The organism is Microbulbifer maximicatervae (SeqCode), from assembly GCF_052467325.1.
This window is the reverse complement of record NZ_CP174310.1, coordinates 4267622-4325292: the sequence shown is the minus strand read 5'-3', so window position 1 is coordinate 4325292 and position 57671 is coordinate 4267622. Positions and strand designations below refer to the sequence as shown.

Annotated in this window: 52 protein-coding genes and 1 tRNA gene (2 of these 53 running past the window's edge); 33 read left to right on the top strand and 20 right to left on the bottom strand. The window is 50.7% G+C overall.

Features of this window, described 5'->3' with window-relative positions:
- The 9 genes from accB to coq7 all read left to right on the top strand — a co-directional run.
- A protein-coding gene (gene accB / locus ACJJIE_RS19300; RefSeq protein ID WP_282934436.1) for an acetyl-CoA carboxylase biotin carboxyl carrier protein crosses the window boundary here: on the top strand, window positions 1-231 show its 3' portion. Its footprint begins 237 nt before the window's first position; the window shows 231 of its 468 coding nt (coding positions 238-468); its start codon lies off the left edge, out of view; it ends in the stop codon at window positions 229-231.
- Window positions 232-246: 15 nt separating this feature from the next.
- On the top strand, window positions 247-1587 hold the full coding sequence (gene accC, locus ACJJIE_RS19295) for an acetyl-CoA carboxylase biotin carboxylase subunit (protein ID WP_413664257.1): 1341 nt from the start codon (window positions 247-249) through the stop codon (window positions 1585-1587).
- A 149-nt stretch (window positions 1588-1736) separates the two neighbouring features.
- On the top strand, window positions 1737-2618 hold the full coding sequence (prmA, locus tag ACJJIE_RS19290; RefSeq protein ID WP_444892697.1) for a 50S ribosomal protein L11 methyltransferase: 882 nt from the start codon (window positions 1737-1739) through the stop codon (window positions 2616-2618).
- 75 nt (window positions 2619-2693) lie between these two features.
- Window positions 2694-3929 (top strand): DUF3426 domain-containing protein, encoded by a 1236-nt coding sequence (locus tag ACJJIE_RS19285; RefSeq protein WP_444892696.1) that lies wholly within the window; start codon window positions 2694-2696, stop codon window positions 3927-3929.
- Between the two features lie 205 nt (window positions 3930-4134).
- On the top strand, window positions 4135-5127 hold the full coding sequence (gene dusB / locus ACJJIE_RS19280; RefSeq protein WP_444892695.1) for a tRNA dihydrouridine synthase DusB: 993 nt from the start codon (window positions 4135-4137) through the stop codon (window positions 5125-5127).
- On the top strand, window positions 5124-5432 hold the full coding sequence (gene fis, locus ACJJIE_RS19275) for a DNA-binding transcriptional regulator Fis (RefSeq protein WP_020411495.1): 309 nt from the start codon (window positions 5124-5126) through the stop codon (window positions 5430-5432). The genes dusB and fis overlap by 4 nt, the downstream gene beginning before the upstream one ends.
- Before the next feature lie 143 nt (window positions 5433-5575).
- Window positions 5576-7147 carry a bifunctional phosphoribosylaminoimidazolecarboxamide formyltransferase/IMP cyclohydrolase gene (gene purH / locus ACJJIE_RS19270; RefSeq protein ID WP_444892694.1) on the top strand — a complete coding sequence of 524 codons (1572 nt, stop codon included), beginning with the start codon at window positions 5576-5578 and terminating at the stop codon, window positions 7145-7147.
- Window positions 7148-7338: 191 nt separating this feature from the next.
- Complete coding sequence (gene purD, locus ACJJIE_RS19265; protein WP_444892693.1) at window positions 7339-8643, top strand: phosphoribosylamine--glycine ligase; 1305 nt, start codon at window positions 7339-7341, stop codon at window positions 8641-8643.
- A 56-nt stretch (window positions 8644-8699) separates the two neighbouring features.
- Window positions 8700-9344, top strand: a complete 645-nt coding sequence (coq7, locus tag ACJJIE_RS19260; protein ID WP_108731610.1) for a 2-polyprenyl-3-methyl-6-methoxy-1,4-benzoquinone monooxygenase — start codon at window positions 8700-8702, stop codon at window positions 9342-9344.
- An 84-nt stretch (window positions 9345-9428) separates the two neighbouring features.
- On the opposite strand, the gene ACJJIE_RS19255 is transcribed toward coq7, so the two are convergent.
- The gene (locus tag ACJJIE_RS19255) at window positions 9429-9836 is read right to left on the bottom strand and encodes an OsmC family protein (protein ID WP_282934442.1); all 408 of its coding nucleotides are present in this window, start codon (window positions 9834-9836) and stop codon (window positions 9429-9431) included.
- A gap of 301 nt (window positions 9837-10137) precedes the next feature.
- On the opposite strand from ACJJIE_RS19255, the gene crp reads away from it, so the two are divergent.
- Window positions 10138-10788, top strand: coding sequence for a cAMP-activated global transcriptional regulator CRP (gene crp / locus ACJJIE_RS19250; RefSeq protein WP_051089460.1), 651 nt, complete (start codon window positions 10138-10140; stop codon window positions 10786-10788).
- Between the two features lie 78 nt (window positions 10789-10866).
- Here the strand turns inward: crp and trpC are convergent, their stop codons facing one another.
- From trpC to ACJJIE_RS19215, 7 genes are all read right to left on the bottom strand, one after another.
- Window positions 10867-11664 carry an indole-3-glycerol phosphate synthase TrpC gene (gene trpC / locus ACJJIE_RS19245; protein WP_444894788.1) on the bottom strand — a complete coding sequence of 266 codons (798 nt, stop codon included), beginning with the start codon at window positions 11662-11664 and terminating at the stop codon, window positions 10867-10869.
- Window positions 11658-12707, bottom strand: coding sequence for an anthranilate phosphoribosyltransferase (gene trpD / locus ACJJIE_RS19240; protein ID WP_282934443.1), 1050 nt, complete (start codon window positions 12705-12707; stop codon window positions 11658-11660). Before trpD ends, trpC begins: the two co-directional genes overlap by 7 nt.
- A 72-nt stretch (window positions 12708-12779) precedes the next feature.
- Window positions 12780-13358: an anthranilate synthase component II gene (locus ACJJIE_RS19235; RefSeq protein ID WP_282934444.1), complete on the bottom strand. Its 579-nt coding sequence runs from the start codon at window positions 13356-13358 to the stop codon at window positions 12780-12782.
- Between the two features lie 93 nt (window positions 13359-13451).
- Window positions 13452-14963 carry an anthranilate synthase component I gene (gene trpE / locus ACJJIE_RS19230; protein WP_444892692.1) on the bottom strand — a complete coding sequence of 504 codons (1512 nt, stop codon included), beginning with the start codon at window positions 14961-14963 and terminating at the stop codon, window positions 13452-13454.
- Window positions 14964-15194: 231 nt separating this feature from the next.
- On the bottom strand, window positions 15195-15857 hold the full coding sequence (gene rpe, locus ACJJIE_RS19225) for a ribulose-phosphate 3-epimerase (protein WP_444892691.1): 663 nt from the start codon (window positions 15855-15857) through the stop codon (window positions 15195-15197).
- Window positions 15858-15876: 19 nt separating this feature from the next.
- Complete coding sequence (locus tag ACJJIE_RS19220) at window positions 15877-16584, bottom strand: nucleotidyltransferase family protein (protein ID WP_444892690.1); 708 nt, start codon at window positions 16582-16584, stop codon at window positions 15877-15879.
- Window positions 16585-16613: 29 nt separating this feature from the next.
- On the bottom strand, window positions 16614-17696 hold the full coding sequence (locus tag ACJJIE_RS19215) for an aminoglycoside phosphotransferase family protein (RefSeq protein ID WP_444892689.1): 1083 nt from the start codon (window positions 17694-17696) through the stop codon (window positions 16614-16616).
- A gap of 298 nt (window positions 17697-17994) precedes the next feature.
- On the opposite strand from ACJJIE_RS19215, the gene ACJJIE_RS19210 reads away from it, so the two are divergent.
- The 5 genes from ACJJIE_RS19210 (at window position 17995) to ACJJIE_RS19190 (ending at window position 24767) form a co-directional block, all read left to right on the top strand.
- Window positions 17995-20580 (top strand): LPS-assembly protein LptD, encoded by a 2586-nt coding sequence (locus tag ACJJIE_RS19210; RefSeq protein WP_444892688.1) that lies wholly within the window; start codon window positions 17995-17997, stop codon window positions 20578-20580.
- Complete coding sequence (locus ACJJIE_RS19205; RefSeq protein ID WP_282934594.1) at window positions 20580-21923, top strand: peptidylprolyl isomerase; 1344 nt, start codon at window positions 20580-20582, stop codon at window positions 21921-21923. The genes ACJJIE_RS19210 and ACJJIE_RS19205 overlap by 1 nt, the downstream gene beginning before the upstream one ends.
- Before the next feature lie 71 nt (window positions 21924-21994).
- Window positions 21995-22978 (top strand): 4-hydroxythreonine-4-phosphate dehydrogenase PdxA, encoded by a 984-nt coding sequence (gene pdxA, locus ACJJIE_RS19200; protein ID WP_282934450.1) that lies wholly within the window; start codon window positions 21995-21997, stop codon window positions 22976-22978.
- 148 nt (window positions 22979-23126) lie between these two features.
- The gene (rsmA, locus tag ACJJIE_RS19195; RefSeq protein WP_444892687.1) at window positions 23127-23927 is read left to right on the top strand and encodes a 16S rRNA (adenine(1518)-N(6)/adenine(1519)-N(6))-dimethyltransferase RsmA; all 801 of its coding nucleotides are present in this window, start codon (window positions 23127-23129) and stop codon (window positions 23925-23927) included.
- A gap of 27 nt (window positions 23928-23954) precedes the next feature.
- Window positions 23955-24767: a symmetrical bis(5'-nucleosyl)-tetraphosphatase gene (locus ACJJIE_RS19190; protein WP_282934452.1), complete on the top strand. Its 813-nt coding sequence runs from the start codon at window positions 23955-23957 to the stop codon at window positions 24765-24767.
- Window positions 24768-24898: 131 nt separating this feature from the next.
- On the opposite strand, the gene ACJJIE_RS19185 is transcribed toward ACJJIE_RS19190, so the two are convergent.
- Both ACJJIE_RS19185 and galE read right to left on the bottom strand, forming a co-directional pair.
- Window positions 24899-26221, bottom strand: a complete 1323-nt coding sequence (locus ACJJIE_RS19185) for a M1 aminopeptidase family protein (RefSeq protein ID WP_444892686.1) — start codon at window positions 26219-26221, stop codon at window positions 24899-24901.
- Window positions 26222-26548: 327 nt separating this feature from the next.
- Window positions 26549-27577 (bottom strand): UDP-glucose 4-epimerase GalE, encoded by a 1029-nt coding sequence (gene galE, locus ACJJIE_RS19180; protein WP_282934455.1) that lies wholly within the window; start codon window positions 27575-27577, stop codon window positions 26549-26551.
- Between the two features lie 350 nt (window positions 27578-27927).
- Here galE and ACJJIE_RS19175 point away from each other — a divergent pair, with 350 nt between their 5' ends.
- The 3 genes from ACJJIE_RS19175 (at window position 27928) to ACJJIE_RS19165 (ending at window position 32954) form a co-directional block, all read left to right on the top strand.
- Entirely contained in the window at window positions 27928-29850 is a 1923-nt protein-coding gene (locus tag ACJJIE_RS19175; protein WP_282934456.1) for a PrkA family serine protein kinase, read from the top strand.
- 237 nt (window positions 29851-30087) lie between these two features.
- Window positions 30088-31365, top strand: a complete 1278-nt coding sequence (locus ACJJIE_RS19170) for a YeaH/YhbH family protein (RefSeq protein WP_444892685.1) — start codon at window positions 30088-30090, stop codon at window positions 31363-31365.
- Entirely contained in the window at window positions 31365-32954 is a 1590-nt protein-coding gene (locus ACJJIE_RS19165; RefSeq protein WP_282934457.1) for a SpoVR family protein, read from the top strand. Before ACJJIE_RS19170 ends, ACJJIE_RS19165 begins: the two co-directional genes overlap by 1 nt.
- A gap of 76 nt (window positions 32955-33030) precedes the next feature.
- Here ACJJIE_RS19165 and ACJJIE_RS19160 read toward each other — a convergent pair whose 3' ends face one another.
- Entirely contained in the window at window positions 33031-33603 is a 573-nt protein-coding gene (locus ACJJIE_RS19160) for a helix-turn-helix domain-containing protein (RefSeq protein ID WP_282934458.1), read from the bottom strand.
- A 532-nt stretch (window positions 33604-34135) separates the two neighbouring features.
- Here ACJJIE_RS19160 and ACJJIE_RS19155 point away from each other — a divergent pair.
- From ACJJIE_RS19155 to ACJJIE_RS19135, 5 genes are all read left to right on the top strand, one after another.
- Window positions 34136-35356, top strand: coding sequence for a multifunctional CCA addition/repair protein (locus ACJJIE_RS19155; RefSeq protein WP_444892684.1), 1221 nt, complete (start codon window positions 34136-34138; stop codon window positions 35354-35356).
- Window positions 35340-36077 carry a pteridine reductase gene (locus tag ACJJIE_RS19150; protein ID WP_444892683.1) on the top strand — a complete coding sequence of 246 codons (738 nt, stop codon included), beginning with the start codon at window positions 35340-35342 and terminating at the stop codon, window positions 36075-36077. Before ACJJIE_RS19155 ends, ACJJIE_RS19150 begins: the two co-directional genes overlap by 17 nt.
- A gap of 87 nt (window positions 36078-36164) precedes the next feature.
- Window positions 36165-36860 (top strand): response regulator transcription factor, encoded by a 696-nt coding sequence (locus ACJJIE_RS19145; RefSeq protein WP_444892682.1) that lies wholly within the window; start codon window positions 36165-36167, stop codon window positions 36858-36860.
- Window positions 36844-38091 carry a sensor histidine kinase gene (locus ACJJIE_RS19140; protein WP_444892681.1) on the top strand — a complete coding sequence of 416 codons (1248 nt, stop codon included), beginning with the start codon at window positions 36844-36846 and terminating at the stop codon, window positions 38089-38091. The genes ACJJIE_RS19145 and ACJJIE_RS19140 overlap by 17 nt, the downstream gene beginning before the upstream one ends.
- Before the next feature lie 202 nt (window positions 38092-38293).
- Window positions 38294-39352, top strand: coding sequence for a type 1 glutamine amidotransferase domain-containing protein (locus ACJJIE_RS19135; RefSeq protein ID WP_282934463.1), 1059 nt, complete (start codon window positions 38294-38296; stop codon window positions 39350-39352).
- Window positions 39353-39373: 21 nt separating this feature from the next.
- On the opposite strand, the gene ACJJIE_RS19130 is transcribed toward ACJJIE_RS19135, so the two are convergent.
- Window positions 39374-39835, bottom strand: a complete 462-nt coding sequence (locus ACJJIE_RS19130; RefSeq protein WP_282934464.1) for a winged helix-turn-helix transcriptional regulator — start codon at window positions 39833-39835, stop codon at window positions 39374-39376.
- Window positions 39836-39983: 148 nt separating this feature from the next.
- Here ACJJIE_RS19130 and ACJJIE_RS19125 point away from each other — a divergent pair, with 148 nt between their 5' ends.
- Complete coding sequence (locus ACJJIE_RS19125) at window positions 39984-41096, top strand: NADH:flavin oxidoreductase (RefSeq protein WP_282934465.1); 1113 nt, start codon at window positions 39984-39986, stop codon at window positions 41094-41096.
- Between the two features lie 69 nt (window positions 41097-41165).
- Here ACJJIE_RS19125 and folK read toward each other — a convergent pair whose 3' ends face one another.
- From folK to tsaD, 3 genes are read right to left on the bottom strand one after another with little or no spacing between them, the layout of a single operon-like run.
- Window positions 41166-41657: a 2-amino-4-hydroxy-6-hydroxymethyldihydropteridine diphosphokinase gene (folK, locus tag ACJJIE_RS19120; protein WP_282934466.1), complete on the bottom strand. Its 492-nt coding sequence runs from the start codon at window positions 41655-41657 to the stop codon at window positions 41166-41168.
- Between the two features lie 2 nt (window positions 41658-41659).
- On the bottom strand, window positions 41660-42049 hold the full coding sequence (gene folB, locus ACJJIE_RS19115) for a dihydroneopterin aldolase (RefSeq protein WP_020411528.1): 390 nt from the start codon (window positions 42047-42049) through the stop codon (window positions 41660-41662).
- Window positions 42050-42093: 44 nt separating this feature from the next.
- Complete coding sequence (tsaD, locus tag ACJJIE_RS19110) at window positions 42094-43128, bottom strand: tRNA (adenosine(37)-N6)-threonylcarbamoyltransferase complex transferase subunit TsaD (RefSeq protein ID WP_282934468.1); 1035 nt, start codon at window positions 43126-43128, stop codon at window positions 42094-42096.
- A 173-nt stretch (window positions 43129-43301) separates the two neighbouring features.
- Here tsaD and rpsU point away from each other — a divergent pair, with 173 nt between their 5' ends.
- The 6 genes from rpsU to ACJJIE_RS19080 all read left to right on the top strand — a co-directional run bounded on the left by rpsU (window position 43302) and on the right by ACJJIE_RS19080 (window position 49075).
- Window positions 43302-43517: a 30S ribosomal protein S21 gene (rpsU, locus tag ACJJIE_RS19105; RefSeq protein WP_020411530.1), complete on the top strand. Its 216-nt coding sequence runs from the start codon at window positions 43302-43304 to the stop codon at window positions 43515-43517.
- Between the two features lie 197 nt (window positions 43518-43714).
- Window positions 43715-44161 (top strand): GatB/YqeY domain-containing protein, encoded by a 447-nt coding sequence (locus ACJJIE_RS19100; RefSeq protein ID WP_108731584.1) that lies wholly within the window; start codon window positions 43715-43717, stop codon window positions 44159-44161.
- Window positions 44162-44176: 15 nt separating this feature from the next.
- On the top strand, window positions 44177-46141 hold the full coding sequence (gene dnaG / locus ACJJIE_RS19095) for a DNA primase (protein ID WP_444892680.1): 1965 nt from the start codon (window positions 44177-44179) through the stop codon (window positions 46139-46141).
- Between the two features lie 196 nt (window positions 46142-46337).
- Entirely contained in the window at window positions 46338-48203 is a 1866-nt protein-coding gene (gene rpoD, locus ACJJIE_RS19090; protein WP_444892679.1) for an RNA polymerase sigma factor RpoD, read from the top strand.
- A gap of 90 nt (window positions 48204-48293) precedes the next feature.
- Window positions 48294-48713, top strand: coding sequence for a diacylglycerol kinase (locus tag ACJJIE_RS19085; protein WP_282934471.1), 420 nt, complete (start codon window positions 48294-48296; stop codon window positions 48711-48713).
- 285 nt (window positions 48714-48998) lie between these two features.
- A tRNA-Ile gene (locus ACJJIE_RS19080) sits at window positions 48999-49075 on the top strand.
- A 368-nt stretch (window positions 49076-49443) separates the two neighbouring features.
- Here the strand turns inward: ACJJIE_RS19080 and ACJJIE_RS19075 are convergent.
- Window positions 49444-50610 (bottom strand): DUF4268 domain-containing protein, encoded by a 1167-nt coding sequence (locus tag ACJJIE_RS19075; RefSeq protein ID WP_444892678.1) that lies wholly within the window; start codon window positions 50608-50610, stop codon window positions 49444-49446.
- 259 nt (window positions 50611-50869) lie between these two features.
- Here ACJJIE_RS19075 and ACJJIE_RS19070 point away from each other — a divergent pair, with 259 nt between their 5' ends.
- A complete protein-coding gene (locus ACJJIE_RS19070) occupies window positions 50870-51883 on the top strand; it encodes a zinc-dependent alcohol dehydrogenase family protein (RefSeq protein WP_444892677.1) in 1014 nt (337 codons plus the stop codon).
- Between the two features lie 58 nt (window positions 51884-51941).
- Here ACJJIE_RS19070 and ACJJIE_RS19065 read toward each other — a convergent pair whose 3' ends face one another.
- Window positions 51942-52886: a GlxA family transcriptional regulator gene (locus tag ACJJIE_RS19065; protein ID WP_444892676.1), complete on the bottom strand. Its 945-nt coding sequence runs from the start codon at window positions 52884-52886 to the stop codon at window positions 51942-51944.
- Window positions 52887-53392: 506 nt separating this feature from the next.
- On the opposite strand from ACJJIE_RS19065, the gene ACJJIE_RS19060 reads away from it, so the two are divergent.
- Window positions 53393-54217 carry a hypothetical protein gene (locus ACJJIE_RS19060; RefSeq protein WP_444892675.1) on the top strand — a complete coding sequence of 275 codons (825 nt, stop codon included), beginning with the start codon at window positions 53393-53395 and terminating at the stop codon, window positions 54215-54217.
- A gap of 128 nt (window positions 54218-54345) precedes the next feature.
- Window positions 54346-54621 (top strand): hypothetical protein, encoded by a 276-nt coding sequence (locus tag ACJJIE_RS19055; RefSeq protein ID WP_444892674.1) that lies wholly within the window; start codon window positions 54346-54348, stop codon window positions 54619-54621.
- A gap of 62 nt (window positions 54622-54683) precedes the next feature.
- Here the strand turns inward: ACJJIE_RS19055 and ACJJIE_RS19050 are convergent, their stop codons facing one another.
- The 3 genes from ACJJIE_RS19050 to ACJJIE_RS19040 form a co-directional block, all read right to left on the bottom strand.
- Window positions 54684-55409: a CARDB domain-containing protein gene (locus tag ACJJIE_RS19050; protein ID WP_444892673.1), complete on the bottom strand. Its 726-nt coding sequence runs from the start codon at window positions 55407-55409 to the stop codon at window positions 54684-54686.
- Between the two features lie 446 nt (window positions 55410-55855).
- Window positions 55856-57022 carry a DUF3667 domain-containing protein gene (locus tag ACJJIE_RS19045; protein WP_444892672.1) on the bottom strand — a complete coding sequence of 389 codons (1167 nt, stop codon included), beginning with the start codon at window positions 57020-57022 and terminating at the stop codon, window positions 55856-55858.
- A gap of 233 nt (window positions 57023-57255) precedes the next feature.
- Window positions 57256-57671: the 3' portion of a DUF3667 domain-containing protein gene (locus ACJJIE_RS19040; protein WP_444892671.1), read on the bottom strand. 739 nt of this gene lie beyond the right edge of the window; the window shows 416 of its 1155 coding nt (coding positions 740-1155); its start codon lies beyond the right edge, outside the window — the gene reads right to left on this strand; it ends in the stop codon at window positions 57256-57258.

Here is a 57671-nt window from a genome sequence, read left to right as displayed (position 1 = left end):
CACGCGGTAAAATCCCCGATGGTAGGCACCTATTACGCTGCCCCCAGCCCTGGCGCCGAGGCCTTCGTGAAAGTGGGCCAGCAGGTCAAAGTTGGCGATGTTGTGTGCATCGTCGAAGCGATGAAAATGATGAACCAGATCGAAGCCGACAAGGCCGGTACCATTGAGTCGATCCTGCTGGAGGACGGCCAACCGGTTGAGTTTGACCAGCCCCTCGTGACCATCGTCTGAGTGGGGTAAGTCACAATGTTCGACAAAATCCTAATCGCCAACCGCGGCGAAATCGCATTGCGGATTTTGCGCGCCTGTAAAGAGATGGGCATCGCCACTGTGGCGGTGCACTCTTTGGTAGACCGCAATCTCAAGCATGTACGCCTGGCCGACGAATCTGTATGTATCGGCCCCAACCCATCCCCGCAGAGCTACCTAAATGTGCCGGCCCTGATCTCCGCCATGGAAATCACCGACGCAGTAGCCGTGCACCCCGGCTATGGCTTTCTCGCAGAGAACGCGGACTTCGCCGAACAGGTGCAAAAGAGCGGCTTTACCTTTATTGGCCCTGATCCGGATGTAATCCGCCTGATGGGTGACAAGGTGTCTGCAATTGCCGCCATGAAAAAGGCTGGCGTTCCCACCGTTCCAGGCTCTGACGGCCCGCTGCCCGATAATAGCGAGCGCTGCATGGAGATCGGCCGCAGCATCGGTTATCCGGTCATCATTAAAGCTGCCGCCGGTGGCGGTGGTCGCGGCATGCGCGTGGTGGAAAAGGAAGAGGAGCTGGTGAACGCGATTGCCGTGACCAAGTCCGAAGCCCAAGCGGCCTTCGGTGACGGCACCGTCTACATGGAAAAATTCCTGCAGAATCCCCGCCATGTTGAGATCCAGGTAATGGCCGATGGCCAGGGCAACGCCATCCATCTGGGCGATCGCGACTGCTCCCTGCAGCGCCGCCATCAAAAAGTTTTGGAAGAAGCCCCAGCTCCGGGTATTCCCGATGAGGTGCGCGAGCAGGTACATGAGTCCTGTGTACAAGCCTGTATCGATATCGGCTATCGCGGCGCGGGTACTTTTGAATTCCTGTATGAAAATGAGCGCTTCTACTTTATCGAAATGAACACCCGTATCCAGGTGGAGCACCCCGTTACCGAAATGGTAACCGGTGTCGACCTGATCAAAGAGCAGATTCGGGTTTGTGCCGGTGAGAAGCTATCCCTGAAGCAGGAAGATATCGTAATCAAAGGTCACGCCTTTGAATGCCGTATCAATGCCGAAGATCCGCAGACCTTCTTCCCCAGCCCCGGCAAGGTAAACAACTTCCATATGCCTGGCGGCCTGGGTGTGCGGGTCGACTCCCATCTCTACTCCGGATACTCGGTACCCCCCAACTACGATTCCATGATCGCCAAGCTAATCACCCATGCGGAAGATCGCGAAACCGCGTTGGCGCGTATGCGTGTGGCCCTGTCGGAACTGGTAGTGGACGGCATCAAAACCAATATTCCCCTACAGGAAGAGTTGGTACGAGATGAAAACTTTGCCAAGGGTGGGGTCAATATCCACTACCTGGAGAAGAAGTTAGGTCTTTAAGCGCTCGCCAGCCGGGGCAAAGTTAGCGAGAATTGCGGCAAACATTACGACACTGAACCTTGCCAAGGATGGCGTGGCAACCGTCGTTATCTGGTGCGGCCCAGCCGCAACAATGCCGTAAATATCGCTATAACAATTCCGGAATAATTATGCCCTGGCTACAACTCCGCGTGGACACCGACCGTGATCACGCGGAAAAAATCGAAGACGCACTGCTTTTTGCCGGTGCCGTATCTGTCACCCTGCAAGACAACGCTGACCAACCGATCCTTGAGCCCGGACTCGGAGAGGTGCCCCTATGGGAGCAAACACGGGTCACCGGGTTGTTCGATGCGGAAGTCGACACCGCGGTTACCGAGGCAAAAGCAGCGTCCTTCCTATGCGAATTGTTGCCCAATGCCCGCTGGGAGCAACTTGAGGACAAGGATTGGGAGCGGGAGTGGATGACCCACTACAAACCCATCCAGTGCGGCCCCAATTTGTGGATCTGCCCCAGCTGGTGTGAGCCACCACAACCGGACGCCGTGAACCTGCTGCTCGATCCGGGCCTAGCCTTCGGCACTGGCACGCACCCAACTACTTTCCTATGTCTGCAATGGTTAGCACAGCAGGAGCTTGCAGGTAAGAGTGCCATCGACTTCGGTTGCGGCTCGGGTATTCTGGGGATTAGCGCACTTCTACTGGGAGCAGAGCGAGTTCTCGGCACCGATATCGATCCCCAGGCATTGCTCGCCAGCCGCGACAATGCCCAGCGCAACGACATAGACCCCGAGCGCTTCCCGGTCTACCTGCCAGAACAAATGCCGAGCGAAGCCGCCGATGTCATGTTGGCCAATATCCTCGCCGGTCCCCTGGTAGAACTCGCCCCTCAATTGATACAACTCACTCAATTGGGCGGAAAAATCTGCCTGTCCGGCATCCTCAGTTCCCAGGCAGAGCAGGTGAAAAATGCTTACAGCGAATGGATTGAGTTCGATTCTGACGGCGAACACGAGGGATGGGTCAGACTGACGGGCAAGCGGGTGCGCTAAATGCGCTCCCGAGCACTACGCGGGACCCCTTTGGGCTGATAAACTTGGCTGCTAAATAAACTGCGCTCTAGTCGAATGTCTCAACTGGTAACCCGCTGCCCTCATTGCAGCACATCATTTCATATTAATGACCAGCAACTGCGCGCTGCCCGCGGCGCCGTTCGCTGTGGGTCTTGCCTGCAGGTGTTTCGCGCAGACGAAAATATCGTTTTCTCAGAAAGTGATAGCGAGAGCCGCAATGATTTGGAGGCTTTGCTAGAAGACGATGACTTCCTGATCCACGACGATATCGAGCTCGACGAGGACGAACCCGCCACCCCGCCATCTCCACCAGCTGTAGATCAAACTGCCGGTCGGGAGAGTGCAACCAATGAGGGGGCACCTGACAGCGCGCCCAAATCTGAACCAAAAGAATATAGTGCAGCAGCGCAGGAATTAATTGGTGACGCCTTTGGCGACCATGAGTGGCAGGAGCTGGAAACATCTCGCACCGAAGAGGAAGCGGAACCCGAAGAGGACCTGGATAAAATCCTCAAGCCGGACTGGGAAGAACTTCCTGATTTTGATTCTGACCCTTCGCCCGAGTACAACGGCCAACCTGAAGTACCGGAGTTTGAAAATTCTAGCTCCCTCGCTGAGGAACCGTCCTGGGACAACAATGAGCCTGCAGTATCAACCGAGTCTGTAGATACACCTCCCCCCACTGAGGAAAGCCGCCAGGAGCCTTACTTCGGTGGCGAATCTACCACTGCTGAAGAGCCGCAGCGGGAGCAATTGATCTCAGCCATCCAGCCCGCGCCTGTGGAGATGTCGTGGGGAGTCCCCAAAAAGAAACGCACAGCCTCTCCCTGGCTGTGGCGTGCATTGATTCCCCTATCGATCCTCGGCATAGTGATTCAGGTTGCATACTTCCAGTTCGATAGCCTCAGCCGCAAACAGCCCTGGCGCGACTTCTATGCTGCCGCCTGCCCACTATTCGGCTGCACCTTACTCCAACTAAAAGATACCCGGGCGATCCAGGCCACAAACTTAATGGTGCGCACCCACCCGCAGCTGCAGGGCGCCCTGGTAGTGGATGCAGTGCTGCTAAATACTGCCCCCTACGCGCAACCCTTCCCCAACCTGTTACTGAACTTCAGCGACCTGAAGGACAAGGCTGTGGCCAGTCGCCGGTTTACCCCGGACGAGTACCTACAGGGGGAGTTGGCCGGACGCAAACTAATGCCCCAGAACAGCCCCATTCATATCGCTATTGAGGTGGTTGACCCCGGTGCAGAAGCGGTAAACTACGAGCTGAACATCACTCACTGAGCGCACACAAGCACCCCGGCTGAGTTTTTAGCAAAGGGGACTTGGCGCCATAAACAACCAAACCTGCGCATTCAGCAGGCTAAATGAACAGTGATCGATCAAATTGCCCGCTTTTTCGCTTTGCCATTAACGGGCCAGCCGCTATCATAGGCGGCTGTTTTGCCGGGGCACAGATTGCCCTTCCTACAGCCCAAATGGAGCTACCGTGTCTACTGCCATTGGCCCCTATATTATCGACAACCCGGTAATTCTGGCGCCCATGGCCGGTGTCACCGACCGCCCCTTCCGCCAGTTGTGCCGAGAACTCGGCGCCGGATTGGTGGTTTCGGAGATGGTGACCTCGGACACTCGCCTGTGGAACAGCCGCAAGTCCCGCTTGCGCCTGGATCACGGTGGCGAAGCGGCGCCCATATCGGTGCAGATCGCCGGCGGTGATCCTGAGATGATGGCGGAAGCCGCTCGGGAGAATGCTCGTCGCGGTGCGCAAATCATCGATATTAATATGGGTTGCCCGGCAAAAAAGGTGTGTAAGAAAGCAGCGGGCTCCGCCCTGCTGCGGGATGAAAAGCTGGTAGCGGATATTCTTCAAGCCGTGGTCCAGTCTGTTTCCGTCCCGGTGACGCTGAAGATCCGCACCGGCTGGTGCCCGGATTCCCGCAATGGCGTCACTGTAGCCAAAATGGCCGAGGATTCCGGGATCGCTGCACTGGCGGTTCACGGTCGCACTCGCGCCTGTGGCTACCACGGACAGGCTGAATTCGATACCATTGCCGAAATTGTATCCAGGGTAAAAATCCCGGTTTTTGCCAATGGCGACATCTGCAGTGCTGAGAGAGCCCGAGAGGTGCTCGATTACACTGGCGCATCGGCGGTCATGATTGGCCGTGCAGCACAGGGACGACCATGGATTTTTCGGGAAATAGCCCACTATCTCGCCACTGGCGAGCGGCTACCCGAACCGACATTGGATGAAGTCAGGAATATTTTGCTCGCCCATTTGGGCGAACTACACCGATTCTACGGTGAAGTGATGGGGGTCCGTATCGCTCGCAAACATGTGGGCTGGTACTTGAAGACGCTCGCGGATAGCGAGTCCTTCCGCAAGACCTTTTTCCAAATAGAGAGTGCAGAAGTACAACATGCCAGCGTTCACGAGTGGTTTGAACGCCGAATAACGAGAGGGGCACAAGCGGCATGAACAACGAAGTATTAATTCCGGATACTGGCAATGAAGAAGTATCCTCCAGGGGACAGACTCAACTGGCACAGCCACAGCAGCAGTCCCTGCGCGATGCCGTCGAGCACGCAATGGAGAACTACTTCCGCCACCTGGATGGCCAGATGGTAACCGATGTCTACGACATGGTGCTGTCGGAGATCGAAGCGCCCATGCTCGAAGTGGTGATGAAATACACCCGTCACAACCAGACCCGCGCCGCGCAATTACTAGGTCTCAACCGTGGCACCCTGCGCAAGAAGCTGAAGCGCTACGGCCTGCTGTAAGCTTCCCACCGAGCGAAATTTTGAAGGGGGATGAGGTAACTCATCCCCCTTCGCTATTTTCCCGGCAGCGTTTTTGTTGCCACAGTGGACAACCGCTAAAACCCTTTAAACATCCTTTTCGAAAACCAGTTGGATCAAGTGCAATGACAGACAAGGTTTCCATCCGCCGCGCTCTAATTAGTGTCTCTGACAAGAGTGGCATTGTAGAGTTCGCTCAACAGCTCTCCGCAATGGGGGTTGAGATTCTTTCCACCGGCGGAACCCACCGCCAGCTCAAGGAAGCGGGTATTCCCGTGGTAGAAGTTTCCGACTACACCGGCTTCCCCGAAATGATGGACGGCCGTGTCAAAACTCTGCACCCGAAAGTACACGGTGGCATTCTCGGGCGCCGTGGTACCGATGATGCCATCATGGGCGAGCACGGTATCACCCCGATCGATATGGTGGTGGTTAACCTTTACCCCTTCGCTCAAACCGTTGCCAAGCCCTACTGTTCCCTCGAAGACGCTATCGAGAACATCGATATCGGCGGCCCTACCATGGTTCGCGCTGCCGCCAAGAACCACAAAGATGTCACTATCGTGGTCAATGCCAGCGATTACGGCAATATCATCGAGGAGATGAAAGCTAACGATGGTGCCCTGAGCCACACCAGCCGCTTTGATCTGGCGGTAAAAGCCTTCGAGCACACTGCGGGCTACGACGGCGCTATTGCCAATTACCTGGGCGCCATTAAAGGCGAAGAAAAGCAGCTGTTCCCGCGCACCTACAACAGCCAATTTATCAAGAAACTGGACCTGCGCTACGGTGAGAACCCGCACCAGAAATCCGCTTTCTATACCGAAGCCAACCCAGCTGAGGCCAGTATTTCCACTGCCACCCAGCTGCAGGGCAAAGAGCTGTCCTACAACAATATCGCCGATACCGATGCCGCGCTGGAGTGCGTTAAGTCCTTCGAGCAACCCGCTTGCGTGATCGTTAAACACGCCAATCCCTGTGGTGTGGCAATTGCTGAAGATATTCATAAGGCCTACGACCTGGCTTTCGCTACCGACAGCGAATCCGCCTTTGGCGGTATCATCGCCTTCAACCGGGAACTCGATGGCGCCACTGCCCGCGCTATCGTCGAGCGACAGTTTGTTGAAGTCATCATCGCACCGTCAGTCTCCGAAGAGGCCAAACAGGCCGTTGCCGAGAAGAAGAACCTGCGCCTGCTGGTATGCGGCCAGTGGAGCAGCGAGCGCACCCCGGCACTGGACTACAAGCGCGTTAATGGCGGCCTGCTGGTTCAGGACCGCGACGACGGCCTGATCACCGCTGCCGACCTGAAAGTGGTCTCCAAGCGCCAGCCCACTGAAGAGGAAATCCGCGATCTGCTGTTTACCTGGAAAGTGGCCAAGTTCGTAAAATCCAATGCCATCGTATACGGCAAAGAGGGTCGCACTGTGGGTGTGGGCGCAGGCCAGATGAGCCGCGTAAACTCCGCGCGTATCGCCGCGATCAAGGCCGAGCACGCCGGCCTCGCCGTTGCAGGATCCGTTATGGCTTCCGATGCCTTCTTCCCCTTCCGCGACGGCATCGATAATGCTGCCGCTGTGGGAATCCAGGCGGTCATCCAGCCCGGCGGCTCCATGCGCGATGAAGAAGTGATCGCCGCAGCGGACGAGCACAATATGGCCATGGTATTTACCGGTATGCGCCACTTCCGCCACTAAGATCGTGCGCCCGCAAATGCTTACTGTTGCGGGCTATGATCAACGGGCTGGGAAGTATCGATGCTTCCCAGCCCGCACAAATCATTTGAATCCAGGGGCGAGACTCAGGCCCCAGAATCAATTCCACGTTAAACTAGCACACCTATAACCTGTGCAATGGACCGGATCGGTCGACTTAGGGGGATTTAAGAATGAACGTATTGGTTATCGGATCAGGTGGCCGCGAGCACGCCCTGGCGTGGAAAGCAGCGCAAAACCCAAATGTCGGCACCGTTTATGTTGCCCCAGGCAACGCCGGCACTGCCCGCGAACCCAAGCTGGAAAATATCGCAATCGGTGTGGATAACTTCGCCGCCCTGGCAGATTTCGCCGAGGAAAACGGCGTAGAGCTAACGATTGTCGGCCCGGAAGCACCGCTGGTAGAAGGTGTTGTCGATTTCTTTAATGCCCGTGGCCTCGCCATTTTTGGCCCCAGCAAAGGCGCCTCCCAACTGGAAGGCTCCAAAGCCTTTACTAAAGACTTCCTCGAGCGCCACAAGATCCCCACCGCTGCCTACCGCAATTTCACCGAAGTGGAGCCGGCGGTTGCCTACATTCGCGAGCGCGGTGCGCCCATCGTAGTTAAAGCTGACGGCTTGGCTGCGGGCAAGGGTGTAATCGTTGCCGAAACCGAAGAGCAGGCTGAGCTCGCCGTACGCGATATGCTGTCTGGAAACGCCTTTGGTGAAGCCGGCTGCCGCGTGGTTATCGAGGAGTTTCTCCAGGGTGAGGAAGCGAGCTTTATCGTGATGGTGGATGGTGAAAACATCCTGCCGATGGCCACCAGCCAGGATCACAAGCGCGTTGGCGATGGCGATACCGGCCCCAATACTGGCGGTATGGGTGCCTATTCCCCGGCACCGGTAGTGACCGACACCATTTACCAGCGCATCATGCAAGAGGTAATCGAACCCACCGTTAAAGGTCTCGCTTCTGAGGGTACGCCCTATACCGGTTTCCTTTACGCCGGTCTGATGATCGACAGCGACGGTACTCCGAAGGTTATCGAGTACAACTGCCGCTTTGGCGATCCGGAAACCCAGCCAATTATGATTCGCCTGAAGTCGGACCTGGTCGACCTGTGCATGGCCGCTCTGGACAAGAAGCTGGACACTGTCACTGCTGAGTGGGACCCCCGCCCAGCCCTGGGTGTGGTACTTGCCGCACACGGTTATCCCGGCAGCTACCGCAAGGGCGACGCCATCAGCGGCCTGGACAAAGCAGACAGTGACAACGCCAAGGTCTTCCACGCCGGTACCGCACTGGATGGTGAGCGCGTAGTCACCAATGGTGGCCGGGTGCTGTGCGCTACAGCATTAGGGGATACCGTCGCTGAAGCTCAGGAAAATGCCTATGAATCAGCTCGGGCTATCTACTGGGACGGCGTGTTCTTCCGGAAAGATATCGGCTACCGCGCTGTCCAAAGAGAAAAGGTTTCTGCAGAGCAGCAGGACTAACAGCTGGCATCGGCGGCCGCTCATCAGCGGTCGCCTCCCACAGGGAGCAGAATACTATGAGTAAACGCAGCCTCAGCGGACTCGATCGCCTGTTAATTCAAGCGGATCGGGCTCTGCGCACCCTGAGTCCCGGCGAACCCTGCCACGGCCGGGCATCCCCGGCGAAGGGTGAAGCCGAGACAGACCTCACCGACAGCGAACGCAAACATGCCGCTGGCCTTATGCGGGTCAACCATAGCGGTGAAGTCTGCGCCCAGGCGCTCTACCAGGGCCAGGCCCTGACCGCCAAGCTGCCCGAGGTGCGGGGGGAAATGGAGCGCGCTGCCGATGAGGAGATCGACCATCTGGCCTGGTGTGAACAACGCTTGAAGGAATTGGACAGCCGCCCCAGCCTACTCAACCCGCTGTGGTATGGCATGTCCTTTGGGCTCGGCGCCGCCGCCGGGAAAATCAGCGACCGAATCAGCCTCGGTTTTGTGGCCGCTACGGAAGACCAGGTGTGTAAACATCTTGAGAGCCACCTCGAAAAGCTTCCCGCCGACGACAAGAGAAGCCGTGCCGTAGTGGAACAGATGTTAATTGACGAAGACGAACACGCCCACGCCGCACTGGCCGCCGGTGGTGCCCGCTTCCCCGCTCCGGTAAAAGGAGTGATGTCTCTGGTATCCAAAGTAATGACTTCAGCCAGTTATAAAATCTGACCGTTACTCTTCACTCACTAAAACGACTTGGATTTTAGGGAGGTTACGCCCAGTATCCTCCCTTTCCTCCCGGCTAATTTCCTTTCAAGCTTCTTCAACGCTGTAGCTGTGCACAATCTCGACGCCCGCATTGCGCAACATGATGGAGCCTGAGCAGTATTTCTCTGCGGAGAGTTCCACTGCACGGGCAACATGGGATTCCTTCAATCCACGACCGCGCACTACAAACTTCATTTCAATTCGCTCAAACGGCGATGGGGTTGTATCCGGGCGCACACCTTCCAGTTCACAATGACAGGAAATAATGTCTTGTCTCGCCTTCTGTAAAATACTCACCACATCGTAAGCCGCGCAGCCACCGACGCCCAGCAAAATCATTTCCATCGGGCGCACACCATTATTTGTGCGGCCGCCTTCCATCACTACCGAATTACCACTGCCGGCTTCACCGACAAAGGTTAAATCATTTACCCAGGTTACTTTCCCCTGCATCACTCCACTCCCATTAAAACTTCAGCGGCGAAGCTTAGCATATTGGCGAAGTCTATCCCGGCACCTGTATGTTTCCGGTATAGTGTCTGGTACGCCTCCGCGCGAAAGCCGAATGACGCATGATCAAATGCTTTTTCTATGAACGCATCGTGGTTTATGAAGTCCAAGCGACCCAGTGCCATAGTGTCACAGGTCACACTGCGGAACTTTGCCGCGGTCAGCCCCTGTTGGGGATTTTGTTTTCGCGCGATAATTCAATAGTGCTCAGCTGCTAAAGCCGGGATAGAGCACAAGACAAAAAATGAGGAATAAATCCGTGACGGTTGCTATCGAAGACCCCATGACTATCGGCAATATTGAAGACTTTCTGGCCCACTGCCACCGGCGTCGCTACCCGGCCAAGAGCACAATTATCTATGCTGGCGACCGCTGTGAATCCCTTTATTTCATTATGCGCGGTTCCGTTACTGTTCTGATTGAGGACGATGAAGGCCGCGAAATGATCGTTGCCTACCTCAACGACGGGGACTTTTTCGGTGAGATGGGCCTGTTCGATCAGGACACCCGCAGTGCCTGGGTCCGCACCAAAACCGAGTGTGAGGTGGCAGAAATCTCCTACACCAAGTTCCAAGAACTCACTCGCCAGCACCCAGAGTTTCTTTTTGCCCTGGCCACCCAAATGGCAGGCCGCCTGCGCAACACCACGCGCAAAGTTGGTGATCTCGCCTTCCTAGATGTCACCGGGCGTGTTGCTCGCACCCTGCTCGACCTCTGCAATGAGCCGGATGCAATGACTCACCCCGAGGGCATGCAAATAAAAATCACCCGCCAGGAAATTGGCCGTATCGTCGGCTGCTCCCGGGAAATGGTGGGCCGCGTATTAAAAACCCTGGAAGAACAGGGCCTGGTTTCCGTTAAAGGTAAAACCATGGTGGTGTACGGTACCCGCTAGTAACCGAATAAATACACCGCATAAAAAAAGGGCGATTTTTATATCGCCCTTTTTTATTTCTACTACTGGAGTAAGCGGTCAGTTAAACATTTCCATCAGTTTCCTGCCCGGCTCCTCCTCCCGCATAAAGGCCTCTCCCACCAGGAAAGCATTGACGTTATGACCGCGCATCGCCGCAACATCATCTGTGGTATGAATACCACTTTCCGTGACCACAAGACGGTCTTTGGGGATCAAGTCCAGTAACTTAAAGGTATTTTCCAGCTGCACATCGAAAGTGTGCAGATTGCGATTATTGATGCCGATTAAGCGGTTAGGTAATGCCAGGGCCCTCTCCAACTCCTTGTGGTTGTGCACTTCCACCAAGACATCCAAACCCAACTCCAAAGCGAGCCCGTTGAGATCCGCCATCTGTGGATCTTCCAGGCAGGCTGCAATCAGCAAAATACAGTCGGCCCCAATCGCGCGAGCTTCATAGATTTGGTAGGGATCAACGGTAAAGTCCTTGCGCAGCACCGGTAGGCGTACGGCATCTCGGGCCTGCTGCAAGTAATTATCTGCGCCCTGAAAAAAGTCGACATCGGTTAGTACTGACAGACAAGCCGCGCCACCTTTTTCATAGCTGGTAGCAATTTCTGCAGGAAGGAAATCCTCGCGAATCACGCCTTTACTGGGAGAGGCTTTTTTAATTTCGGCAATTACTGCAGCCTCACCAGTGGAAATCTTGCGATCCACTGCATCGACAAAGCCTCTCGCCGGTTCCTGATCCCGGGCGCGAAGGCGAACTTCGTCGGTGGAGCACTCTGCCTTGCGCTCAGCAACCTCTTGCCACTTGCGCTCGACAATTGTTTTTAAAATGGTCGGTGTACTCACGATTGAATTTCCTCTGGGCGAAACGCACTGGTAAACGCGGCAAGATCGTTAATTTTCTCTCCGGCGAGACCGCTGTCGATAGCATCTTGTGCCATAGCGACACCTTGCTCTGCAGAGTGCGCAACGCCGCTGACATAAATTGCCAGGCCTGCGTTAAGCGCAATAATATCCGCGGCTTTTTGCCCCGCCTCAGTATTGCGCTTACCCAGCGCATCGCGAATCAGGGCCAGGGAGTCCTCGGAACCAGAAACACTAAGATCAGAGAGGTCACGGCGCTGCAAGCCAAAGTCTTCAGGCTTGAGGGTATATTCCTGCAAGGCACCATCCTTTAATTCCACAGCAAAGGTATCCGCAGCAATACTGGCTTCATCGAGCCCGTCTTCACTATGTAAAACCAGCACATGCTCTGAACCGAGCTTTTGCAAAACTTCAGCCAACAGGCGGCAGTAGCGCTTGTCATACACACCGATTACTTTGCGCTTTACTCCCGCCGGATTTGTCATCGGCCCGAGTAAATTGAAGATGGTACGCAGTCCCAGCGCCTTCCGCGATGGGCCAACGTGGCGCATCGCATTGTGAAAGCTGGGCGCAAACATAAAGCCAATACCGATAGTCTCTACGCAACGCGCCATCTGTGAAGGGCTCAATTCTAAAAATACGCCGGCGTGCTCAAGCAGGTCCGCAGAACCACTACTGGACGACACCGAGCGATTGCCATGCTTGGCTACCTTAGCTCCGGCAGCAGCTGCCACAAAGCTGCTCGCACTGGACACGTTAAACAGATTGGCGCCATCACCGCCGGTGCCGACAATATCAACCGTGTTTTCCAGATCGAGCTCAACCTTTATCGCCAGCTCACGCATGGTTTCCACAGCGCCGACAATTTCATCGACTGTCTCCCCGCGAATGCGCAGTGCGATAAGGAGTGCGCCTATCTGTGACTCCAGCGCTTCGCCACACATAATCTGGCTCACGGTTTCGCGCATTTCTTCACGAGTAAGGTGTTCGCCATCCACCAGTTTGGCAATGGCCTGTTGAATATTCATTTTTCCCCCTTTGCCCCGCTCTGCTTATTGATTCTGGCGGGGCCTGCCCGCCGCGCACTTGTTCTCCGGTCCTCAAGACTCGATAAAGTTTCTCAACATATCGTGACCGTGCATGGTGAGAATCGACTCAGGATGAAATTGCACCCCTTCTACCGCTAATTCCCGGTGCTTCACGCCCATGATCTCGTCAATTTCACCATCCTCTGTCTCAGTCCAGGCGGTGATCTCCAGGCATTCCGGTAAACTGCTTTTCTCCACTACCAGTGAGTGATAGCGAGTCGCCTCAAATGGGTTGGACAAACCGTGGAACACCCCCAAGTTGTTGTGCACTATAGGGGATGTTTTGCCGTGCATAACCTGCCGGGCACGAACTACCCTGCCACCGAAGACCTGTCCAATACTCTGGTGCCCCAGACAAATACCCAAAATAGGGATACTGCCGGCAAAGCGGCGAATGGTATCGAGAGAAATACCCGCCTCATTGGGGGTACAGGGACCCGGCGAAATCACAATTTTCTCTGGCGCCATTGCCTCGATTTCTTCCAGGGTAATTTCGTCGTTGCGTTTTACCACCACTTTTGCACCCAGCTCTTCCAGGTACTGCACTACATTCCAGGTAAAGGAGTCGTAGTTATCGATCATTAAAATCATTGTGCGGCCCCCTTAGCCTCTGGTTGATAAGTGGATTCTTCCATTCTTTTTTGCAGGTGTGCGAGAGAGGCCTGAGTCAATTTTGGGGAAATATTAACTTCGCTCATCTTGCTCGACCTTTACAGAGTCACCACTTTTGGCCAGCGCCATACCGGCGGCACGGAAAAGCGCACGGGCCTTATTCATCGTTTCATTCCACTCTGATTGCGGGTCGGAATCCGCTACCAACCCGGCCCCCGCCTGTACATACAGTTGGCCATTCTTGATAACCGCTGTACGAATGGCTATAGCGGTATCCATGTTGCCATTCCACGCCAAATAACCCACTGCACCACCATAGATGCCGCGTTTCTCGGGCTCCAGCTCATCAATAATTTCCATTGCTCGAATCTTCGGCGCGCCCGACAAAGTACCGGCAGGCAGTGCCGCACGCAGTGCATCCATTGCAGTGAGGCCCGGCTTTAACTGGCCGACAACATTGGAGGTAATATGCATCACGTGGGAATAACGCTCGACAAACATTTGGTCAGTGACTCTGACGCTACCAGTATCAGCCACTCGGCCTATATCGTTGCGCCCCAGATCTATAAGCATCAGGTGCTCAGCGAGCTCTTTCGGATCTGCCAATAACTCCTTCTCCAGGGCCAAATCTTCCTCTTCAGAGGCTCCCCGGTGACGGGTTCCTGCCAGGGGGCGTACAGTCATCTCCCCCTCCTCCAGGTGTACCAAAATTTCTGGACTGGAGCCCACCACATGGTGGTCACCGAGGTCGAGAAAATACATGTACGGCGACGGATTCAAACTGCGCAGGGCACGGTAAAAGTTTAGTGGCGGCGCCTCAAAAGGCGCAGACAGGCGCTGGGAGGGCACCACCTGCATCACATCGCCAGCAAGCACATACTCCTTAACCCGGTCTACAGCTCGCTTGAAGTTCTCTTCACCGAAGTGGGAGTGGAATTCACTCTCATCAATGCCGCGACCATGCAAATCGAGGGGTACCGTATCTGGTAGCGGTTGTGCCAACTGGTTTACCAGTTGATCCAAGCGCTGCTGAGATTTTTCATAGGCAGCCTCTTCATTGGCATCAGCATGGACAATCAAAATTACCGCACCGGCGAGATTATCAAAAACCACCAGTTCATCGCTGACCATCAAAAGAATATCCGGATTACCCAAGGTATCCGGCGGCGCACTGGCCGCAAGGCGTGGTTCGATATAGCGCACGCAATCGTAGCCAAAATAGCCCACTAGACCACCGTTGAAACGTGGTAGATCCTCTAACTCAGGCACCTTATAGCGCTGCTGAAACTGCTCAACAAACGCCAGGGGGTCTGAAGCGCTGTGGCTCTCTACAACCTCTCCATCAGTTTCCACGGTGATATCTGTGCCCTTAACCCTGAGCAGGGTTCGCGCCGGCAAGCCAATAATGGAATAGCGTCCCCACTTTTCTCCGCCCTGAACCGATTCCAGCAAGTAGCTGTAGCGGCCTCCGGCCAGTTTCAAATAGGTGGACAGTGGCGTTTCAATATCTGCCAGCACACGCCTTACCAGGGGGATACGGTTATAACCCTCAGACGCAAGTTGAGCGTATTCAGTAGGGGTCATGGAGACTCCGATCAATTTTTCATTCTTTACGATTGGCGCCAGAGTATAAGCAGCGCCCACGGGAAAGGTGCCTCAATCGCCAAACTCGATTGGGCCTCAGCTGGTCAGTGGCGCCATCGCCAACTGTTTGTCAGGGAGAAAGAGTGGTTCACGGAAATTCCCTCAGTGCAGGCGCACAAGTTAACAAATCCCGTCTATGGCGGGCAAGAGATTGCCCGCCAGTTTTGTAAATTAAGCCAAACTCTTACGCATAGCTGCAATCACTTCAGCGTAGTCTGGGGTATTGAATATGGCAGACCCAGCGACAAAGGTATCTGCTCCAGCTGCAGCAATTTCGGCAATATTGTCGCGATTCACACCGCCGTCGATCTCAAGGCGAATATCAAACCCAGACTCATCAATCAACTTGCGGGCTTCTTTTAACTTGGTCAGGGTATTGGGGATAAACTTCTGCCCTCCAAAGCCCGGGTTCACCGACATCAGCAGAATCATATCCAGCTTATCCATTACATACTTGGCCGCATCGAGGCCACTGGCTGGATTGAACACCAGCCCGGCTTTACAGCCGAGACTGCGAATCAATTGAAGGGAGCGGTCCGGGTGACGAGAGGCTTCTGGGTGGAACGTAATATAGGTAGCTCCGGCATCGGCGAACATGCGAATCATTTCATCCACCGGCTCCACCATCAGGTGCACATCAATCGGAGCCTCAACACCGTGTTTGCGCAGGGCCTGGCATACCATAGGGCCAATCGTGAGATTTGGCACATAGTGATTGTCCATCACATCAAAATGCACCCAGTCCGCTCCGGCTGCCAACACATTGTCCACTTCTTCACCCAAACGTGCGAAATCTGCGGAGAGAATAGAGGGGGCGATCTTGTAATCTGACATCAAAATATCCTTTGGTAACTCAACTTTCGCCAGTCAGTCGGCGATCTAAATTTTCCAGGCGCTCGGGGGTTCCCACATCGCACCAGTCCCCCTCATAGAGTTCAGCTTGTAGCTTATCCTCATTAAAGGTGAACACTTCCCCAAGCCCGAAGCATTCGCGGCGCTTAGGGTATTCGGTGAGGGTTTCAGCTCGCAGCCAGCTAATACCTGCAAAGGTATAGCGGGGCTTGGCTGTACCCGACAGCAAGCCACCCTCTATGCCAAAATCTCCATCGGGGTTATGGGGAGGATTGGGGACCATCAAAAGGCGCCCAGGGCAAGACTCCGGCAGCGACCTCTCAATCCACTGCGACAAGTCATAGTCACACCAGACATCACCATTAACCACTAGAAACGATGAATCGCCGATCAGTGGCAGCGCCTTGAGAATCCCACCGGCAGTTTCCAGTGGCTCCTCCTCATGCTCGACGGAGTAGTGAATATCCACCCCCCAGCGGGAACCAGAACCGAGCTGTTGACGAATTTTGGGTCCCAAGTAGCCCAGGTTAATCACGACCTTTTGCACACCAATAGCTGCCAAGCGCTCAATTGCATATTCAATCAGGGGCTTACCGGCAATCGGCAACAGAGGCTTTGGAGTTTGGTCCGTCAGTGGGCGCATACGGCGCCCAAAACCTGCTGCCAATACCATGGCAGTCAAAGGGGAATTCTCTTTGGGTTTGCTCATTAAATTAATCTGTACAGTTTTCGTACGGCCTACTTTGGCTGGTCACCGGCACAGCGGTGATCGGAGTACCAGGGCAGAGGCTCTATCTGCGGCAGCAGGGTGCCGCTGAACCAATCAGTAAACGGCTTCAGCTCTGGGTAGCGCTCAGCGGTTTCCAAAACATAGCGAATCACCAACGGCAGGTGCTGCAAGTATCCCTGCTTTCCATCACGCAGACTGAGGCGTGGGAACAGACCCAGCACTTTAATATGACGCTGTAACCCCATCCAGTCGAACCAACGAAGATAAAGTTGTGGGTCCACAGGCTGCATAACGCCCGCAGCTTCAGCGGTCGCGGCATAAGCCAGCACCCATCGCTCTACCCGCTCGCGGGGCCAGCGGATATAGCAATCCCTAAGCAAAGACACCAGATCGTAGGTAGCAGGCCCCCACACCGCATCCTGAAAATCGACAATCCCGGGCCGCTCTCCGTCGCGAATCATCAGATTGCGGCTGTGATAGTCCCGATGAACAATAGTGTGGGGCTGCTCTTCAGCACTGTTGAGCAATAACTCAAAGGTTTGCTCCAGTAGCTTTTCTTCTTGCTGATCGAGTTGATGTCCGAGTAATTCTCGCACCAGCCACTCGGGCATAACCCGCATTTCCTTCAAAAGCAGTTCACGGCTATAAGCTGGGAACAGTTGTTCCTCAAAAGGGATCTGTTGAAGGCATAAAAGTTCACTCATTACCTCTGCATAGAGTCCTTCAACACTCTCGTCATCGAGCACACTATAGAGCTGGGTATCCCCGAGGTCCTCCAGTAACAAATAACCTTCCGCAGTATCTGCTGCTACCACCATCGGTGTGTGAATACCATTGCGACGCAAGTAATCGGCCAGAGCCACAAATCGAGCGGGATTGGTCAACTCGGGAGGCGTGTCCACGGCTATCAGTGGCGGCTCGGTTCGAGTACGAAAATAGCGACGAAACCCGGCATCTCCAGCCAAGCTCGACAAATCAGCCGGAGTACCCATATCCAGGGCCACACCAACCCACTCACTCAATGCGCTGCATCGGGGATCGGAGTCGATCTCGCACCCTTGCTCAACTTCACCGCTCGATCTTAAACTCATTTCATGACTTCCAACTGTTTCTAGCTGCATTTTAACCCTGAGCCTCCCTGCGTCCAGAGACGCCACTGTTAATTCTCGGAAGTCCTACTTTGCCTTACACAAAAGCAGAACACGAGTCCCAGGTAATTTGTGTTTCAGGGTCGAATTTCCACCCGTAGCATTACGGCTCCAGTACGGCTATTAACCACTTCTACATTCAAGTAGAATCGGGCGATGATTTTGCGCGCCCCGGCTCGAAAGCTGTCGCACGTATCTATCGATAAAGAAACACTAAAAGATAGCTGGAACATATCGTTTGATGCTTGAAGTCTCCCGGTGGCGTCGCCTCGCTCTGGCGATTGCTAATAACTCCCAAGCCCGCTCTGTCGTTCTCGGCCTGATCGCTGCGCAGCCGTTGTGGGCGCAAGCCAATCAAGGGGAACCAACCCCCGATCCCGATTACAACCCCTATTTGTACCTGGACTGGTTACCCCGCTCTGAGCTAACCCCAGAAGAGCAAGCCAACCTGCCAGCAGTGTGCTCTGGTGCCTTCGTGGCCCCTCCGCGAAACTATCCCGGCTCTGACCTCCCCCCTGGAGAAGCCCCCCTTAGGGCTACTGCGGAGAAGTCACGATGGCTGGAGGACGGTTCCGCTGAGCTGAGCGGAAATGTACATATCACTCAGGGTTACCGACAGTTGTTTGCCGACCAGGTCAAACTGGACCGCCCTGAAAATATTGCCACTTTAAACGGCGCTATTGAACTTCGGGAGCCCGGTTTGCTGATCCGTGGTTCCTCCGCTGAAGTCCATACCAAAAGCGAAGCTGCCTCCGTTGAAGATGCCACCTATGTGGTACACGATGCTTTTATCCACGGTGGGGCCGAGCTGGTAGCACGTCAAACCAGTGGCGAGTTAACCCTGACCGAAGGCACATATACCCGCTGTGAGCCCGGACGTGAGTTCTGGCAGCTCACAGGCCGTGAGATCAATATCGATGAAGTAGAGAGTCAGGGTACTGCGCGGGATGTGCGCTTGAAGATTCTAGACGTGCCTGTTTTATACCTGCCGTATTTCCGCTTCCCGGTGGGCGACGCGCGCATGTCCGGCTTTCTGTTTCCCACACTCAGTAACAGCGACAAGAATGGCTGGGATCTCGCCATCCCCTACTACTGGAACATCGCCCCCCAAATGGACGCCACCATCTCCCCGCGCTATATCCAGCATCGCGGTGCCGGGTTGGAGGTCGAATTCAGACACTTGGCAGAAATGTTCAGTACTGAAATACGTCTGGCCGACTTGCCCGATGACGATGGCGGCAACAATGATCTTGCCCAGGACCTGATTGATGAAGGCTTTCCTGAGGATCTGGTTCTCCCTTATAAAGGTGAGGACCGTTGGCTCATCAGTTTAGAGCAGCAAGGGGGGTACAGCGGCAGTATTTGGCGGACCGATATCGATTATACTAAGGTCAGTGACCCCGACTATTTCCGCGATTTGAGCACAGCTAATCTCGATATCAATGCAGAAACCAGAGTTAGTCAAAAGGTTCAAGGCTTACTGCGAAGCGAACATTGGAAAGCAACCTTACGTACTCAGGATTATCAAGTACTAGAAAACGACGCCTTTGATACATTTGCCCAATATCCCCGCTTTGATGTCGATGGCGATTATCGCTGGGATGACTGGCTACTCACTATGCAAAATGAAGTCACCAGTTGGGATCACAGCGATACGCAGACGATTCGATACATCGAAGATACCGATGATCCCGACAGTGTCGTCACTGAGACAAGAAACTTTATTACTGCAGATAGACTGCGCCTCGACTATGAATTCTTCTGGGATAAAGAATGGCTCTGGGGATATTTTAAGCCGGGAGTGGCCGGGCGCTACCTCGCATATAGTGTGAGTGACCAATTCCTACCCGAAGATGCCGACGATACTCCAGACGCGGCTGCCGCCCAGTTTATTCTGGATACAGGGCTCTACTTTGAACGGGATAGTCACATTTTCAATCGCGATTTTATTCAGACTCTAGAGCCCCGGTTATTCACCCTGATCAGCAGCAATGCCGATCAAAGTGATTTTTTTGATATCAGTGATGGCGCCGATGATATCAACGCTAGCAGTAACAACCTGTTATACGATACATCGCTATACACCTTCAGTTATGACCAGTTATTCCGCGATAGCCGTTTTACCGGTAACGACCGAATCGACGATGCAGACAGACTTGCCCTTGGCCTGACAACCAAGTATATCGACCCCATAAGTGGTCGAGATCTGTTTTCAGCGAGTATCGGGCAGATTTATTATTCCAGTGACACCCAAATTGGCCGCACCTCTTACATTGAGGATACCCCACGGTCAGAACTAGCTGCGCGAATCGAAAGTCGCCCTTTCCAGTCTTTGCGCCTGGGCACTGAACTGGTCTATGAGGATAGTGAGCACAACATCAATCGTGGCAACTTCAGCCTGCGTTATTTTGACGACGAATTCCGCATCTTTAACTTAAGCTACTACTACGAGCGCCCAGACTCCACAGATGATGAGGACGAAGATGAGGATGAAACAGTAAGTCAGCTGAACGCCTCAACGGCCCTCCCACTTAGTACCCATACCTCACTCATGGCAAGTGCCAGCTATGATCTTACTTTGAATCGGGAACTGGAATACTTGGCAGGTATCGAATATGACGACTGCTGCTACCGTACCCGACTAGTGTGGCGTCGCACGCTGGACAATGATCTCGCAGGGGTTGTATCAGCTGAAGACCTAGAGTACGACGAGGGCATCTACCTCGAAGTCGAACTCAAAGGATTAGCGGGTTTTGGTTCAACCGTGACAGAAATGCTGACCCAGGGGATTGCCAACTTTGATCAGAGAGAAGAGCTGAAACAGTGATGAGAATAATTAAGAAGTTCATACCGAAATTGGGCCTGACGCCCTTACTGGCTGTAGGCGCCCTGATTGCCACTACAGCCACTGCGCAAGTCAGGAACCTTGACCGGGTAGTCGCTGTTGTTGATGACGATGTTGTGATGGCCAGTGAACTGACCCAGCGCATGAATACCATCACCAGCCAGATTCAAGCGCAACAGGTGCAGGCTCCGCCTGTAGACATATTGCGCCGGCAGGTACTTGAACAGCTGATTATCGAGCGTTTGCAGCTGCAGATGGCCTCTCGTGCTGGCGTCACTGTCTCCGAATCCGAACTAGACCAGGCTATAGCCCGGGTTCAGCAAAATGCGGGAGTCAGCCCTGAAGTGTTCCGTCAGCGTCTACTCGCAGATGGTATGAGCATGAAAAGCTTCCGCCAGCAAATCCGCCAGGAACTGATGATTCGCCGTGTTGAACAAGGCAGCGTTAACCGTCGTATCCAGATTACAGATCAGGATATTGATAACTTCCTACGCTCCAAGGAAGGGGAGTTTTGGAAGTCCCCCCAGTTTGAGCTAGGGCATATCCTAATTCCCGTAAGTTCCAGCGCTCCCACCAGTGAAGTTACCCAGGCCCGGGAAAAGGCTGAGGATCTAGCTAAGCAAGCCAGAGATGGCACCGACTTCCGCCGCCTGGCAATTGCGAACTCTGCTGGTCAAAATGCTCTTTCCGGTGGCGACCTGGGCTGGCGCAAGACTGTCGAGCTCCCCACTCTGTTTGCCGATGCTCTCACAGACCTAAAAGCCGGCGATGTGACCGAACCTTTCCGTAGTGATGCAGGCTTCCATCTGCTAAAAATTCATGCTCAGAAAGGTGCCAGCGAGCAGCTGGTAGAGCAGACAAAAGTTCGCCATATCCTACTTAAGCCATCGGCTATTCTCACCGACGACCAAGCTTACAATAAGCTGATTGAACTACGTGAAGAAGCTATGGCCAGTGATAACTTTAGTGAATTGGCACGCGAAAATTCAGAAGATATTGGCTCGATGCTATCCGGCGGCGACCTTGGCTGGTCTATGCCCGGGCAGTTCGTACCTGAGTTTACCCAGGCTATGGACGCAACGGAGATTGGTAATATCAGTCTACCCTTCCGCAGCCAGTTTGGCTGGCACATCCTGCAGGTTGAAGATCGCCGTAAACAGGACATGACCGATCAATATATCCGCAATCAGGCCGCTAACTTGCTGCGCAATCGTCGCTACGAAGAGGAGTTGCAAAACTGGCGCCGTGAAATTCGCGACCAGGCATACGTTGAAATCAAGCTGCCAGACTCTGAGACAACTGAGGATTCAGTGGATCAACAGTAAACCGCTTAATCAGCGGGAAAAGCCGGGCCCTGTGCCCGGTTTTTTTTTGTAGCTACAGGAAAGTTATACAAATGATTCCTAAAATTGCCTTCACCCCTGGAGAGCCCGCAGGTATCGGCCCTGAACTCGCCGTGAAAATTGCGCAAGGGGGTTCTTCAGCACAGATTGTCGCAATAGCTGATCCTCAGCTGCTAACAGATACTGCTGAGGCTCTGGGGTTACCAATCAAGCTCCTTCCTCTGTCCGATAAAGCAAATGACGGGACACCACCCGGCAGCCTCTATATTTTGCCGATCACAATGGCCGAGCCAGCCAAGCCAGGACAGCTTAATACAGCTAATGCGCACTATGTTTTGGAAACTCTTTCAGTTGCAGCAGAGGGCTGCCTATCAGGCGAGTTTGATGCCCTGGTAACAGGGCCAGTACACAAAGGTGTCATTAACGAGGCGGGAACATCGTTTAGCGGCCATACCGAGTTTTTTGCTGAAAAAGCCAAGGTTGAACGTGTGGTAATGATGTTAGCCGCAGACGACCTTCGTGTTGCTCTTGTGACAACCCACCTCCCCCTCAAGGATGTGAGTAGTGCGATCAGTCGTCCACTTATTGAGCAGGTTATTACCATCCTCGACAAAAGTTTGCGGGAACATTTTTGTATTCCCAGTCCTCGCATCAGTGTATGCGGCCTCAATCCACATGCTGGAGAAGGCGGGCATCTGGGGCGGGAAGAAATAGAGATCATCGAACCCACGCTCGAGCGCTTACGCAGCCAGGGTATATCCCTGAAGGGCCCACTGCCAGCAGATACCCTTTTTACCCCTCCCCATTTATCAGAATGTGACGCCGTTTTAGCTATGTATCACGACCAGGGGCTTCCAGTGTTAAAATTCAAGGGTTTTGGCCACGCCGTTAATATCACTTTGGGGCTACCCTTTATCCGCACCTCGGTAGATCACGGTACAGCTCTCAATATTGCGGGCACAGGCTCCGCAGAGTGCGGCAGCCTCCAGGCGGCACTAACCCAGGCTATCGCGCTGGCCAAGTTACGCAGTTCCTAACCAACACTAAAATTTGCCTGGAGAAAAGTGTCAACCACACCCTCACTGAAGTGTGTGCAGTAAATGGCCCCGAAGGGCATATCAACTGAAATATTCACTAACATTCCAAGGCTTAACCGCAAAATTAATCCAGGTTACAGATATATCAATGGATAACTTCTTTCAACACAAAGCCCGTAAACGCTTTGGACAAAACTTTCTCGTCGATGAAAATATTATCGAGCGTATTGTTCGTTCGGTAGGCCCCAAGGAATCCGACACCCTGATTGAAATCGGCCCGGGCCAGGGTGCAATCACTGAATTACTATTAAAACGCTGTCCATCCCTTACCGCTGTAGAGCTGGATCGGGACCTGATTCCGATGCTGGAATTTAAATTCAGGGAATACCCCGAGTTCAGCATTATTGAGCAGGACGCATTGAAATTTGACTTTGGCACCTTTGCCGGTAATAAGCAGCTGCGCATCGTCGGTAACCTGCCGTATAACATATCCACACCGCTACTGTTCCACCTGCTCAGCTTTCGCGGACAAGTCCAGGATATGCATTTTATGCTGCAGAAAGAGGTGGTAGACCGGCTCAGCGCAACGCCTTCGACTAAATCTTATGGGCGACTTAGCGTGATGGTTCAATATTACTGTCGCGTACAGGGCCTATTCCCTGTACCCCCGCAGTCTTTCCGGCCCGCCCCTAAGGTTGATTCTGCCATCGTGAGATTGGTTCCCTACAGCACTTTGCCATTTACCGCAAAAGATGAAGGATTATTGGAGAGAATCGTCAATATAGCCTTCCAGCAGCGCCGTAAGACCCTGCGCAATGCTTTAAAACCCCTATTCCCGGATCTCGACCCCGAGCTGCTACCCATTGATGCCGGCCGCCGACCAGAAACCTTAAGCGTCGAGGACTTTGTTAAGCTAGCCGACTACTGTACAAACTTGCAACAACAATAATTATTTTTCATATTTTTGGGGGAAATCTTGGCAACTTACGCCATCGGAGATATTCAAGGATGCTTTGCAGCTTTTCAAAGCCTTCTCAAGAAAATCAATTTTAGTGCTGACCGTGACAAACTCTGGCTTGCCGGAGATTTGGTTCACCGGGGTGAAGACAGCCTGAGCACTCTTCGTTTTCTCTATGAGCACCGCCAACAGGTGACAGCAGTATTAGGCAATCATGATCTGCATTTACTGGCGATTGCTCACGGCGCTAAGTCCTTATCTGAAAAAGAACATGACCTTGCCAAGGTTTTAAACGCAAAGGACGCTGATAATTTACTGGAATGGCTACAAAGCCTTCCCCTTCTAGTACACAAGAAGGGTTACACCATGGTGCACGCTGGCATCCCTCCCATTTGGAGTGTTACGAAAGCCCTAAAACTCGCCACTGAAGTCCATAAAGCCCTCGCCGACGAAGCTATGGCAAAAGCATATTTTTATGGTATGTATGGCAATGAACCACATTGTTGGGATGACCACTTGATCGGCATTGAGCGCCTGCGCTCCATTACCAATTATTTTACAAGAATGCGTTTTTGTAAGGCGGATGGCACTCTGGACCTGATCAATAAAAAGGGGGTCCAGGCCTCTCACGGTGAATACCAGCCCTGGTTTAGCTTTCCCGATCGAAAAACCAGAAATGACAAAATTATTTTTGGGCATTGGGCTGCCCTGGAAGGCCGCGCAGATACTGAGAATATCTATGCCCTAGACACAGGTTGCGTTTGGGGAGGGTACCTGACTGCAATGCGATTAAGTGATGAAGAATTTTTTTGTACCGATTGTAGTTTTTAGTAGCCCTAAAAGCCCCCACAAAATAAACAGGAAAAGACTCCTGTTGTAACATTAACTGATTGTTGCCACTTAACCAGCTCAGCAACAATCAGCTCTTAACTTAATAGGCGCAACTACATATTACAGCGGACTTATATTACCTGTGAGAGCTTTTCTAAAGTTGCTTCAGGATTAGCTAATTTACGACTAACCAACTGCCTTATAACCTCAACCAACTCTCGGGAAGTTTCGTTCTCTACTATCTTAAAGAAACTTTCAATCCCTTTTTCTCCCCCGCTTTCAATTTCTTCTCGATAATTTCTCCATAATGAATAAATACTTGCAGAGCCATTACTTTTCTCCTGCAAGGACTGATCAATTGCCCGATGTATAAGTAGGCCACAACTATAATATAGATCAAACCTTCCATGGTTAGCTGCTTCTACCAACGAAAATTTTTTCAAACCGTTCGAACAACTCGCCCTAAATTTATCAACTTTGGCATAAACATACTTTTCAAAATTAGGGTATAAATCTAGCAGAGCCGAGGCTGCCAGCCAGCCCGCATTCCCCTCATGTAACCAGGAGTCTCGAACATCCTCTGACAAGACTTTATCTTTACCTTCCTGATGAAAATGAGCCACTTCATGGGCAAAAAACCAAATAATGTCACTAACAAAATTAGGTTCCGACAATTTTTCATCAAAGTCATTCCAATTCCAGTGCATGAATATCTGGTTGGGTAAGGTCCCCCCCTGATAATCATTACCATCAACTTGGGCGTATGAGGCGTATAAGACTGGTTTTTCTCCAGAATTTTTTCCAAGCTTTCTCTCAAAGTAGGCGATCAGCTTTGGAATGTCTGAATTTAATGACAACCTAATTCCATCTGGTAGACCATCATCAATGACAGCGATAAAGCTACGCTCTTCTACAGGTTTTTGGGTTCCGACATAGACATTCATTCCGCTATCCCGGTCAATCCAACTAGTTGCCCCAGTATATACCTGTCCTCCGACAACCATATATTCGCCTGGGGGAATCTTCATCGAAACTTTCCAGCTAGTGATCTCATCGCTACATTTTTCAATACAGGCAAACAGGCGCCCCGTATATATCAGATTCCCACCATTTGAATAAGGAGAGAACGGTGCATAATCTTTTTTAAGATGTTTATATGTAGGCGTTAACAAAATTTCAGCTCGCTCGAATGAAGCTCTATCCTTTCTGACCAGATACTCGTCACCATCAATAGAAACCATTTCAAAATCTAACGAAAGTGGCTTCCAGCGCTCGATACGAGAAGCATCTGGATTCCTAACAAAACCAATACGGCTTGTCGATCTATCCATTTGATAAACAAGTTTCCAGAGATTTCCTTCCGATTTCTCAATTAAGATATCCACCCCAGAATTTTCTTCAGCTAAAACTGAAACTCCTAGCATTATCAACAATATAAACTGGAAATATTTCAACTCTAACCCCTTTCTGATTGAAGAAAAGAAAATACGGGATACGGAAAACCATTGAGACTTAAACTTAGAATCAGCCAACAAATATTTTTATTAAAATCTAAATAAGTAAGCGGGACACAAGCTCATTAATATAAATAAAGACTTAAGCTCCGAGTAAACACCTAACTCATGAGTACTATAGTTACATTTTTCCAAAGAACTTACGGGAATCTCATTGCCTACAGTAATTCAGGAGGATTAAGTAAGCAATGAGCTGTAAACCTTAAATGAGAAATTCCTATTAACTGAAACTAATAAAGGATTACTGGTTTCCCCTAGCGTATTTATCTATTCAGCGCTATATCCTTTCGGGTTCTTATGCTGCCAGCGCCAAGTATCTTCCACCATACGAACTAAATCGTACTCGGCTTTCCAGCCCAGCTCTTTCTCAGCCAGTTCCGGATCTGCATAACACTCTGCAATATCGCCCGCTCTCCGCGGAGCGATATTGTAGGGAATTTCCTTGCCGCTAACACTTTCGAAAGCGCGTACAACTTGCAAAACAGAGCTGCCCTGCCCTGTACCCAGGTTATGGGTATAGCAACCCTCAGAAACCTCTTCTTTACAAAGCAAATTCAATGCAGCCAGATGCCCTCGAGCCAGATCCACTACATGAATATAATCCCGAACGCCCGTACCATCGACGGTATCATAATCACCACCAAAAACCTGCAATTGCTCCAGCCTACCTACAGCTACTTGGGAAACATAAGGTAGCAAGTTGTTGGGGATGCCACTGGGATCTTCACCAATAGTCCCGCTTTCATGAGCTCCAATCGGGTTGAAATAACGCAACAAGCTCACTTTCCACTGGCTGTTTGGCGCGGCGCAAAGGTCCCGCAACATGTTTTCCACGATCAACTTACTCGACCCATAGGGATTGGTTGCCCCAGTAGGGAAGTCTTCTTTAATTGGTACTGCTTCAGGATCACCATAGACCGTCGCAGAGGAACTAAAGATCAGGCGGTGAACCCCATACTCCTCCATTACCTCACATAAAGTCAGGGTCCCAGCCACATTATTCTGGTAATAGCGCAGAGGCTGAGCAACAGACTCACCAACTGCTTTCAGTCCGGCAAAGTGAATTACAGCGTCAATCTCATGATCAGAGAATACTTTTCGCAACCCCTCCTTATCATTAATATCGAGATGGTGAAAAGGGATAGCTTTGCCACCAATTAACTCAACCCGTCTCAGGGCCTCCTCACTACTATTCGATAGATTATCCACAACCACAGGCTCAATACCGGCAGCAAGTAACTCGATACAAGTATGACTGCCAATATAACCAGCACCACCAGTCACCAAAATCGCCATTTACATTCCTCAATTTTTCTCTAATACCCAATATGGGTCGTAGTAAAACGTAAAACAGCCGCTCAATTCAACCTATATAAGGGACATTCCACTGTCTGAGTGAAAGGGAAAGCTATGCTGGAAAAGCTGGAAGGCATTCATCGCTAGCTCCGGCAAAAAACAAGGTTCACAACGGCAATAACGATAGTGCTTCACGCCAAGCGTATCCCAAACAAGGTCTGGACTTTCAGCTCATGCACCACTCGACCCAATTGGAAAGGTCGCATAGAAATAGCAGCCAAGATCGTACGACATCCTAACGAAAGCAGGAAGCTGAGCTCATTCCGGTAGGCTACAGGGAGGTAGACACCATGACAATTTTCAATCACTACTTGGAAAGATACGAATCTATCCAGGACGAGGAACTCAGTATTCAGGAATACCTGGAACTGTGCAAGACGGACCGCAGCGCCTACGCGTCGCCAGCCGAAAGAATGTTGATGGCCATCGGTGAGGCCGAACTGGTAGACACCTCACGGGACCCCCGCCTATCACGTATTTTCTGTAACAAGGTTATTAAACGTTACAAAGCCTTCAGTGAATTCTACGGAATGGAAGAAGCCATCGAGCAAATTGTTTCTTTCTTCAGGCATGCTGCACAAGGGTTGGAGGAAAAGAAACAAATCCTGTACCTATTGGGTCCTGTTGGTGGCGGGAAATCATCCCTTGCAGAGCGGCTGAAAGCTTTAATGGAGCAGGTCCCAATCTACGCGATCAAAGGCTCGCCAGTCTTTGAATCTCCATTAAGTCTTTTCTCACCCACTGAAGATGGCCGTATTCTTGAAGAGGACTACGGCATTGCGCGTCGATACGTAAACACCATTATGTCTCCCTGGTCGGTCAAACGGCTACATGAGTTTAAAGGAGACATTAGTAAGTTCCGTGTGGTCAAAATTCGTCCCTCTATCCTCGATCAAGTTGCCATATCGAAGACAGAACCCGGTGATGAAAATAACCAGGATATTTCTTCCCTAGTCGGTAAGATTGACATCCGCAAGCTTGAGGATTTCCCTCAGAATGACCCCGATGCCTACAGTTTTTCCGGAAGTCTATGTAGGGCCAACCAAGGACTGATGGAATTTGTCGAGATGTTCAAGGCGCCTATCAAGGTGCTTCACCCCCTACTAACTGCAACACAAGAAGGAAATTACAATAGTACAGAGGGACTGGGATCAATTCCATTCAACGGTACAATCCTTGCCCATTCTAATGAATCAGAATGGCAATCATTTCGTAATAATCGCAATAATGAAGCTTTCCTAGACCGTATTTATATCGTTAAGGTTCCCTACTGTGTGCGGGTACAAGAAGAAATCCGCATCTACCAGAAATTACTGGAAAACAGCTCCTTATCAAAAGCACCCTGTGCTCCAGACACCCTTAGGATGCTGGCACAGTTCTCTGTTTTATCGAGAATTAAAAACCCTGAAAATTCCAGCCTTTACTCAAAGATGCGTATCTATGATGGCGAAAACCTAAAAGATACAGATCCCAAAGCAAAAACCATCCAGGAATACAGGGATAATGCTGGAGTGGATGAGGGTATGAACGGACTATCCACCCGCTTCTCCTTCAAGATCCTCTCAAAAGTTTTCAATTTCGATGCCACTGAAGTCGCAGCAAATCCTGTCCATCTCCTCTATGTTCTAGAGCAGCAAATAGAACAGGAGCAATTTCCTCCAGAAGTTCAAGAAAACTATCTTGGGTTTATCAAGGAATATTTGGCTCCTAGATATGTTGAATTCATCGGCAAGGAAATTCAGACCGCTTATCTGGAATCCTATGCTGAATACGGTCAAAACCTGTTTGATCGATACGTCACTTACGCCGACTTTTGGATACAGGATCAGGAATACCGTGACCCAGAAACAGGAGAAATTCTCGATCGTGGAGCCCTGAATGAAGAGTTAGAGAAAACAGAAAAACCCGCCGGAATTTCTAACCCGAAAGACTTCCGCAATGAAATAGTTAATTTTGTACTTCGCGCAAGGGCTAACAATCAAGGAAAAAATCCCGACTGGAGATCCTACGAAAAATTACGTGCGGTTATTGAGAAGAAAATGTTCTCGAACACGGAGGACCTTCTACCGGTCATTTCCTTTAACACCAAGGCCTCGGCAGATGATAAGCGCAAACACGCAGATTTCGTTGCACGTATGGTCGAACGTGGCTACACCGAGAAACAGGTACGATTGTTATCTGAATGGTATCTACGCGTAAGAAAATCGCAGTAGCAACTTTAACCCAACTTTAAATTGCCAGAGAAATACGAGGAAGCCAAACGCAAATACAGATTAGATCATCAACTTATAGGGAGCCTTTGAACGATTCCGCATTTTCCCTGCTGGACTTTCATAGGCTCGTTATAGTGAAGATACCAGTGCTTAAGTTAGGCTAATCCAGTAGGGAAATTTCTGAATAAATTTGGGTGATAGTTGCCAGTGTATTTTATTCGGAGTAAAGGCAGAAATATGAGCTATATCATCGACCGCCGCTTGAATGGAAAGAAAAAAAGCACAGTTAACCGGCAACGATTCTTAAGGCGCTATAAGGCTCACATTAAGAAAGCTGTCGGTGATGCTATGAATAGCCGCTCCATAATGGATATGGATAAAGGCGAGCGCATCAGTATTCCAACCCGGGATATCAGTGAGCCCCTTTTTTCCCACGGTAGCGGTGGGCATGTAGAACGGGTTCTACCTGGAAACAAACAATTTACTGCTGGAGATCGCATTCCTCGTCAAGGACAGAGAGGTGGTGATGGTAGTGGCGGTGGTGCCAGCGATAGTGGAGAAGGGGTTGACGATTTCGTCTTCCAGATATCGCAAGAAGAGTTTCTGGACTTTATGTTTGAAGGACTGCAACTGCCCAACATGATAAAGCAACGCCTCGCGGGTAACGAATCCTTTCAAATAGTACGTGCCGGAATTAGTAATGAAGGAACTCCGGGCCGCCTTAATGTGATTCGCTCACTCAGGGCTGCCCATGCAAGACGTATCGCCTTGACCAGTAATAAGCGAAGAAACCTGCGCAACTTAGAGGAAGACCTATCCCAAGAAGAAAACAAAGATACTGCTCTGCGAGACCAGCGCAAAATTGAGGCTCTTAAAAACCAAATCGCCGAACTTCGCAGCCGTATCAATCGAGTCCCTTTCCTCGATGATTTCGATCTGAAATATAACCTGTTGATTCGACAACCAAAACCTCGATCTAGGGCAGTGATGTTTTGCCTGATGGATGTATCCGGCTCGATGAACCAAGCCACAAAGGATATGGCCAAACGCTTCTTCTTACTTTTATATTTGTTCCTACAGCGCAGTTATGAATATACGGAAGTCGTATTTATTCGACACCACACTAGCGCCAAAGAAGTTGATGAAGAGGAGTTTTTCTATTCACGGGAAACAGGCGGCACCATTGTCTCAAGCGCGCTCAAATTAATGCGACGTATTATGAGAGATCGCTACCCCGCCAGCGAATGGAATATCTATGGAGCCCAGGCCTCAGATGGTGATAACTGGAACGACGACTCCAGTACCTGCCACCGAATCCTTATCGACGATATTATGCCCCATGTGCAGTATTACTCTTATGTGGAAATTACTCCCAGAGATCACCAGGCCCTGTGGGAAGAATATGAAAGTGTCCGTACTTTATTCCCCGATCACTTTGCTATGGAGCAGATTGTCGATGTACAGGATATTTATCCGGTGTTCCGGCAACTGTTCCGCCAAAAGGTGACTGCCTGATGCTCGACAAATTTGCCAGTGGCGCTGAGGTATCTGAATCTGAGTCGCCTCAGCCCATATCAACCAGCTCAGAATGGACTTTTGAATTAATCCAGGAATATGATCGCGCCATCGGCGCACTGGCAGAAGAGTTTGGGTTAGATACCTACCCAAATCAGATTGAAGTTATCTGTTCTGAGCAGATGATGGATGCCTACTCCTCGGTAGGAATGCCTGTGGGTTATCACCACTGGTCTTTTGGCAAGCAATTTATCAGCGTGGAAAATAATTACCAGCGCGGATTGATGGGGCTGGCTTATGAAATAGTCATTAATTCTAATCCCTGCATCGCTTACCTCATGGAAGAAAATACCATGACAATGCAGGCTTTGGTGATTGCTCACGCCTCCTATGGGCACAACTCTTTCTTTAAAGGGAATTATCTGTTTCGCTCCTGGACAGATGCCAGCAGTATTATTGACTATCTGATCTTTGCCAAAAACTATATTTCCCGCTGTGAAGAGCGCTATGGGCTTGATGAAGTCGAGGCCATTCTCGACTCCTGTCATGCCCTAATGAACTACGGTGTAGATCGCTATAAACGCCCTTACCCAATCTCGGCTATTGAGGAAGAACGCCAACAGCAAGAGCGAGAAGAGTACCGCCAGAGGCAGCTCAATGATTTATGGAGGACCATCCCAAAACTCGGTGACGGTATAGAGGAGACAAAGGAGAAACGTTTCCCCGAAGAGCCTCAGGAGAATATCCTGTACTTTGTTGAGAAAAATGCCCCTCTACTGGAAAACTGGCAACGGGAGCTGGTGCGTATTGTACGTAAGCTGGCCCAATACTTTTATCCACAGCGGCAAACCCAAGTAATGAATGAGGGCTGGGCTACCTTCTGGCACTACACTCTCTTAACCGAGCTGTACAAGCGCGGGCGGGTGACTGAAGGCTTTATGATGGAGTTTCTACAAAGCCACACCAATGTTATCTACCAACCCTCTTTTGACAGCCCTCACTACAGCGGTATCAATCCCTATACCCTAGGCTTCAGTATTTTTACTGACTTACGGCGTATCTGTGAAAGTCCCACTGAAGAGGATCGCCGCTGGTTCCCAGACATTGCTGGAAGCAATTGGCGTGAAACCCTCCAGTTCGCTATGCGCGACTTCAAGGATGAAAGTTTTATTTTGCAATTCCTGTCTCCCAAGGTTATGCGAGACATGAAACTATTTTGTATCAGCGACAACGATAAAGAGAACGATATTATTGTTAGCGCAATTCACGATGAGAGCGGTTATCGCCAGTTAAGAGAGAACCTTGCCGGCCAGTACAACCTGGGCAATCGGGAACCAAATATCCAGGTATATTCAGTAGATACCCGTGGTGACCGTTCACTGACCCTACATCACACACAGCACCGCCGTCGCCCCCTCGGTAAAGATACAGCAGAGGTATTAAGGCATCTTCACCGGCTTTGGGGCTTCGATGTTCACCTGAACAGTTTGAACGGGGATCAAATCACAGCCAGTTGCCACTGCCCGGAGCAGGGCCGAGATCGTCCAGATGGAGAAGAGGAATCTATGTTGATACCGAAACCTATTTAGGTTTCAGCACGGGGACTGTTGAAATACCAGCCCCGTACAGAAGTGGGGAATTAATGCCTGATAGCTGGATTGCTACTTAAGCATCAGCTTCCAACAAAAGTTTGGCCTTTGCAGAAAGTTCACCATGCTCAGAACGGTGAGTCAAAAGGGCATCAGCGCCAGCATCCAGCCAACGAGCTTTTTCCCCATCATCATCAGAGGGCACAACCAGAATACTCAGGTTCGAGTATTCACTGCGGGATCTGAGGTAGTCCAGCACCTGAAACCCACTCTCCCCCAGCAGTCCAGTATCAACCACCAACAATGCCGGCTTGGCACTCGCCATCAGGATACCGGCAGAAAAGCTATCACCGGCCACTTCAACCTCACACCCCATTTGTTGAAGCGCCTGGCGTCCACCTGAAGTCAGCTCAGGATCGGTCGTTAATAAAAGTACTTTGCGACTGGGAACTGCCAAATCGTTCGGAACTGGCATTGAGTTATCCCGTAGAAACCCCACGAAGTCCTCAACACAGATACGGTGATCACCACGCCCCGGAAGCTTGTATGCCTTGAGTTGCCCACGCTCAATCCAGCGAATCACCGTTCGGAAGTTAACACCGCAGTACCTGGCTGCTTCCCCGGTGGTTAGCACATGTAATTCGCTCATCTTTATTCTCCCCAACAACTGCGATTAAAAGAAGAACAGTTCTATTTCACAAAAGCATCCTCTGCCCCACAGAGTTACACGTGAAATTATCCTGCCCAGCTGAACCGCCCCTATAAATTATGCTGTTTAATGCTGCAAACCCAGCCCGAAATTCGGTCCATGTAGTTTATTAACGAACAGCAGAACAACCCCCTCAAAAAATACTAATAGATATAGTTGACAGGTATGACAGGTTTCTTAGAATGGCACTAGATTCGTGACTCGGGACTTGTCACGGGATCCCTCCCACTGGTGTGGCCCTCAAGTCAGAGACCCCGCAGTTGGCAGAGAAATGTTTGCTAAGCGAATACCCTAAGACCCTGGGCCCCCTTGTTTTTTCGGGGCCTTTTTTTTATCTTGCCGAAGCTTCTTACACTCCTACCGCTCATCCTCCGTCCAGCAGACAAACCTGGAACAACGCCGGAACAAATGGACTTATGGCAGTACAATCACCTATCAGATCACTGGACCCTCCAGCTCTGGAGCAAATGTTTTGAAGATCTACCTTGTTGGCGGCGCAGTGCGCGACAGACTTTTGAATCGTCCAGTCACCGAGCGCGACTGGGTAGTAGTTGGAGCAAGTGCAGATAGAATGCAGGACCTCGGATACAGCCCAGTAGGCAAAGATTTTCCAGTATTCCTACACCCTGAGACCGGAGAAGAATACGCTCTCGCTCGAACTGAAAGAAAGAGCGGCCACGGCTATGGCGGTTTTACCGTTAACGCCGATGCCAATATCACTCTGGAAGAGGATCTCCTGCGGCGAGACCTCACTATTAATGCCATTGCAGAAGACATCGACGGCAAGCTAATAGACCCCTACGGCGGGCAGAAAGATCTGGAGGCACGGCTTTTGCGCCATGTTTCTCCTGCGTTTGCCGAAGACCCCTTAAGAGTACTGCGAGTAGCCCGCTTTGCCGCCCGCTACCATCACCTTGGCTTTAGCGTTGCCCCTGAGACCATGATACTCATGCGCCAGATGGTAGAAGCGGGTGAAGTGGAATATCTGGTGGCCGAGAGGGTCTGGAAAGAGGTAAGCCGGGCACTTACCGAGCCAGACCCCGATATTTTTATTCGGGTACTGCGAGACTGCGGCGCCCTATCAGTACTTTTACCAGAGTTAGAGAATTTGTTTGGTGTTCCTCAGCCGCCCAAACACCATCCCGAAGTGGACACTGGAGAACACGTACTACTAGCCCTGCGCGCCTCACCGGCAGAGCTCCCATTGCGTTTTGCAGTACTGCTACACGACCTGGGCAAAGGACTGACTCCCGAGGAGATTCTCCCCAGCCACCACGGCCACGAGGCCGCAGGCGTACCTCTTGTAAAGGCCGTCTGTGAGCGCTGGCGTACCCCAAAAGACCTGACAGCACTAGCTGTCGGGGTCTGCGAATATCACCTGCATTGCCACAGAGCCTTCGAATTGCGCCCACAGACCATTATGAAGATGATCCGCAGTCTGGATGCCTTGCGACGTCCCGAGCGATTTGAAAACTTTCTTCGCGCCTGTGAGGCTGATGCCCGAGGTCGAGAGGGACTGGAGAATCGAGATTATCCACAGGTGAACTTTTTACGCGCCGCTCGAGATGGGGCAGCGGCAGTAACTGCCGAGGAGTTGATTAAACAGGGCTACCAGGGTGCGAAACTCGGGCAAGCACTGGACCGGGAGCGCATCAAGGCAATCGCCAAAGTAAAGGATGACTACATTGCGTAATGTGCTGATTACCGGTGCCGCTGCACGCCTGGGCCGTGCTATTGCTGAAGAGCTACATAGAGATCACAGAGTTGTTATTCACTATCGCAACTCGGCTGATGCTGCCAAGGCCCTGGCAAACGAGCTGAACCAACTTCGCCCCAACTCTGCCATAGCGTTTCACAGTGAATTGAATAGCGCCGAAGCCGGTTCCAATCTGGCCCAGCGCGCACAAGAGGTCTGGGGCGGTATTGATGTTCTGGTCAACAATGCCTCAGCATTTCACCCTACACCTGTGGGAAAGGCGACCGAGGAGGACTGGGATCGGCTGGTAGGCAGCAACCTCAAAGCCCCTTTCTTTCTCACTCAGGCCCTGAAAGAAACACTCAGCCAACAACAGGGTTGCGTTGTTAATATGGCGGATATTCACGCCGAGCGCCCGATGCCCAAGCATACTATTTACTGCGCCGCCAAGGCTGGACTGGTAATGCTGACAAAAAGCCTCGCTCTGGAGTTATCGCCCCAGGTACGGGTCAATGCAGTCGCCCCCGGTGCCATTCTTTGGCCGGAGCAAGAGGCAACTAACGAAGCCAAGAAAGCACAAATCACCCAGCGTATTCCTTTGGCCCGAACCGGTGACCCCAGCGATATCGCCAAAACCGTGCGCTTCCTGGTCTGTGACGCCCCCTATATCAACGGCCAGGTTATTGCTGTTGACGGCGGCCGCAACCTCAATATCTAAAACAGTCCAACAACGGGGCTTCACTTCAATTTCACCGGCACTCTGTCAGAATGCTTTGTAACTTCCTCTGCCACAAGAGATTTGCCGGTGCGCTCACTGAAGATATTGTTGATTGAAGATAACCCCACTATCGCCCGCCAGCTTGCCGAATTCCTACAAGCTGAGGGCTGGCAGATAGATTATGCCCACCGGGGTCGCCAGGGCTTACAGCTAGCCCTGGAACAAATCTTCGACCTGATCATTCTCGACCTGGGCCTGCCGGATATGGACGGCTTGGAGGTCTGCGAAAAGATCAAGGCACAAGCGCCAGTTAACATGCCAATTCTGATGTTAACTGCCCGAGATGCTCTCGCAGATAAAGAACGCGGATTTGGTATCGGTGCCGATGACTATTTATGTAAGCCCTTCGAACCAAGGGAACTAATACTGAGATGCCGCGCCCTGGCCCGCAGACACCAGCTGCATACCAGTGAAGAAATTAAGGTCGGTGATTTACAGATAAACCAGCGCCAGCAAACGGCCTACCGGGATAAACAACCTCTGCCCCTGACAACTATCGGTTTTCGCATTCTCACTATGCTCGCCCAGGCGTCGCCAGCACCAGTAAGCCGCTCGGCAATAATCCACCATATTTGGGGTGATGAACCCCCAGAAACAGACGCCTTAAAATCCCACATTTATAGTCTTCGCCAAACACTGGATAAGCCTTTCCAGGCCCCTATGTTGAAAACCATCACCAATCTCGGTTATCAGTTGGAAACTCCCAATGCGCGAAACCAGTAATTTACAGAGGAAGGTCTTCGCTATTTTTGGCAGTTTTACCCTGCTACTTTGCTTGGTGTTTTTTGCCATTTGTATGATGGTGGCCTATGTAGTTGAAGACCATTTACTCGATAACTTATTGGCCGGAGAAGTCCGCTACCTCGAACAGCAGGCAAGACTGACTAATACGACCCCAGAGCCACGCCTACCCTATTTAACGCTATACACTGAAAACAAAATAATACCGGCCGAACTGCGCACTGCCTTACCAAGCTATGCGGAAAAGGCTGAGTGGTTTAGTGATACTGAACATCACTTCCATTTACGCAGAGTACATTTTCCGGACAACCATTCCGCCGTTCTCGTAGCTGAAGTCAGTGAATTGCTCACTGTTACCCGACAATCTTCAAAGCTTCTCTGGCTCTTTGCCAGCGCCTGTATCTTGACCCTACTCTTAGCCCTCTATTGTGCTTTTCGTATTTCCCGTAAAACCATCGCTCCTGTAGTAACCCTTGCTAAAGCAGTTCAGCAGCAGAGAAACTGCGATTCTCAAATTTCCCTGCCCTATAACAATGAACAAGATGAAATCGGTTATCTTGCAAGTACGTTGCAAGATACACTTAACCAGCTCAAGCTAACATTGCGCAGGGAAACTGAGTTTACCCGGGATACGAGCCATGAGTTGCGCACCGGGCTAACCATTCTGAAAAGCACACTGGCTCTCAGTCAAAATCGGGAAATGACTTTAGCTGAGAAAAATGAGCTATTAGAAACTGTTACCGGTATGGAAAAAACCGTTAAGACACTATTAGCCCTCGCCCGCTCTGAGTCTCTACAGTCGGAAGATATCCCATTGTGCGCTTTACTAGAGGAACGTCTTTTAGCTCAACACCAGTTAATTGTACAAAAGCATTTTAATGTTGATTTAAAGTTAGGGCACAAAGTCAGAGTCCTGGCCAATCGACACCTGGTAAGTCTGCTCTTCGACAACTTGATCAGCAATGCATTACAGCACGCTACCAGCCCTGAATTGGTTATTACCTATAAGGGGGACACACTCTTTTTTGAGAACGCCACAGACAACCAATTAGATCTAGAAACCTCCCTCTTACCCGGCCAAAAGAGGGAAGGCAGTGACGGCATTGGTCAAGGCCTTTTCCTGGCCAAGAGAATCTGTGAAGCCTTAAATTGGACCATCTCTATCCAGTGTAAAAAAAATATTTATCAGTGCTCTCTATCTTTTACACAGTAGCGTTCTAAGATTCAAATTTTTACCGTATGCGCTCGAGATGCACAGTGAATCGGCATCCATACCTTATACGATCTCGAGTGCAGCTTTTTCTTTCTTCCTAAATAGCAATTACAATCTCACCTGAATTTCACCTTCCATCCCTTATTCTCCTACGAACTCACTAGAAGATTTTCCGTCTGCTACTGCAATTTTGGAGATTAATATGTTGAAGAAAATTGTTATTTCCCTGGCACTGACTTTGTCCGTATTTTTTGGTTTTATTATTTGGATTAAGAGCCTAATTCCACCCCAAGAGCAGGACTTTTCCACTACGACAGTAAGTGACCTGCCGTATTTACAACAATTACCCAGGGAAAGCCGAGGAAAAATCTTAGCTGTTGTCACCAGTACTGAAACGATGGGAGATAGTGGCAAGGCAACTGGTTATGAATTAACTGAACTGGCACGCCCCTATTACATTTTTTCAGCTAACGGATTTATTGTCGATATTGCCAGTCCCAAAGGCGGCAAACCGCCTGCGGTGATCGATAAAGATGATCTGGGGCCTTTCGACTATGCCTTTCTCAATGACCCAGAGGCACAACAAAAGGTCAACAACAGTATTCCTATCGATCAGGTTTCAGCAGAGGATTACCAGGCCGTATTTTTTGTCGGCGGTAAAGGCACCATGTTCGATTTCCCCGACAATCCCCATATCCAGTCCCTGGTGCGGGAAATCTATAACAGCGGCAAAATTATCGGAGCGGTATGCCACGGGCCAGCAGCCCTTGCCAATGTCACTCTGGATAATGGCAAGCCCTTAATCGCCGATCGGCAGATCAGTGCTTTTACTAACGAAGAGGAGCTTTTTCTTATCCCTGACGCCGAGCAACGATTTCCATTCCTGCTTGAGGATCGCTTACGTGAGCAAGGCGCGCTTTTTCAGGCTGGGCCCACTTACCTGGAACAAGTCAGCGTGGATGGCCAGCTTATTACCGGGCAAAACCCCTGGTCCACCTGGCTGGCGGCTGAGAGTATGGTAAGCGCGATGGGCTATACCCCAGTTCCACGCCAAGTCACTCCGGCGGAGCAGACCGTCAGATTACTACTCACTTATGAGCAGCGCGGCTTTACCGAGGCCACAGAGAAATTACACAAGCTGCAGGAGAAAGGGGAAATAGACCAGCGCCTACTGGCCATGCACGGCGTTGTCTCTGTTATGCGTTGGGAGCCGGGCAGGGCTCTGGACATAATCAGACTGCTATCCAAGAGCCAGGATTGATAGAGTCCCTCAAAAATCCAGCTAGCCAGCCTGCTCTAGGGGCTGGCCATTTTCATCCACAAATAATACATCGCGAATGCTAAGTTTTTGTCCCTGGGCATTCTGCACAGCAACTTCGGAGATAGGCTCACCACTGTTTTTATCGACCAGATGCATCCCATCTTTATTGCCGTTCCAGCGCAGATTCCACTGGCGCAAAGCGATTACCACCGTAAACAGGTCCCGACCTTTTTCCGTTAAGCGGTACTCGTAGCGAGTGCCGTGTTCACCCGCATCAAAGCGTACCAACACCTCGTTATCCACCAGACGTGATAACCGATCCACAAGGATATTTTTGGCAATTCCCAGGTTTCTTTGGAAATCCACAAAACGGCGGGTACCCAGCATTGCCTGCTTAATTATCAGCAGGGACCACCAGTCCCCCACCTCATTTAGGGCGCAAGCCAGGGAGCAATCAAGATCATCAAAGCGTTTACGTGACATACCCCTAGTATACCGGCAAAAAAGTTGCAATACGAAACCAGATATTGAACTCACCACCAAAATAAGGTTTTATAACGCAACCGTTTTAATTGTGACCTAGTGGGACCAGTGAGTCCCAGTGTTGAATCGAGACATTCAGGAGAGAAATATGAGTGGTTCCCTGGACAACCTACTGCGTCCTTTCGAGCATAAATCCCTAAAGCTGCGCAACCGGGTCGCAATGGCCCCCATGACCCGCACTATGTCACCGGGCTATGCAGCCAATGACCAAGTGGCCGGCTATTACCGCCGCCGAGCTGAAGGTGAAGTGGGACTGATTATTACCGAAGGCACCTTCGTTAATCATAAAGCCGCAAACGGTTACGAGAATGTACCGGCAATCTACGGTGAGGCCGCTCTCGCCGGCTGGAAAAAAGTGGTAGACGAAGTACACGCTGCCGGTGGCCAGATTATCCCGCAGTTATGGCACGTAGGCTCCGTGCGCAAAGAGGGCATAGGCCCGGATAAATCAGTGCCCGGCTACTCCCCCTCAGGCCTGTTCAAACCCGGCAAGCCCAATGGCCAGGCGATGAGCAAAGAGGACATCCAGGAAGTTATACAAGCTTTTGCAGACGCAGCCAAAGCAGCCAAGGAAATTGGGTTTGACGGTGTAGAGATTCACGGCGCCCACGGCTACCTGATCGACCAGTTTTTCTGGGAAGGTACCAACCAACGCGATGACGAGTACGGTGGCTCGATCGAAAATCGCACCCGCTTTGCAGTGGAAATTATCAAAGCGGTACGTGAAGCCGTAGGCGAAGATTTCGCCATAGTGCTACGCTACTCCCAATGGAAGCAGCAGGATTACGAAGCCAAGTTGGCGCAAAACCCGGAAGAACTGAAACGCTTCCTGACACCGCTGGTTGAAGCCGGCGTTGATATTTTCCACGCCTCGACAAGGCGCTTCTGGGTGCCGGAGTTCGAAGGCTCCGATCTCAATCTGGCAGGCTGGACCAAGGAACTGACTGGAAAACCGGTAATTTCTGTCGGCAGTGTCGGCCTTGACGATGATTTTATCGGCGGCAATAACCAGGGTATGGGCGGTACCGCTAATCCTACCGATTTAGGCGAACTGACCCGCCGTATGGATAACCAGGAGTTCGACCTGATTGCCGTTGGCCGCGCGCTATTACAAGACCCACACTGGTTCGCCAAGGTGCGTGAAGATCGCGCGGAGGAAATCACTCCGTTCACCAAAGAAGCGCTAATGAGCCTAAGTTAATTATTCCTAATAAAAAAGCAGCCGCAAAGGGCTGCTTTTTTATCTACATTTTTTAAAAATTTATTGGAATCACGGCCAAATAAATTCTACCGGCCACAATTTTTGCGAATCCTGATCGTACTCATTCCACAGCTGACGATAAGTTTTCTGCTCAACCGGATGCAATACTTCTGGAGCTATCTCTGCCAGAGGCTGTAAAACAAAGGCATTTTTTACAATCTCACCTCTAGGCAATTTTACCCCGTCGACAGTTCCGGTCAGGTGATCATAGGTGAGAATATCAATATCCAGGGTTCGTGCACTGAACTTGGGCCCGGAGCGCAGGCGGCCATTGGCATCTTCAATGCCGCGCAGACACAGGGCCAGTTGACCTACCGGCAAGTCAGTTTGCAGCCCAACCACCAGGTTGTAAAAATTATCGCCTTGGAAACCCACCGCTTCACTTTCGAAGACCCGGGACACCTGTAACTCGCCAAACCGCCCTGCCAGGGCATCCAGCGCTGCGCGGATATATTGCGCACGATTGATATTACTGCCGAGGCTGAGATACACCTGAGCCACGTTTACACTCCCGCAGACATCGCTGCTGCACCTTTTGCCGGCCTCTCGCCGCGCTCAATAATGACACCCACATCCCTGGACCCTCTGACCGCGCCGGGCTTGGACAAACGCAGTCGCAGCCAGCTTACAGAAAATTCTTCCCTGACAATTGCCGCAGCCTGTTCCGCCATGGTCTCCACCAACAGGAACTCACTGCTTTCAATAAAAGCGATCAAGCGCTTGGCCACCGCTTTATAGTTAAGTGTGTACTCGATATTGTCTGTGCGCGCCGCCTCACTAATATCGAAGGCCATCTCCAAATCGAGACTGACCGTCTGGCGCACTTCCCGCTCCCAATCGTAAATACCAATAATGGTATTCACCTTTAAATCCCGTATATAAACAATATCCATTTATCGGCTCTTTTCTTTTTAATGCCAGGCTATCCCTGGGATTTTTAAAGTTCGGTCTTGGGCAACTCTGTCATGGGCCAGCGCGGGCGCACATCCACCGCAAGGCTCGTCTGCTCCCCTGCTTTTAAACGTAAACTACCGGCGTAGGCGATCATGGCGCCGTTATCAGTGCAGAATTCATGGCGGGGATAGTAGACGCTGGCGTTATCCTTTCGCAGGCTCGTTTCCAAACGCTCACGCAATAATTTATTTGCGGAAACTCCACCGGCAATCACCAGGGTTTTATAGCCAGAAGCCTTAATAGCGCGACGGCATTTAATCACCAGGGTATCCACTACCGCCTCCTGGAAAGCCGCAGCAATATCTGCGCAAGTCTGCTCGTCCGGCAAACCATCCTCGAGGGCGTGCTTGCGCACCGTCGTCAGGGTGAAGGTTTTTAGGCCTGAAAAACTGAAATCCAAGCCCGGTCGATCCGTCATAGGACGGGGGAAGGTAAAGCGTTTGGGATCTCCTTTCTCCGCCAGGGCAGCCAAACGCGGGCCACCGGGATAATCCAGGTCGAGCATTTTGGCGGCCTTATCAAAGGCTTCGCCGGCTGCGTCATCCAGGGATTCACCCATCAGTTCGTAATCACCGAGCCCCCGCACCTCCACCAGCTGAGTGTGTCCGCCGGAAACCAGCAGGGCCACAAAAGGAAAGGCGGGCGGATTATCCTCCAACATTGGGGCCAGCAGGTGGCCTTCCATATGGTGCACCGCCACCGCCGGGATATCCCAGCCATAGGCCAGTGCACGGGCCGCGCAGGCCCCGACCATCAGCGCTCCCACCAGACCGGGGCCCGCGGTATAGGCGATACCATTGAGGTCTGAAGGGCTGGTCTCGGCCTTCTTCATTACCTGTCGAATCAGCGGCAAGAGTTTGCGCACATGATCGCGGCTCGCCAGCTCGGGGACTACACCGCCATAATCGGCATGCAGGTCCACTTGACTGAACAGGGCATGGCTGAGCAAACCGGACTCAGAATCGTAAATAGCGACGCCAGTTTCATCGCAGGAAGTTTCTATACCAAGGACGCGCACTTGATTTCATTCTCGTGACTTCTTCGAAGGGCGGTTATCATACTGGAAAATGGGGTTGCGATCCCGTATAGGAGTGTTTAGAATTTGCGCCCTCGCTGTGAACCGGCCACCGGATGCAACTGCGAGAGCATTGCCGGAATGGCCGAGAGAAACGAATTTTAACAGGTATCCTAATGCCCTCTGTACGAATCAAAGACAACGAACCTTTCGATATCGCCCTGCGCCGTTTCAAGCGCTCCTGTGAAAAAGCAGGCGTACTGTCTGAAGTACGTCGTCGCGAGTTCTACGAGAAGCCCACCGCTGTTCGTAAGCGCAAAGCTGCTGCCGCTGTAAAGCGTCACGCTAAAAAGCTTCAGCGCGAAAACCGCAAGTTCCAGCGTCTCTACTAAGAGCCGCAGGCTGCATAAGCCTGTCGCAGCGAGGCGGCCGGACGGGCTTAGCCCGTAGCGGAGCTATAAAGAACGGCGTGCGAGCCATACTCGCGCGCCGTTTTTCGTTTGGGCTAACGCATTTCCCCCGCCCAGCAGACAAGCTATCCTAAGCCCCTGATCCAAAATTCATTGCCAACAATCTCGGAACACTCACTATGAGCACTCTCAAGGAAACCCTGACTCAAGCCACTAAAGACGCAATGAAAGCGCGAGACAAAGAGCGCCTGGCCACCCTGCGCCTGATCAACGCCGAGATCAAACGCGTTGAAGTCGACGAGCGCATCGACCTGGATGACGCCCGCATCCTCGCCCTGCTGGACAAAATGACCAAGCAGCGCCGCGACTCCATTACCCAGTACGAGAAAGCTGGCCGGGCTGAACTGGCAGCAGTAGAGCAGGCTGAAATTGAAGTTATCCAGGAATTCCTGCCGAAGCAGCTGAGCGAAGCTGAGATCACCGATATCGTTGCCTCCGCCGTCAAAGACACCGGTGCCAACAGCATGGCGGATATGGGCAAAGTCATCGCCCAGGTTAAACCCCAGGTGCAGGGCCGTGCAGATATGGGCGCGGTGAGCAAACTGGTGAAGGCCCAACTGGCCTAAGCTGAGCGAATCCCCATGGCCGGCAAGATACCCCAGCACTTTATCGACGATCTGCTCGCAAGGGCAGATATCGTCGAGCTGGTGGACAGCCGGGTCAAGCTGCGTAAAACCGGCAAAAACTACTCTGCCTGCTGCCCCTTCCACGACGAGAAAACCCCATCGTTTACCGTGAGTGCGGACAAGCAGTTTTATTACTGTTTCGGCTGCGGCGCCAATGGCAATGCCATCGGCTTCCTCATGGAGTACGACCGCCTGCCCTTCCCAGAAGCGGTGGAAAAACTCGCGGCCACCCGTGGACTGGAAGTTCCCAGGGAACAACTGGCACCGGGGCAAGAAAAGCGCCAGCGGGAGAGTCAATCTCTCTACCAGTTCACAGAGAAAGCCGCCGACTACTACCGTGAACAGCTGCGCAACCACCCCGCCGCAGGCAATGCGGTGGCCTACCTGCGCAATCGCGGTCTCTCCGGTGAGATTGCCCGGGACTTTGGTATCGGCCTTGCGCCCCCGGGCTGGGACAACCTGCTCAATGCATTAGCCGATACCCCCGAGAAAGCGGATCAACTGGAACTGGCAGGCCTGGCCATTCGCCGCCAGGACAGTGATGGCAACACCAAGCCCAACGCGCGCCACCACTACGACCGCTTCCGCAACCGTATTATTTTCCCGATCCGCGACCAGCGCGGGCGCGCCATCGCCTTTGGCGGGCGGGTACTGGGCGACGACAAACCCAAGTACCTGAACTCCCCGGAAACCCCGATTTTCCACAAGAGCCGCGAACTCTACGGCCTGTGGGAAGCGCGCCAGGCCAACCGCAATTTAGAGCGCCTGATTGTGGTTGAAGGCTATATGGATGTGGTGGCACTGGCCCAGTTCGATATCCGCTGCGCCGTCGCCACCCTGGGCACCGCTTGTGGCGAAGACCATATTCAGCTCGCCTTCCGCCACACCTCGGAACTGCTGTTTTGCTTTGACGGCGACCGTGCCGGCCGCGCTGCCGCCCGCCGCGCTCTGGAGTCGGCCCTGCCGCAGATGCAGGACGGGCGCAGCCTGCGCTTCCTGCTGCTGCCGGAAGGCGAGGACCCGGACACCCTGGTACGCCAACTGGGCGGTGAACGTTTCCAGCAGCTAATTAAGGAGCAATCCCTACCGCTGGAAGATTTTCTCTTCGACCTGCTGAGCGAAGATATCAACCTGCAGACCATGGACGGCCGCGCGCGCCTGTCCAAACTCGCCGCCCCCCTGCTGGACCTGCTGCCCGATGGCGTCTACCGCCAGCTGATGTTCCAACAACTGGCCTCGCGCACCGGGCTCGACAAGGAAACCCTGCAAGAGGTTATCCGCACAGAAAAAGCTCGCACGCCGCAACAGCCCCACCCGCAACCTACAGCTGCACCGGGAGAGCCAAACCAAGCACCCTCCCCTCACGAGGAGCTGGAGCACCGCACACCGCCGGAACCCTGGCAGCGCGACAGCAACTCCAGTGAAAGTGCAGCACCGAGTTACGACAGTCCGCACCACCAGAGCCAATATCTCCTGCCACCAGAGCGCATGCTGATCGCCCTGCTGTTGCACCACCCGGAGCTGGCAGCACAAATCGAAAATCCAAAGCAATTCCCCATCGACGGCAATACAGACCTGGCATTGTTTATCCAGCTGGTGGAACTGTACAAAAGCCGCCCCCAATTAAATTTCTATCAATTGATCGGCCACTGGCGTGCACACCACAGCGCAGAATCTTGCGATACCCTGGCCAAGCTCGCTATTTCTCCACTGGTATCGGTCGCGCGCCAACTCGCCCAGGATGACAGCAACCTGGAATACGATCCGCACACCGAATTTAACGACTGTCTACTGCGCCTGAAACAAGCTGCAGACAAACAGCGCAACCGCGATTTACTCGATCAACTCAGGAACAGCGCCCAGTTGAGCCCCGAAGAACAACTGGCTCTATTAGCCAATTGGCGAAAAAAGCAGAATTAATAAGCGCCAACCCCTTGAAAACTGCGGGCTCAGCACTATATTCACTCACCCCCGCCGGGCGGGATCGGGAACCCCAGCACCCTAAACATCGCACCTACGCCGTTACTTGACAGCTAGAGTGGTTATTGCTAGTGCAAATACGCTATAATCCCGCGTCTTTGTCCCGTATTTTCATTCCCAGAATTCAGGGTTGTGCATGACCGACAAAACCCAGCAACAGTCCCGCATTAAGGAACTGATCGCCCGCGGTAAAGAGCAGGGCTATCTGACCTATGCCGAGGTAAATGACCACCTACCGGAAGATATTTCCGATCCCGATCAGGTGGAAGACATTATTGGCATGATCAACGACATGGGCATCAAGGTGTTTGAAACCGCACCGGATGCCGAAGAGTTGTTGATGGCTGAAGGCGACAGCTCCGCTGATGAAATCGCCGCAGCCGAAGCTGCCGCTGCCCTGGCAGCCGTAGAGTCCGACGTAGGCCGAACCACCGATCCAGTACGCATGTATATGCGCGAAATGGGCACCGTAGAGCTGCTCACGCGCGAAGGCGAGATCGCCATTGCCAAGCGTATCGAAGAGGGCCTGCGCGAACTGATGGCCGCCCTGGCCTACTGGCCGGGTGCAGTGCAGCAGATCATCGATGAGTACGCTCTGATCGAGAAAGAAGAGCGCCGCATCCCCGATATTATCTCCGGTTGGCTCGACCCCGCCGACGAGGTTCCGCCCGGAGCCCAGGCCGGCCAAGCCGCCGCCGCTGCCAGCGCGCCGGAGTCATCAGATTCCGATGATGATGACGACGACGACAGCGATGACGACAGCAGCGACGAGGAAGAGGAAGCTACCGGCGGTATCGACCCCGAAGAGCTCGCCGAACGCATGAACGCGCTGATCGCCGCACAGAAAGCTGCCGACGAAGCCATCGCCGCCCACGGCCGCGACTCCAAAGAAGCTGGCCAGGCCCTCGAAGCCGTTGGCGATGTATTCCGCTTCTTTAAACTGGCTCCCCGCCAGTTCGAACCACTCTATGGTGAAGTTCGTTACGTACTCGACAGCGTACGCGAGCAAGAACGCGTGGTTATGGCCATGTGTATCAAACGCGCCCGCATGCCGCGCAAGACTTTTATCAAGGAATTCCCCGGCAACGAGACCAATGATGATTGGATTCCCGCAATCATCAAGAAAAAGCGCGATTACTCCGATGCCCTGCGCCACGTCGTAGACGAAGTTGTTCGCGCCCAGCGCAAACTGGCTCAGTTCCAGGAGCGCGCTAAGCTGGACGTAGGCCAGATCAAAGAGATCAACCGCCGCATGTCCATTGGTGAGGCCCGTTCACGCCGCGCCAAGAAAGAGATGGTCGAAGCCAACCTGCGTCTGGTTATCTCTATCGCCAAGAAGTACACCAACCGCGGCCTGCAGTTCCTGGACCTGATCCAGGAGGGCAACATCGGCTTGATGAAGGCTGTGGATAAGTTCGAATACCGCCGCGGTTACAAATTCTCCACTTATGCCACCTGGTGGATTCGCCAGGCCATTACCCGCTCTATTGCAGACCAGGCCCGCACCATCCGTATCCCGGTACATATGATTGAGACTATTAATAAGCTCAACCGTATCAGCCGCCAGATGCTGCAGGAAATGGGTCGCGAGCCCACTCCGGAAGAACTGGGCGAGCGCATGGAAATGCCGGAAGACAAGGTGCGCAAAGTCCTCAAGATCGCCAAAGAGCCGATCTCCATGGAGACGCCTATCGGCGACGACGAAGACTCCCACCTGGGTGACTTTATCGAGGATCAAAATCAATCCTCGCCGGTGGATACCGCCACTCAAACTGGACTGCACGACGCTACCCGCTCCGTACTCTCCGGCCTCACCGCCCGTGAAGCCAAGGTACTGCGTATGCGTTTCGGTATTGATATGAATACCGACCACACGCTGGAAGAGGTGGGCAAACAGTTTGACGTAACCCGCGAGCGTATCCGTCAGATCGAAGCGAAAGCATTGCGCAAGCTGCGACACCCCTCCAGGTCGGAGCATTTACGCAGCTTCCTCGACGAGTAAGCGCTAGACTAAAGCCCGGTTCAACCGGGCTTTTTTTTGTGACATAAAGATGACCTCCCCGCGCAGGCTTAGTGAAAGCAGGAGATAAGCATGCAAAAAGAAATGGCGAATAAGCAGGAAAAATCTGAAGAGCTTGCCAACAAGCCCGGCAAGAAAGGGTTTGCGCGCCTCCTGGCTGCCACTAGCTACTCCAGTCAGGGGCTCGTCGCTGCATGGCGCAATGAGGAAGCTTTTCGCCAGGAAGTAATTGCCGCCTGCCTAATGGTGCCTCTCGCACTCTGGGCCGGGGAGACACCTACTGAGCGCGCCATATTGATTGCAGCCGTGATGTTTGTCCTCCCAATAGAACTTATCAACAGCGCTATTGAGGCGACCGTGGACCGCATCGGCCCCGAGAAACACCCACTGGCCAAGATTGCTAAAGACACAGGCTCCGCCGCCGTGGCCGTCGCCCTCTTTGCTGCATTCCTGGTTTGGTGCTGTATCCTTATCCCCAAACTGCCGATTTAAATACTTTAGTATGAGATTTTGACCTCCATTTCGCATAAACAAAACAACTGTACCAATTGCAGCTTCTAGTTAAGACTACCGAACCAATTAAGGTGTTTGGCAGCTTTCGCAAGGTGGACGTCTACCCCATAAAGATTCAGTTGTTGGCGAAAGCTTGAGCAACAGGGAAAGAAGATTTCAAGAATTTGCCCATATCGGCTTTGAGTGCTAACAAAGGCATTGATTTGCAAGGGAAAATCTTGTACTTTTCCCAACCGCTTGCAACGATCCTCGCAAGCAATGTGTGGGCCCTTAGCTCAGTTGGTTAGAGCATCCGACTCATAATCGGCAGGTCCTGGGTTCGAGTCCCGGAGGGCCCACCACCTTCTTATGTTCACAATACGTTGTGATTTTTGCTTAAGACCTAGTGAAAAAATCAAACCACTGGGTACCAATCCCATTTCGCATCAAAAATACATGATTTATCGTTGCTCGAGCAACTTTACTCGTTAAAAAATATATATTTAAAGTTTTGCCGATAAGCTGCGAAAGATCAGCTTCTTTTCTGGTGTAGTAACATCCACTCCTAATTTTGGAAATGAGTGCTCACTTTTTGCATCCCAAAGTTACAGTGAGGTCTTAATATATTTATCTCAAATGAAACTGACTTTTGAACTCATAAACCAAGTTTAAAGGAGGCAATAAGCTTAAAATTTTATGCACGTCTTAAGGAGTATAAGTCCGCCATGTTTCACTCTAGTACTTCATTAAATTGTGACAGATTATTTTGCATTGTAGTCAGAAGCTCTCTGCAATGCCCAATCTCCGGAGAAAATGCTTCTTCCAAACTTGTAATTTTCTGGCATAACCAACTGTTCAGCGTCAGCCATTCTTCTTTATTGTGGCCATTTGCTGAAATTTCTGTAAATACCCTGGAGCCGATATAACTATCCAGACGGTCCCACACCAAAGTATCACCAAAGCGCGACTCAATTTTATTCTTTTTAGAAAACAAAGAATCAAACAAATATTTATTTTCATCACGCTCTGAACGTCCTATGACAAATTCAGCCCGGATAGAGTCTTGATTCAATACAACTTGATAAGTCACCTTAGTCAAACCAGATCGCCCTCGGAGACTGTTCTGAGTCATGGCATTTGCATTATCAAATAACCTACAGTCACTTTCACGCATAATTTCAATGAACTGCTTCCAGAACTCTCGCCGTGTATGGTGGCGCTGAGCTAGCTCACGAGCATTGGTCTGCTCTTCCTGCTTCTTTTCTGCCAGACCGATCACATATTCCTCGACCTCTTTCATTGGTAATATCTGCTCTAGACTCAGGAATAATTGATCTCCTTTCGCGTAAGGCACAGCCTTAATACACTGAAGACGCAGGTTATGACGCATCAACCAGTGTGCGGTAGAAGTTACTTCACGACGAAAATGCGCAGCAACAAGAATGATGCGCTGCTCAGCATCAGGGTTCAAAATCAGCTCATCGAAATCCCTATCAGCAAAGAATTCCACTAATCGTTCCCGCGCACTTTGATTCTGCTCGCAACCTCTTTTATCAAGAAAACGCTGATAGATTTCTATGATCTGACTTTTTGTTAGGCTGGCGCAGTAGGACGCGTACTTTAGTGCTTGCCATACTACATCACGTCCAGAATCATCGAGTTTATTTTCAATAATTACTAAATGACCATGTTTATCCAGGGCAAGCAGGTCTAAGCGTTCACGAGTCTCATTAAAACCATCAAATTCCTTTTGAATAATAAGCAATTCCTCACCCAGTACTTCGGGATTGGCTGCTAACCACTCTTGCAGATGTTCGCGTTCACGGAAGCCTAAATCAGAAAACTTTTTCAACTTAAGTGGCTCGAGTCGATTAGTATTCCTGTCAATTTGATACATTGATAGACCTCGGTTTTGGGTATTTAAGAGCTATAAATGTGCTTATTACGCCTGGTCGCTGGTTACCTACGTATATGCCACTACAATTAACCCCAGTCTATCTAAGGCTTATGAATCACAGAAGAGATTGACATAGATAATTGCCATCGCAGCTTAATGACCTCATTCATAGACATCAATTTAGGCCTGTTAAACTCGATGATTAACTTCCGTACACTTGGGTATAGGGAACTATCACTCAACACATAGGGAAGAAATAATGAAAGTAATAGCGCTAAAATCACCAGGCGGACTAGAAAACATTTCGGCTAGTGACATCGCTGACCCGGGAGCACCCGGCCCAGGCCAAATCCGTGTTGCAATTAAAGCCTCCTCCCTCAACTTCCACGATCTTTTGGTTGCCAACGGCGGTATTCCCACAGAAGACGGCCGTATTCTGATGTCTGATGGCGGCGGTATCGTGAATGCAGTTGGTGAGGATGTTACCGATTTTCAGGTCGGCGATTCTGTTGTGTCGTGCTTTTTCCCTCAGTGGCCAGCAGGTACGCCTATGGCTTCCGTGGGTAACTTTGCCAATACGCCTGGTGACGGTATCAATGGGATGGCCGCTGAGTTTGTTGTGTGCGATCAGAGCGCTTTTACCCTTGCCCCAAAAGGCTGGAGCTACGCCCAGGCGGCAACCATTACTACCGCAGGCCTTACTGCTTGGCGGGCATTGGTAGTAGACGGCAAGGTAAAACCTGGCGACACAATATTGACTCTAGGCACTGGCGGAGTATCTATTACGGTAATTCAGATTGCCAAAATACTGGGGGCCAAGGTTATTGTTACTTCTTCTTCCGACGAGAAACTGGAGCGCGCTAAAAAATTAGGCGCCGATCATGGCGTCAACTATCGCACTCATACACAGTGGTCAAAAAAGGTTATGGAGCTGACGGAAGGCAAAGGTGCGGACCATATTATTGAGCTCGGTGGCCCCGGTACACTAGAGCAATCGATCCATTCAGTCAGAGTTGGCGGCCATATTTCATTGATTGGTGTTTTAACGGGCCGCTCGGGAGAAGTGCCCACGGCACTGTTGATGGCCAAGCAGGCCCGGTTACAGGGCTTGATCGTTGGAAGCCGTAGGGATCAACGGGAATATGTCACCGCATTGGAAACCAGCCAAATACAGCCAGTGATTGATAAGTCTTACCCTATGGAGGAACTGGCTGCGGCATTTGAGTACCAAGCCAGCGGGTCGCACTTTGGCAAGATCTGCGTCGAGTGGTAATGGAATAGCTCTCAATCTCGCCGCACTCTTAAAGCTAAGACACTTGTGAGAGCGCGGCTTAACGATTCCTACTGAAATATGAGGGAGACACTCCAAATTGGCCATAAAAAGCCCGACGAAAGCTATCATAGCTCGCAAACCCTACCTGCCGAGCCACCTGAACAAGGCTTGCTGATTCACAGGTGATTAAATCCCGCGCCCGGTTTAAACGGAGTTGGTTTAGATAATGTCCGGGGGTGCTATTAAGATGTTGCTTGAACAAGCGAGTTAACTGGCGATCGCTGACGGAAATACGCTCCGCCATATCGGAAACGCTGATTGATTTCTGGTAATTCTCCGACAGCCACTCCAATAGAGGATTGAGCCTCATACTGTCGCTGGATTGCACTTTAAGCAGATCAGAGTACTGGGACTGCCCTCCCCTGCGTTGCAGATAAACCACCAGGTCTTTAGCCACACTGGCCGCAATAGTATTGCCATAATCCTGGCGAATTACTTCCAGGGCCAAGTCGACTCCAGATAGAATTCCCGCTGAAGACCACAGTTTTCCGCTTTCAATAAACAAAGGGTCCTGCTCAACCTGATAATTGACTGCTTTCTCGGCAAGCTGCCGGCAATGCCGCCAGTGAGTGGTAATACGGTGCTGTTGTTCCGGAAATATATCTGTTAGTAAGAATGCACCTGTACAGATACTCAAGACGCGCTCTGCTTTGTCTGCGATTGCACGCAGCGCATTTACCTGCTTTGGACTTAAGCGCAGCTGCCGCATCCCAGTACCGCCAGTAATGACCAGGTAATCAATTTCCGTATCTTGGTAAATATCAAAATCCACGGATAGGGCTTGGCCGTACGCGGTTTTAACTGGCGCCTTGCTTAAGCCTATCAAGCGACTTGTATAGGCCTCACTAACGAAACTATTAGTCTCCATAAAGGCATCCAAGGGGCCAAAAAGGTCTAACGCCTGGAATCCATCAGCAACAAAAAAACCTATCTTCTTGGTCATAGCATCTCCTCCACACAGGGAATTGTACTCCAGTGGGTACGTCTGCTATGACACACTTACGACATAAAACGACATTGGTGCTTCACCTGAACTAGCTCAACATAGAACTATCTCCATGAAACTGAACCACCCAATCTCATAAGGCTAACAGAAAATTAGCTAGTCAGTCCAAATCCCACAGCAATTAAAACTCTCACATTCAGCTGCTCAATATTTGTAAGCTTCTTATTGTCTAAACTGTTCGTACCAAATTGTTCAGCTCTTATCCTAAGTAGGAAATTTTACTCAACAGCAAATAATCATTGATAAAATACTCATGGCGCAACTGAACCAACCATGATGCCGGTCAAGTAAAAAAAATTAATTTAGAGTTAACCTTCAGTTTTATTCACCAAACAAACTGCAGTTGTATTTTGCACCTACACCAAGTTTCCACTCTATAAAAAAATTATTACTCCAAAAGTACCAATACCTAAAGCACAAGAAATACAGTAAGGATGTATTAAATGGCGTTACAGAAGTCCCCCGGACAAAAAAGAAAATCAGTGGTACGTACAGTATGTATTTTAGTTTTCCTTATTCTGACTTACTTTCTGTCAAACTATTACTCTCGTGCCAACAATGAATCATTAAGTTGGGTCGAAAATAACACACCTGTAGGAAACCTGATTCAAGCAGCACCTATCACTATAGGTATCTGCCTCGTCTTATATTGGATTTTAAGCTTCTTGTTTGTAAGGGAGTCAAAAAAAGCACTACCCGAGGGCTTTTATACTGAGACGTCCTGGCTTGATATCGATGATAACTACCTCGTCGCCTTAGAAGGAGATGAACTCGTCTATTTTGATATCCCGAAAGAACAGGCTTCAACTGCTCAATCCGCCTATCAAGCGGGGAAATCCCCTGAAGAAATATATCATTTGTGTAAACCTGATACCGCAGCACGAATCCCTCTCAATGAAATAAGTTCACTTAGCAGTGACCATAATTCAGATGTAATAACTATCAAGCACGGGGATAAGACCCATTCTGTTGAGTTCTTAAATCAAACAGTAAAAGCGCACGCATTAGAACGTATCGAGAAACAACTACCTGAGACAATGGATTATCAGTATATTCAGCGGTCTCGTTTGCAAGCCACTCTACCGTCACTTGTGATAGCAATACTGTTAATAGGCCTTATCTACTGGCTTGACTCATTTATTTTCCGTGCGATAGTTGGTTTTATTGGGCTAACCTCTGTGGCCCCGAACCTTTTGTCCAAATTAATTAGTCCGACAGAGACACGCCTCTGGGAGAAAGTCGAAGAAACCTCTGTAGAGCACGCATAGTGCAGAAGATGGCCAGCTTCGGCTGGCCGCTTTAATAGAGCTATCTGTTGCTCATAATCAAGCTCAGCTATACTGTCCCCAGAATAAACATAACGTCAGTCTGAAGACCCATTGGGATAGCAGAGATTATGAACTTCTCTTCATTAGCTTTTGCCATGCTCACCACAGCAACTACTCCTAATAGTTGCACAGATGGTATCGCTTTACTCCGTGGAGTAACAGCCATTGCCGCTGAATACCCTTGGCTGAGTGCAGATAAAAAAGATTATATAGTCCGAGACTATCCACGAATGTATCTCGTGCTACCTAAAATACCAGGGGAGCAAACAGTCGGTAATGAACAGCCTAATGCCGCGGTGGATAAAGAAAGCTGCCAGGTTATTAATGTGTTTCTTTCTAGCTAATTTTATTTAGTATCTCAAAGCTCCCTACGGCTTAGTTCCGGGAGCTCTCCCCCTATCTACTACTACCCTTGCTCGGCATAAGTCAGTGTATTGTTATTTTCGTTACACTCATCGACGAGATTGGTAAAGTCAGCAGTTACCTCTAAAACCGCATCCGGATCAAAAACCCAGTAACCCAAAGTAAATACAATACTTACAGTGCCACCTGCTGGAATTGCAGGCGTCGCCTGTACATCGTTGGCTAATGTATCAATATCTAAAAGGCGAGCCTGGCTGATTGGCGCTGCCAGAGCACCTATATTAGTGATATCGACTACGATGATGGATTGCCCGGTTCCAGGATTCCAGATCGGATCATAGATTTGGCTCACTATCAGGTCAGGTTTATTACATACACACAGACACATATAGTGATCATCTTCTTTGACACCATAAGGGGTTCCGACATAGCAAACCGACTTATCGTCAAACTGATTACCATAGAGCCAGTGAGATGATGGGTCATTGACAGGTTTCTCGATTATTTCAGGGTCGCGAGTTACCTTACAAACACTGGTAGATTCAAAATCATCTATCAGGTCAGTAGCAACCTCTGACTCAGGCACCCCTCCAACCCAAATTGCACAAGTCCGACGACATGTCAGTGGACCCTGCCCCTGCCAATAATTTGGAAACCAACCCGCTTCATAGTTTTGCATACTTAAATCTTGAATTGGATCTGCATAACTGGCAACCGTGAAGAAATAAGTAGTAACTACAATGAATATACGCAAAATAAATTTAGACATAACTCCCTCCTTTGAATTAAAAATACATATTGAATTTGCCCAATATAGTGCTCTTGCACAGTTAAAACAGAATTTATGAGCAGGGCGATTGTAAGCAGACTTTACAGCAGATCTATTAAGATTGATAAAATTATGGCGGGCATTTTATTAGCGTGTATAAAATTCAACAACAAATCAAATAATACCAATCTATAAATTTCTAAAAACAATTAGAGCTACTAAAACAACCTTCCAAAGGTTATTAACCTCAGAAGGTTAAAAGTAGCTAAAATAATTCACAAGTGGAATAACCAACCACCTATAATTCTCCCAGGCTATAAAATACAGCCATCATCCTACCGAACAGAGTCAGAAGCAGGTAAAGCTAGAATCCCTGGAGATAGCAATAAGGCCTGCAGAGCTCTCCATATACGTGAATCGCAGACCACAAAGGCACCCAACTATCGCTACAGTTCAGCCAAGCTCCAAACTATGGTGAGTGCTACGCTAACAGATAACAAACATAAGTAGGCCATACCAACAAATGAATATTTACAAAGCGTCATGAACCAACCCTGCTGATATATTCGCTTCTGCATCCAAAATAAATATATCAGCACCCAAATAGACAGTGACACCAAAGCATTCTCATAAAGAGAAGACATTATTGAGTGACTGATTAACTTGCTGCTTATCATGTATAAGATATTGGCAATCAGGATACTTAAAAATATAAATGCATGACTGTGCAAAGCTACAATAAAATGCTCCATATAGAGCCTGCGCTTAAAAATATATAGCACCCACAACATTAAAGCGAATATAGGCAGCATTACTATTAGTGCATAGGGGAGTACTTTAAGAAAGGCCTTCTTTAAACGGTTTGGATCCTCAGTTACCTGCTTGATATTTTGATTAGCACTTTGAACCTTACCATCAATCCAATCTTGAAAAGGCTTCGGCAGCCCCTCAATATCCACCCTTATAAATCTGCTCTTTTTATCATCGGCAATGGCATTTCCTTCAGGTTGAATTTCAGGTGCCAAACCCTCTCTGGAGGCTATTTGCGCATCGCGATAACCTCTTTCAACCTCATTCTCAATAGCCTCTTTAAGCCCCTTTTCAGTTTCCTCTTTGGCTTTAATCAAACTGGCATCAATGTCATTAAGTTCAGCTAGTAAACCTTTCCGCTGAATCTCTTCAGCTCGTACTAATTCAGTCTCATGTGAAGAGGGGGCGATTCCCAATATCTCTGACCGGGAGCTTTCATGAGGTATATCAACGCCAGCAAGGGTAATATCCCAGTCTCCACTCAAACGAGTTACAAAAAGACTGGTGATACAGAGAAAAATAAATAGCCGTACAGGGCTTACATATCGAACACGACGACCAGAAAAATACTCTGTTGTTAAAAACCCTGGTCGGAAGAATAGCGCAGGTATGGTTTTCCATGTTCTGGAGTCAAACGCCAACAAGGTATCTAAGAAATCACCGATTACAGATGAAAAATGCCGCACCATACCTTTAACGGGCTGACCACAAGCATAACAATGGGGACCTAACAACTGTGTACAGCAGTTTGCGCACTTATTATCTTCATTACAAACACTTGCTATTGATGTCGTACTACTCAAGACCTACTTCCTTCGACATTCCCTTTAACTACTTACCACAAGTAATCCGAAAGTCCAATTTTCTGAACTGAATTACGAATATAAAAATTTGCAATACAATATTCTGAATATAGACAGTGCTGCGAGCGAACTCTTTAGCTTGAATAACTTAACATCTAAACAGCACAGTTTCACCAACACCAACCATTAAACGCTTATGCGTTTAATGGTTGGAATCCTATTAGGATATATCCTTATAACTCTGCCAAACTCCAAAATACAGTAAGAGCCGCACCAACAGATAATAAAACTAGATAGGCTAAACCCAAAAAAGAATACTTAAACAGGGTCATGATCCAACCCTGCTGATATACACGCTTTTGCATCCAAAGAAGATATATAGGAACCCAAAGAACTAATAGTGCCATCAAGCTGTTAAGAGATGAGGATATAAATGCGTATCCTTCCAGTTGACTACTAATACTATAAAACAGGTTGCCAATCAGAATACTCAGGCAGATAAAAGCCTGGCTGTGTAACGCTACAATCAGGTGTTCCATATAAAGTCTGCGTTTAAAGACGTAAAGCATCCACAGCATCATGGCAAATATTGGCAGTATGACTATAAGAGTTGACGGAAGAGCTCCCAAGAATGCTTTTTTGAAACGAT

Excerpts from the sequence above, each read along its gene's own strand:
- ACJJIE_RS19150 (WP_444892683.1), top strand. The coding sequence starts at position 35,340 with ATGACTACATTGCGTAATGTGCTGATTACCGGTGCCGCTGCACGCCTG.
- purH (WP_444892694.1), top strand. The coding sequence starts at position 5,576 with ATGACAGACAAGGTTTCCATCCGCCGCGCTCTAATTAGTGTCTCTGAC.
- ACJJIE_RS19210 (WP_444892688.1), top strand. The coding sequence starts at position 17,995 with ATGCTTGAAGTCTCCCGGTGGCGTCGCCTCGCTCTGGCGATTGCTAAT.
- ACJJIE_RS19255 (WP_282934442.1), bottom strand. The coding sequence starts at position 9,836 with ATGCAGGGGAAAGTAACCTGGGTAAATGATTTAACCTTTGTCGGTGAA.
- ACJJIE_RS19075 (WP_444892678.1), bottom strand. The coding sequence starts at position 50,610 with ATGTATCAAATTGACAGGAATACTAATCGACTCGAGCCACTTAAGTTG.
- ACJJIE_RS19060 (WP_444892675.1), top strand. The coding sequence starts at position 53,393 with ATGGCGTTACAGAAGTCCCCCGGACAAAAAAGAAAATCAGTGGTACGT.
- galE (WP_282934455.1), bottom strand. The coding sequence starts at position 27,577 with ATGGCGATTTTGGTGACTGGTGGTGCTGGTTATATTGGCAGTCATACT.
- ACJJIE_RS19070 (WP_444892677.1), top strand. The coding sequence starts at position 50,870 with ATGAAAGTAATAGCGCTAAAATCACCAGGCGGACTAGAAAACATTTCG.
- ACJJIE_RS19130 (WP_282934464.1), bottom strand. The coding sequence starts at position 39,835 with ATGTCACGTAAACGCTTTGATGATCTTGATTGCTCCCTGGCTTGCGCC.
- ACJJIE_RS19165 (WP_282934457.1), top strand. The coding sequence starts at position 31,365 with ATGCTCGACAAATTTGCCAGTGGCGCTGAGGTATCTGAATCTGAGTCG.
- ACJJIE_RS19215 (WP_444892689.1), bottom strand. The coding sequence starts at position 17,696 with ATGAGTTTAAGATCGAGCGGTGAAGTTGAGCAAGGGTGCGAGATCGAC.
- ACJJIE_RS19285 (WP_444892696.1), top strand. The coding sequence starts at position 2,694 with ATGTCTCAACTGGTAACCCGCTGCCCTCATTGCAGCACATCATTTCAT.
- ACJJIE_RS19205 (WP_282934594.1), top strand. The coding sequence starts at position 20,580 with ATGAGAATAATTAAGAAGTTCATACCGAAATTGGGCCTGACGCCCTTA.
- rpe (WP_444892691.1), bottom strand. The coding sequence starts at position 15,857 with ATGTCAGATTACAAGATCGCCCCCTCTATTCTCTCCGCAGATTTCGCA.
- ACJJIE_RS19220 (WP_444892690.1), bottom strand. The coding sequence starts at position 16,584 with ATGAGCAAACCCAAAGAGAATTCCCCTTTGACTGCCATGGTATTGGCA.
- trpE (WP_444892692.1), bottom strand. The coding sequence starts at position 14,963 with ATGACCCCTACTGAATACGCTCAACTTGCGTCTGAGGGTTATAACCGT.
- crp (WP_051089460.1), top strand. The coding sequence starts at position 10,138 with ATGAGGAATAAATCCGTGACGGTTGCTATCGAAGACCCCATGACTATC.
- ACJJIE_RS19135 (WP_282934463.1), top strand. The coding sequence starts at position 38,294 with ATGTTGAAGAAAATTGTTATTTCCCTGGCACTGACTTTGTCCGTATTT.
- pdxA (WP_282934450.1), top strand. The coding sequence starts at position 21,995 with ATGATTCCTAAAATTGCCTTCACCCCTGGAGAGCCCGCAGGTATCGGC.
- ACJJIE_RS19100 (WP_108731584.1), top strand. The coding sequence starts at position 43,715 with ATGAGCACTCTCAAGGAAACCCTGACTCAAGCCACTAAAGACGCAATG.
- rpoD (WP_444892679.1), top strand. The coding sequence starts at position 46,338 with ATGACCGACAAAACCCAGCAACAGTCCCGCATTAAGGAACTGATCGCC.
- ACJJIE_RS19170 (WP_444892685.1), top strand. The coding sequence starts at position 30,088 with ATGAGCTATATCATCGACCGCCGCTTGAATGGAAAGAAAAAAAGCACA.
- ACJJIE_RS19125 (WP_282934465.1), top strand. The coding sequence starts at position 39,984 with ATGAGTGGTTCCCTGGACAACCTACTGCGTCCTTTCGAGCATAAATCC.
- ACJJIE_RS19175 (WP_282934456.1), top strand. The coding sequence starts at position 27,928 with ATGACAATTTTCAATCACTACTTGGAAAGATACGAATCTATCCAGGAC.
- fis (WP_020411495.1), top strand. The coding sequence starts at position 5,124 with ATGAACAACGAAGTATTAATTCCGGATACTGGCAATGAAGAAGTATCC.
- ACJJIE_RS19050 (WP_444892673.1), bottom strand. The coding sequence starts at position 55,409 with ATGTCTAAATTTATTTTGCGTATATTCATTGTAGTTACTACTTATTTC.
- ACJJIE_RS19140 (WP_444892681.1), top strand. The coding sequence starts at position 36,844 with ATGCGCGAAACCAGTAATTTACAGAGGAAGGTCTTCGCTATTTTTGGC.
- ACJJIE_RS19235 (WP_282934444.1), bottom strand. The coding sequence starts at position 13,358 with ATGATTTTAATGATCGATAACTACGACTCCTTTACCTGGAATGTAGTG.
- purD (WP_444892693.1), top strand. The coding sequence starts at position 7,339 with ATGAACGTATTGGTTATCGGATCAGGTGGCCGCGAGCACGCCCTGGCG.
- dnaG (WP_444892680.1), top strand. The coding sequence starts at position 44,177 with ATGGCCGGCAAGATACCCCAGCACTTTATCGACGATCTGCTCGCAAGG.
- ACJJIE_RS19160 (WP_282934458.1), bottom strand. The coding sequence starts at position 33,603 with ATGAGCGAATTACATGTGCTAACCACCGGGGAAGCAGCCAGGTACTGC.
- rsmA (WP_444892687.1), top strand. The coding sequence starts at position 23,127 with ATGGATAACTTCTTTCAACACAAAGCCCGTAAACGCTTTGGACAAAAC.
- folB (WP_020411528.1), bottom strand. The coding sequence starts at position 42,049 with ATGGATATTGTTTATATACGGGATTTAAAGGTGAATACCATTATTGGT.
- rpsU (WP_020411530.1), top strand. The coding sequence starts at position 43,302 with ATGCCCTCTGTACGAATCAAAGACAACGAACCTTTCGATATCGCCCTG.
- ACJJIE_RS19085 (WP_282934471.1), top strand. The coding sequence starts at position 48,294 with ATGCAAAAAGAAATGGCGAATAAGCAGGAAAAATCTGAAGAGCTTGCC.
- coq7 (WP_108731610.1), top strand. The coding sequence starts at position 8,700 with ATGAGTAAACGCAGCCTCAGCGGACTCGATCGCCTGTTAATTCAAGCG.
- accC (WP_413664257.1), top strand. The coding sequence starts at position 247 with ATGTTCGACAAAATCCTAATCGCCAACCGCGGCGAAATCGCATTGCGG.
- trpD (WP_282934443.1), bottom strand. The coding sequence starts at position 12,707 with ATGAATATTCAACAGGCCATTGCCAAACTGGTGGATGGCGAACACCTT.
- prmA (WP_444892697.1), top strand. The coding sequence starts at position 1,737 with ATGCCCTGGCTACAACTCCGCGTGGACACCGACCGTGATCACGCGGAA.
- ACJJIE_RS19065 (WP_444892676.1), bottom strand. The coding sequence starts at position 52,886 with ATGACCAAGAAGATAGGTTTTTTTGTTGCTGATGGATTCCAGGCGTTA.
- ACJJIE_RS19055 (WP_444892674.1), top strand. The coding sequence starts at position 54,346 with ATGAACTTCTCTTCATTAGCTTTTGCCATGCTCACCACAGCAACTACT.